The following is a 57,671-nucleotide window of genomic DNA, read 5'->3' as shown; positions in this document are numbered from 1 at the left end:
GCCGCGAATGGGGCGACGCGCTGCCGCGCAAGGTCTGGCAGCTCCAGCAGATCGCCACGGCCACGCTGACGACGCAGATGGCGTTCCAGCTCGACCAGCGCGCCTATGTCGTCGATCCCGGCGGGGCGTACGCCATCCTGCTGTCGCCGCCCGGCTTTCCGGCAGCGCAACAGCCGCAGGCCGGCGAGGTAGCCGCCTTGCGCGACAGCCTGGTGCGGCACGCCGGCCAGTCGGGCAGCGCCGATTCCGGTCCGCGCTGGGTCGGTCCGGTCGACGATCCGACGGTACACGGGCCCGCCGTGATCGCCGTGCTGGGCGCGCGGGCCGGCGCGACCGGTGCGCTGCCGCTGGCCGCCGTCAGCCTGCCCGCTGCGTCGTTCCTGGCGAGCCTGGAACGGCCGGACATGCCTGCCGTCCTGTGGCTGCGGAACCGCGACAACGCCATCATCGACGTCTCGCCGACCGTGAAGCCCGCCGTGGCGGCGCGTGTGCTGCAACATGCGGGCGACTCGACATCGGACGCGCCCGCGCTGACCCGCGACGGCCTGCTGCTCGTGCAGCCGCTCAAGCCGGACTTCGGCTCCCTCGTCTATTTCCTGCCCTATGGCACGCTGTTCGGATCGATTGCCACGGAACTGGCCGTGATCCTCGGCGCGGGGCTGCTGCTGATCGCCGGCATCGTGCTGACGGCGCGCTACTGGGACATCCACCTGCTGCGGCGCAGCCACGCCGAAGCCGCGCGGGCGCTGGAAAGCGAGACGATCAGCCATATCCTGGTCAGTGCCACGCCGGTGGGCCTGTGCATCGTGCGACAGCAGGACGAATCGATCCTGACGTCGAACGCGGTGGCCGACCAGTTGCTGGGCCATGGCCAGGGCGCGCGCATGCCGGCCCACATCATGGATGCGCTGCGGCGCCGCGCGCCGGCGGACAGGCAGCCGGCGGCGTCGATCACGCAGGTGACCGTGCCCGCTGCGTTCGCGCCGGCCGAATCGGCCACCCAGTTCCTGCAGGTGACCTGCGCCCCGGCCACGTACCGGGACGAGGCGGTGCTGTTCTGCGCCGTCCAGGACATCACGGCGCAGCACCAGCTCGAATCGCAGCTACGCACGGCGCGTGAGACGGCCGAGTCGATGATGCGGGCGCGGTCGAACTTCTTTGCGTCGATGAGCCACGAGATCCGCACGCCGCTGAACGCGCTGCTGGGCAATATCGAACTGCTGACGCGCGCCGACGGCCTGGCACCCCATGCGGCGCGGCTGCGGGCGCTGCAGGTGGCGTCAGAAGGGCTGCAGCGCATCGTCAATGACATCCTCGATTTCTCGAAGATCGATGCCGGCGAGATGAAGCTGGTCAACGAGCCGTTCCGGCCCATCGCCGACCTGGAAAGCCTGGCGATGTCGTACGCGCCGATGGTGCAGGACAAGCCGGTGCGCTTCTACGTGCATCTGTCGCCGTCGCTGGACACGATGGTGGTGGGAGACCGCACGCGCATCGCGCAGATCGTCAACAACCTGCTCAGCAACGCGTTCAAGTTCACGTCGTGCGGCAAGATCACGCTGAGCGCGGAGATGACCACGGACACGCAGGAGCGCAGCGTGCTGGTCTGCCGCGTGCGCGACTCCGGCATCGGCATGCCGCCGGCGCTGGTGGCGCGCATCTTCCACCCGTTCGTGCAGGGTGAGGCCAGTACGTCGGCGCGCTATGGCGGCACGGGCCTGGGCCTGTCGATCTGCGCGCGGCTGACGGAACTGATGAACGGGCATATCACCGTGGAGAGCGTGGAAGGCGTGGGTACCGCATTCACGATGGCCGTGCCGCTGGGGGCCGCCGCCGCGGCGCTGCCGGCGCCCGAGCCGGTGGCGCGGGGCACGCGCGCGATGGTGCTGTGCCAGGAAACCGAATCTGGCACCGTGCTGCAGGCGTGGCTGGAGCGCGCGGGCTGGCGGGTCGATACGTTCCACCGGCTCGACGCCGCGCAGGCATGGCTGCGCGCCAACCGGCCCCACATCCTCGTGGTCACGGGCGAGTACGGGCGCGACACGCTCGACACGCTGCGTCGGCAGCATCCGGCCAATGTGGTCTGGGTGACGCGCGACGGCCCGGAACAACCCGCGGCGCGCGGCGACGGCGTCTACGAGGTGTCGACGTTCAGCCATGACGCGATCCTGGCCGGCACCCTCGCGGCGCTGAACGACGAGGCGGCACCGGCGCTGATGGCGGCGGACGCGGCGCCGGTGGCGCCCGCCCGCGATCCCGCCCTGCCCCGCCGCAGCATCCTGGTGGCCGAGGACAACGTGCTGAACCAGATGCTGGTGGCGGAACAGCTCGACACGCTGGGCTGGGACCCGGTGGTCGTCGGCGATGGCCGGCAGGCGCTGTCGACGCTGGAGCACGCCCGGTTCGACGCCGTGCTGACCGACATCCACATGCCGGTGATGGATGGCTATGCGCTGCTGGGCGCGATCCGGGCCGCGCATCCGTCGCTGCCGGTGCTGGCGTTCAGCGCCGTGACAACCAGCGATCAGGCCGAGGACTGGCGCGCTCGCGGGTTCGCCGGGCATGTCGCCAAACCCGCGTCGCTCAAAGCGCTGGAACAGGCGCTGCAGGCCATCCCGGCCCCGGTGGAATCCCTCGACCTTGCCGACTACGCCGACCCCGCCGACGATGACCCGCCGATCCCGCCCGCCGAACTGGCCCGCTACCGGGGCATCCTGCGCCAGCATCTGCTGGCCGACGAGCCGGAGCTGGCCGACATCCTGCTGCGGCACGATCCGATGGCGCTGCAGCATTGGGCGCACCGCTCGGCGGGCGCGTTCCTGATCGTCGCGGAGCACGACACCGTGGCGCTGTGCCGGGCCGTGGAGGCGCTGTGCGAGCAGGAGCAGGGCTGGTCGGAAGCCATCGCGGAGGCCGGCGGCGCGCTGCATGCGGCCGTGCTGGCGTTCCAGCAGGACGGCGCCGGCGATCCGGCCAGTGGCGGGGTGCCGGCGGCCACGGCACCGTAGCGCAGATGCGCCACGCATTTGCACAGGTCGGCGCGCCGGACGATAATGGCGCGTCCGATCCTGACAGAATTGTCATCTTCCGCGGGGTCCGGGCTTTCCAAGAACAGCGCAAGCCGCCCGACCCGCCTCCATGCAGTCCCATCAAGGTCTTCCGCGCCCCCAGCGTACCTGGGCCATCCTGACAGTGTTTTGCGGCCTGATCATGGCCGTGCTGGACGGATCGATCGCCAACATCGCCCTGCCGTCCATCTCCCGGGAACTCCAAAGCGACCCGGCGCGGACGATCTGGGTCGTCAACGCCTATCAACTGACCGTCACGGTCTGCCTGCTGCCGCTGTCCTCGCTTGGCGACATCCTCGGCTACAAGCGCGTGTATCGCGTGGGGCTGGCCACGTTCCTGGTTGGGTCGCTGCTCTGCGCAATCTCGGTCAACCTGCCGATGCTGGTGGCGGCGCGGGTGATCCAGGGCATCGGCGGGGCCGGCATCATGAGCGTCAACACCGCGCTGGTACGGGTCATCTACCCGCCAACGCGCCTGGGGCGGGGCATCGGCCTGAACGCACTGGTGGTGGGGGTGACGATTGCCGTGGGGCCGTCGCTGGGCGCGCTGATCCTGGGCATTGCCAGCTGGCCGTGGCTGTTTGCGGTGAACGTGCCCGTGGCGCTGTTCGCGCTGACGCTGGCGCGCCGGGCGCTGCCCGAGACGCCGCCGCAGCCGCGCGCATTCGACTATCCGAGCGCGGTGCTGTCCGCAGTGGTCATCGGCATGTTCATCCTGGGCGTCGACGCGCTGGGCCACACGCCGCTGCGCATTGCCGGCGGCTGCGGACTGGTGCTGGCCCTGGCGCTGGGCTGGGTCCTGGTGCGCCGCCAGCAGGGCCAGGCCGCCCCGCTGGTGCCGGTGGACCTGTTCGCCAGCCGCGCATTCACGCTGGCCGTTGCCACGTCGTTCTGCTCGTTCATGACCCAGATGCTGGCGTTCGTGGCGTTGCCGTTCTATCTCGAATACCAGCTGGGGCGCAGCCTGCAGGAGACCGGCCTGCTGATCACGCCGTGGCCGCTGATGGTGGCGGTGATGGCCGCGCTGTCGGGCCGGCTTTCCGACCGCTATCCGGCCAGTGTGCTGGCCGGCGGCGGGCTGCTGATGCTGGGCACCGGACTCGTGAGCCTGGCGATGCTCGGGCCGGACGCGTCGAGCCTGGACATTGCCTGGCGCACCGCGCTGTGCGGCACCGGCTTCGGGTTCTTCCAGTCGCCCAACAACCGGGCGATGATCAGCGCCACGCCCCACGAGCGCAGCGGCGGCGCCAGCGGCGCGCAGGCCACGACCCGGCTGCTGGGGCAGACCACGGGTACGGCCGTGGTGGCGCTGCTGTTCAGCCTGGACCGCGCCGGCGCGGCCCGCACGGCGCTGTACGTAGCGGCTGCCGTGGCGTCGGTCGGCGCGCTGGTCAGCCTGAGCCGGCTGCGCCAGCGGTAAGTCGGCCGCGCGTCAGCGCTGGCCGTCACGGTGGGCGATGCCCATCGCCTTCTCGATCCGTTCCAGGCGTTCCAGCCACGTCGCCGCGCCGTCGTCCCGCTCCGGCAGCGCCACGCCGCCGTGCCCGCCGGCATCGCGTATCCGGTTGTGGTCGCCTTCGACCGAAATCACCGTGCAGCCCGTCAGCATCAAGGCCAGCGCGGCCAGCCCGCGCACCGTTCGCTTCAGCATGATTCGCGCCTCTCCGGGCACCCGGCCCAATGAAAAAGACCGGGCAACACGCCGTCCTGCCTGACGGCGCATTGCCCGGAACCGCTACCGGCTTACCCGCCGGCTGGGGACCTCCCGGTCAACTCAGGCCGGACCCAGGTCGAGCCACACGCGGTTGTCGCCATCGGCCAGCGTGGTCGTGTAGAGCGGGTTGCCCGGCTCCTCCGAGGCTTCTGCCCACCACTTGGCGCGATACTTGCGCAGGCCCTGGCCCAGGTAGCTGTTGGTCACCTCGGAGCCTTCGCCATAACCCTGCGGACGCCACGTGCCTTCCGTCTCCGCGCTGCCACCGGCCAGGATGCGCAGTTCCACCGTGGCGGTATCCTCGTCGCCGGTGCCTGCGAGGCCCGTGGCGGTGAGGGTCACCTCGATGATCGTGTCGCGATCGACCAGCGGTGCATTGGCGCTGACCGAGACCGAATCGGCACCGTCGAACGACAGGCCCGGCGCCGACCACGAGAACAGCAGCGGGGGCGGGCCGCTCGACTCGGTGGCGGAGAGCTGGATCGGCGCGCCGCTTTCGATCTGCGTACGGCCGGTGATGACGGCCTTCACGTCGCCTTCTTCCACTTCAGCGGGCACCACGGTCAGGAAGATCGCGCTCTGGTCGGTTTCCGTACCGTCGTTCACGGTCAGCTTGACCCAGAAGTCGGTGGGCTCGGTCACCGCCGGTGCGGTGCCTTCCACCAGTTCGGCCGTGCTGCCGTCGAACGACAGGTCCGGGGCGTCCCAGCTGTAGGTCAGCGCGTTGTCGTCCGGGTCGAACGACGCTTCCGCGGACAGCGCGTACGGCGTGCCCGATTCCAGCATTACCGTGATCCGCGACGTGGGCGGTTCCTGCGTCTTCTTCTTGACCACCAGCGACTGGGTGGCCGTGGCCGTGTCGCCGTCGGCGTCGGTCACGGTCAGCGTCACCGTGTAGGTGCGCGTGGTCAGCGGCAGCGTGCCTTCCACCACCGCCGTGGTCTTGCCGTCCAGGAACGTCAGGCCCGGCGCGCTCCACTTGTAGGTGAGCGGCTCGGCGCCCCACGACCGCAGGCCGGAGAACGACACCGTGGCGCCTTCGAACGCTTCGGTCGGGCCCTCGATCACGGCCACCGTGGTGTCCATGTTCTCGGTGTTGATGCCCTCGAAGTACAGCGGGTCCATGTCGATCACTTCGTTCTGGATCGGGGCGCCCAGCCCTTCGCGCGCGGCGTTCAGCAGCACGCCGTTGTCCATGTCGATGGTCCACGTGAACAGGCCGCCGAGGTTGTTCTCCAGCACGTACCGGCCTTTTTCCAGCACCGAGCGCGGCGTGTCGATCGACAGGAACAGCCCGGACTCGGGGTTGTACAGGTAGTCGGCGTCAGCCTCCTTGTCCGTGTACAGGTTGAAGCCGTTGATGCCGGTGTGGTTCTCCAGGTCCAGGTAGTTGTACAGGATGTCGTAGAACTCGCTCGCGCCCGATTCGTACGAGCCGGTGGTGGTGCCGGTGCCCGGGCTGTACGTGCCGACCAGCGGCGACCAGCTTTCGATCACGGCATTGCGCGCGCTGCGGCTGTACGCGGCGTAGCCCACGAAGATGTTCTTCGACGGCACGCCCACGCTCAGCAGGTACTTCACCGAGCGGTCGATGCTGAAGGCGCTGTCGGCGTAGTCGTACAGGTTGGTGTGGTGCGCCAGCGCGGGCGCCCACGGCGTGCCGAAGAAGTCGTAGGTCATCAGGTTGATGCCCTCGACGCCGGCTTCGAGCATGCCGGGGATGTCGGCGGCGATCATGGTGTCCATCGACGCGCCCGCGGCAATGCTGACGCGCACTTTCGGCAGCCGCTGCTTGATGCCGCGCACCAGCGCCTGAAAGTTCGCGGCGTCCTCGGGGCCGTGCGGGTTGCCGGCGCCCGGCATGCCCGGGTATTCCCAGTCAACGTCCACCTCGGTGAACATCGGGAAGCGATCGAAGATGTAGGCGATGCTTTCGATCAGCGTCTGGCGCCGGGTGGGGTCGGCCGCCACGGCGTGGAACCCGCCGCTCATGGTCCAGCCGCCCAGGCTGAACGACAGCTTCAGGTTCGGGTTCTTCTGCTTGAGCTTGGCCAGCCCGCCCAGGATGCCCTGCGCCCGGCTCTGGTCGAACAGCCACTTGTAGTCGTCGCTGACCCAGCCGGAGAAGCCGACGTTGCGGTACGACGCCACGTCGCCCCACGGGTCGGTGAAGGTGGCCTCGTTCAGCTTGCGGCCGAACTGGCGCGCAGCCTCGTCGATCGCGTACTGCTTCTCGCCGGGATCGCCGACGATGCCGGCAAAGCCGATGATCAGGCGGTCGTAGGCGGCGGCGTCCAGCAGCATCAGGTCCGTGCCACGGCCGGCGGCGCTGTTGGTGTAATTGCCATCCAGGCGGCCGTCGTACTGCGACCAGTCCGTGTAGTAGCCGAACACTTCCGTGCCCTGCTGCGGGGCGCCGTACTTGTTGTACACGCGCTTGGCCACGCGCGTCGACGTGTACGAGTAGTTCTGCACCTCGGTCGACGGGTCGAAGTTGTTCTGACGATAGGTGCGTTCCGTGGCGCCCGCCGTGCCGGAGATGGCGGGATCGCCCGGATCCTCCGCGTAGACGAGCTTGCTGTTCGTACGTCCGGCGCCCAGGTTGGCGCGCACGTTGCTGAAGCGGCGGCGCGGTGTGCGCGGCGGTTCCGGATCCGACGGATCGCCGCTGCGGTACGTCCGGCCAAGCAGCCCGGCGCGTCCCTGCGTCGCCTGGCCTGCGGGTTGGTCCTTGCTGTCACACGTTTTCTTTGTCATGACATCTGTCCTTGCAGAATGGTTTGAATGCCGCCGGCGCCCTGGGAGCCCCTCTCATCCGGACTGCGGCACCGGCGGCCAGACGCATCTTTCTCCCGTGCCGCCTGCAATGACATGGATTCAACGTGGAATATCGGCGGTCATAACCATTCCATCCGAATAGCGGGCCGCATTTGGCGCGGCATTTGGCATTTCACCCCGCCGCCAATGCCCGGCGATTAATCGATATGGATCGGCACTGATCCACCACGCCAAATGGATGACGTGGATTCCGGGAAATCCATCGGATTGAACAGTCTCGTCGATATCCGAAACGCATACCCGTATGGGTTATGATGCAGGCGGAATGCCGCGCCAGCCGTCTTTAATCCTGTCACGTCCTGATGTAGTGACAACCGGTCAGCGTTGACAGCCATTCCTTATTCGCGCGAAGAAGACGGGCATTCGATGCTCGCCATTGTTTCCATATTTGGCGATATACGGCATAGAGCGGCGTTGAGCTGTCACCCGTGCGGGTCAGATACCGAGAGAAATATCTTCCATGGGAGCTATTTCTGCGGGTCGATACGCTTGTCGTCCATCGCAGACGACAGGGGTAATCCAAATGATCCGGAATGGCGATTCTGTATTTTTCGATTGGGACACCGACCGAGTTTTGCGCGGCGGCGTGGTGGCGAAAATAACCGGCCAGCAAAAGAAACTGCTGCGCCTGCTGGTGGAAGGAAAAGCACCGGTCAAATCCCGCGATTCCCTGCTCAAGGGCGTTTGGGGAAAACGCGCGGCGCTGGTCGACGAGCTATACCTGGTGCAATTGGTCTACCGTCTGCGCAAGGCCCTGAGCCCGGTCAGCCTGGACGCTCACATCGTCACCGTGCCGCGCCAGGGGTACCGGTTCATCCCCGTGCCCTACACCACCACCGTGCCGCCCGCCGAGGCGGCCCAGCCCGTCCAGCCGGCCCAGCCGATGGAATCGGGCATCGAGCAGGCGCGCGGGCTGGCCCATGTGCTGGCACGGCTGGGGGTGCCGATCTCCACGTCGTCGGCGCCCGTGTCGTTCGCCGATATCGACGACGCGCTGCACATCGACGAGTCGCAGGGCATCGTGTCGTGCAACGGGGTCATCGCCAAGCTCACGCGCTTCGAGTTACGGCTGCTGATCGTGCTGAAGGACCATGGCGAGACCGTGATGTCGCGCCAGCAGATCATCGCGGCGGTCTGGGGCCCGCAGGCCATGGTCGACGAGAACTGCCTGACGCAGCTGGTATCGCGGCTGCGGCGCGCGCTGCATCCGCTGGGCCTGGACAGCTGCGTCTCGGCGGTGCCCAAGGTGGGCTACCGCTTTCGTTCCCAGACTGGCGCGGCGGCGCGCGCCTTCTGAACGCTAGCCGCCCGGCCGGCTATTCCGCCTTGGCGCCCGAGTCCTTGACCACCTTGGCCCACTTGGCGATCTCGCTGCGCTGGTACTCGGCCAGCTTCTCGGGCGGGCCGAGCACCGGGTCCAGTCCCAGCGTCTTGAGCTTGGCCTGCACGTCCGGCAACGTGAAGATCCGGTTCAGCTCGGCGTTGAGCCGTGTCACCACGTCCTTGGGCGTGTGGGCCGGCGCGAAGACCGCGAACCACGACGTGGCGTCGTAGCCCGGCAAGCCCTGTTCGGCGATGGTGGGGATGTCGGGCGCCGATGCCGACCGCTGGGCGCTGGTCACGCCCAGCGCGCGCAGCTTGCCCTCCTTCACCACGGGCAGCGCCGAGGGCAGGTTGTCGAACATCATCGTGATATGGCCGCCGAGCAGGTCCGGAATGGCCATCGCCCGGCCCTTGTACGGCACGTGCACGATCTTCGTGCCGGCCATCGTGTTGAACAGCTCGCCCGCCACGTGCAGCGACGTGCCGACGCCCGGCGTGCCGAACGTCAACTGCCCCGGCTTGGACTTGGCCAGCGCGATCAGCTCCTGCACGTTCCTGGCCTGCACCGACGGATGCACGACCAGCACGTTGGGCGTGGACGCCAGCAGGATCACGGGCACGAAGTCCTTGACCATGTCGTAGGGCATCTTGCTGTAGAGCGCCCCGTTGATCGAGTGCGTGCCAACCGTGCCCAGCGCCAGCGTGTAGCCGTCGGGCGGGGCCTTGGCGACGATCTCGCCGCCGATGTTGCCTCCCGCGCCGGGCTTGTTGTCCACCACCACGGGCTGGCCCAGGGACACCTTCTCGGAGAAGATGCGCGACAGGATGTCCGGCGCGCCCCCGCTGGGAAAGCCCACCACGATCCGGATCGGCTTGGACGGGTAGGCATCGGCGGCCTGCACCACGGGCGCCGTCATCACTGCGGCCGTGGCGGCCAGTATCGCCAGCACCTGCCGGCGCCGGAACAGTCGAGCACGCATGTCTGTCTCCTGAATCGTTCTTGTCGGATTTGCTGCTACACGGCGATATTGCCGAATTCCTGGGTGACCTGCTCGTGCAGCCGGCGCATGCCGCGCAGCCAGCGGTCGTAGTCCTGGCCCTTGCGGCGATAGTATTCCAGCACCTCGGGGTGCGGCAGGATCAGGAAACTTTCGTTGACCACGCCTTCAAGCGTCTTCTCGGCCACGTGCTCCGGCGTGACCGAACCCGCCTGCAGGAAGCCCTTGCGCTCGCCATCGTCGCCGAACAGCATCTTCGTCTGCACGCCCTGCGGGCAGATGCAGCTCACCTTGATGCCACGCTCGCCGTAGGTGATCGACAGCCACTCGGCAAAGCCGATCGCGGCGTGCTTGGTCACCGCGTACGGCGCCGAGCCGATCTGCGACAGCAGGCCCGCCGCCGACACCGTGTTGACGAAGTACCCCTCGCCGCGCGCCAGCATCTGCGGCAGCACGGCCCGCGCCGCGTGGATGTGGGCCATGACGTTGATTTCCCAGATGCGCTGCCAGTCGTCGGCGGAGGCTTCCAGCCCCTTGCGCAGGATGATGCCGGCGTTCGAGCAGAACACGTCCACCTGGCCAAAGCGCTGCGTGGCCACGTCGACCAGCCCCTGCACGCCGGCCGCATCGGCCACATCCACGCGCTGCGAGAAGACCTGGCAGTCCGGCGCGGCTGCGGCGGCCTCGGCAGCCACCTGTGCAGCGCCCGCCGCGTCGATGTCGGCCACCGCCACGCCACGGGCGCCGGCCTGCGCAAACGCCAGCACCAGCGCGCGGCCGATGCCGGTGCCACCGCCGGTGACGATCACGGTCTTGTTGCGAATTTCCATCTCTCTCTCCTTGCAGGTTTTCGGAATCGGTCAGGCGGGCTGCCAGAGCCGCGCGGCCAGCGTATCGGCCAGCTCGCGGATGCGCGGGCCCAGGTTGCCTTCGAGCACTTCGGGCGACAGGCGCGTGGATGCGCCGCCAATGTTGAGCGCCAGCACCTCGGAGCCATCGGCCAGCCGCACGGGCGCGGCGGCGCCGCTGACCGAGCGGTCCCATTCGGCATGGGCCACGCAGAAGCCGCGCCGCGCGTGTTCGCGCATCGCCCGTTCCAGCTTGGTGCGCACGGCCGACCAGCGCGCGCCGTGGTGGCGCTCCAGCTCGGCCATGACCGCCACGCGGCGCGGCGCCGGCAGCCCGGCCAGCCACGCACGGCCCATCGCCGAGGTCGCCATCGGCAGCCGCGACCCCGGCGTCAGCCGCATCACCAGCGCGCCACGCGGCTGGCAGACTTCCAGGTAAAGCATGTCGTGCCGGTCCGGCGCCGCCAGCGCCACGGTGCAACCGGTGGCGAACGCCAGCGACTGCATCAGCGGCTGCGCGATATGGCGGATGCCGGCACCCGACAGATACCGCTGGCCCGGCAGCATCGCGCCCTGGCCGATGCGGTACTTCTCCTGCGCCGGCACGTAGACCAGATAGCCCAGGCTGGCCAGCGTGTAGGTCAGCCGCGACACGGTCGGTCGGGGAATACCCGTACGACGCGACAACTCGGCGTTGCCCAGAAAGTCGTCATCGGGCCCGAACGCACGCAGCAGTTCCACCCCCCGCGCCAGCGCCGTCACGAAATTGCGGTCCTCGGCATCGTTCGGACACGCGACATCCGCCGACACCAGTGCGGCATCGAGCGGCTGCGGAATCGAGGTGGTGCGTTTCATGAGCGATTGATATCAGTTTCCATGCCCGGCGAGCGCCGGTATGTAGGGAAAACATAGGGGCCATAGGCCCCGTAAATATGCGCCTGCTGGCCCGCCCCGCAGCAGCTTGCACGCTGAAATCAGGGAATACACGGACGGTTTTCGGCCCGTTGCGGGCGTGCTATTTCGCGTATCGGAATACTACGTCTGATCGCTTGACGCTCGCTGAAACGCTATGCAAAGTCGCCGAAAAAGAACGACCGTGCGAGAACGCGACACGGCGTCGGACACAGCGCGGGTGCCCCGGTGGCACACCATCGCAAGGAGACAAACGCATGGCACTGTTTTTCCAGCAGTTCCTCAATGGCTTGACACTGGGCGGCGTCTACAGCCTGGTGGCCTTGGGGTTGACCCTTGTCTACGGCATCCTGCACGTGCCCAACTTCGCGCACGGCGCGTTGTACATGGCCGGCGCCTACGTGTCGTACTACGCCATGACCACGCTGGGCCTGAACTACTGGCTGGCGATGCTGGCCGCGGCCGCCGTGGTGGCCGTGCTGTCGATGCTGGCCGACCGGCTGGTGTTCCATCCGCTGCGCAACGCGCCCGAGATCCACGACATGATCGCGGCCATCGGCATCCTGCTGTTCCTGGAAGCCGGCGCGCAGGCGCTGTGGGGCGCCGACTTCCACCGCATGCCCACGCCGTACGGCCAGATGGTGGACATCTTCGGGCTCACCGCGCCGCTGCAGCGCGTGCTGATCATCGTGGCAGCGTTTGGCCTGATGGTGCTGCTGCACCTGTTCCTCACGCGCACGGTCACCGGCTCCACGATCATGGCGATGGCCCAGAACCGCGAGGGCGCGGCGCTGGTGGGCATCGACGCCACGCGCGTCACGCTGCTGGTGTTCGCCATCTCCGGCGCGCTGGCCGCCATTGCCGCCACGCTCTACGCGCCGATCAACCTCGTGTACCCGAGCATGGGCAACCTGGTGATCACCAAGGCGTTCGTCATCATCATCCTGGGCGGCATGGGCAGCATTCCCGGCGCCATCGTCGGCGGGCTGATCATCGGCATGGCCGAAAGCTTCGGCGGGTTCTACATCTCCACCGACTACAAGGACATCATCGCCTTCCTGCTGCTCGTGATCATCCTGTCGGTGCGTCCGCAGGGCCTGTTCGCCGGCAAGGCCGCCTGAGGAGACACCGACATGAAAGCACTGCAAGGCAAGACAGGCTGGGCGCTGCTGCTGGCCGCCGCCATCGCGTTTCCGCTGGCCGTTCCCAACAGCTACTTCCTGACCGTGATGACGCTCGCGTTCATCACTGCCATCGCCACCCTGGGCCTGAACCTGCTGACCGGGTACACGGGTCAGCTGAACCTGGCGCACGGCGGCTTCATGGCCATCGGCGCCTACACGCTCGGCATCCTGACCGTCGACCACCAGGTGCCGTTCTGGCTGGCGTTCGCGCTGTCCGGCGTGGTCTGCATGGTGCTGGGCTACGGCGTGGGCGTGGTGTCGCTGCGCCTGAAGGGCCACTATTTCTCGATCTTCACGCTCTGCGTGGGCTACATCATCTACCTGGTGATCGAGAAGTGGGAGGGGCTCACGCACGGCGCCGTCGGCCTGATCGGCATCCCGGTGCCGGCGGCCATCGGCCCGCTCGCCTTCGACAGCGTGCAGGCCCAGTACTACCTGGTGCTGGCGTTCCTGACGATCGGCACGTTCGTGATGCACCGCATCGTCGGCTCGCTGCTGGGGCGCGGCTTCATGGCCGTGCGCAACAGCGACGCGCTGGCCGAGGCGCTGGGCATCAACCTGATGCGCACCAAGGTGCTGTCGTTCGTGCTGTCGGTGGCCTACGCTGGCTTTGCCGGGGCACTCTACGCGGGGCAGGTGCGGTTCCTGGGCCCGGACATCGCGCGCACCGACATCACGTTCGACATGGTCATGTCGATGCTGGTGGGCGGCACGGGCACGCTGCTGGGGCCGCTGCTGGGCGCCGTGCTGGTGCCGTGGGTCACCCAGACGCTGCAGTTCCTGCAGGACTACCGGATGCTGGTGTTCGGCCCGGTGCTGATCCTGCTGATCATCTTCGTGCCCGACGGGATCGTGGGGTCCTACCTGAAGCGCCATGCGCGCCGCGCCGCCGCGCAACGCCGGGGCGAACTGGCCGCCGCGCGCAACGCCCAGCCCATCGCCACGCGCCGCCCGGGAGCCGAGAATGCTTGAGATCCGCAACCTGACCAAGAAGTTTGGCGGCCTGACGGCCGTGCACGACGTGTCCGTGACGTTCGAGGCCGGCCACATCAATGCGATCATCGGTCCCAACGGCGCCGGCAAGACCACGTTCTTCAACCTGATCGCCGGCACGCACGCGCCCTCGTCCGGGCAGGTGCTGTTCAAGGGCCAGGACGTGGCGGGCCTGCGCGCCGACCAGATCGCGCGGCTGGGCGTGGCGCGCACGTTCCAGGCCACCGCGCTGTTCGACCGCGCCACGGTGCTGGACAACCTGATCGTCGGCCACCGCCTGCGCACGAAGTCCGGCCTGGCCGACGTGCTGCTGAACACGCGCCGCCTGCGCGAGGAAGAACGCCTGTGCCGCGACAAGGCCGAAGCCGCGCTGGATTTCGTCGGCCTGACCCATCTGGCGCACGAGGTGGCCGCCGATATCACGCAGGAAGCACGCAAGCGCGTGGCCTTTGCGCTGGCGCTGGCCACCGACCCCGACCTGCTGCTGCTCGACGAGCCGGCCGGCGGCGTGAACCCGGAGGAAACCGTGGGCCTGGCCGAGCTGATCCGCAAGATGGTGCGGCACGGCAAGACGGTCTGCCTGATCGAACACAAGATGGACATGATCATGCGGCTGGCCGACAAGATCATGGTGCTCAACTACGGCGAGAAGATCGCCGAGGGCACGCCCGCGCAGATCCAGCAGGACCCGCGCGTCATCGAAGCCTACCTGGGAGCCGACCATGTTGCAGCTTGAACGCGTCTCGCTGTCGTACGGCAGCTTCCGCGCCCTGGACAACATCACGCTCCACGCCGGCGCCGGCGAACTGGTGGTGCTGCTGGGCGCCAACGGGGCCGGCAAGAGCTCGATCTTCCTGGCGATGAGCGGCATCCATCGCACCAGCGGCGGTAGCATGCGCTTTGATGGCCGCGAGCTGGGCGGCATGAAGCCGTCGCAGATCGTGCAGGCCGGCCTCGTGCACTGCCCCGAAGGCCGCAAGCTGTTTCCGGCCATGAGCGTCGAGAAGAACCTGACGCTCGGCGCCTACGTGCACCGCCGCGACCGCGCCGGCATCCGCGCCACGCTGGAAGAGGTCTACGAGATGTTCCCGATCCTGCGCCAGAAGAAGGACGACCCGGCCGGGTCGCTGTCGGGCGGCCAGCAGCAGATGGTGGCGCTGGGCCGCGCGCTGATGGGCCGCCCGCGCGCGCTGCTGCTCGACGAGCCGTCGCTGGGCCTGGCGCCGCTGGTGGTCAAGCAGATGTTCGAGGTGATCCAGCGCATCAACCGCGCCGGCACCACGGTGCTGCTGGCCGAGCAGAACGCCTACGCGGCGCTGGGCATCGCCCACCGCGCCTACGTGATCGAAAGCGGCCGCATCGTCATGGAAGGCGACCGCGACGCGCTGCTGAAGGACGAGGGAATCCGGAAGGCTTATATCGGGGGGTAGTGGAAAGGTTTGCTCCCCTCTCCCGCTCGCGGGAGAGGGGTTGGGGGAGAGGGCGTTGCGGTCCAAATCGCGACCGTCGCATCTGGAACGTCCTGCCCTCTCCCCCGCCCCTCTCCCGCAGGCGGGAGAGGGGAGAAAACAATTGGCTATCGAAGCCAGAACAGACTAGGAGACAGCACATGCACCACCAAACACTGGGTCGTTTCTTCGCGCTTGCCGCGTGCGCCGCGGCGGCAGTCCTGGCTTCCTCGCCCGCGCTGGCGCAGGAAGTGGTCAAGATCGGCTATACCGGCCCGCTGTCGGGCGGTGCCGCGCTCTATGGCAAGAACGTGCTGTCGGGCATCCAGATGGCCGTCGACGAGATCAACGCGGGCGGCCTGCAGGTGGGCGGCAAGAAGGTGAAGCTCGAAGTCGTGGCGCTGGACGACAAGTACGCGCCGGCCGAGGCCGCGATCAATGCGCGCCGGCTGGTGCAGCAGCACAAGACGCCGGCCGTGTTCGTGCCGCACTCGGGTGGCATCTTCGCGCTGCAGGCGTTCAACGAGCAGGAGAAGTTCCTGGTCATGGCCTATTCCAGCGTGCCGCGCATTACCGACGCCGGCAACAAGCTGACGATCCGCATCCCGCCGGCCTACACCGGCTACATCGAGCCGTTCGTCAAGGCGCAGATGAAGCGCTACGGCAAGAACGTGGCGCTGGTGCCGGCCGACCACGACTACGCCAAGGCGTGGGTGCAGGCGTTCGTGCCGGCCTGGGAAGGCGCGGGCGGCAAGGTCGTCGGCAACAATCCGATGTCGTACACCAAGGCCACCGACTTCTACACCGGCGTGTCGCGCGCCATCGCCGACAAGCCCGACGTGATGTTCGTGGGCGGCCCGTCGGAGCCGACGGCGCTGGTGGTCAAGCAGGCCCGCGAGCTGGGCTTCAAGGGCGGCTTCATCATCATGGACCAGGCCAAGATGGACGAGATGGCCAAGGTCACCAACGGGCTGGGCATGCTGGAAGGCTCCATCGGCGTGATGCCGCTGGTCAACGACGCCCGCCCGGCCGCGCAGGCGTACAACGCCCGCTACAAGAAGCTGCATGACGGCCGCGACGCCACCACGGAGATGTCGCTGAACTACACGATGACGTGGGCCCTGGCCAACGCGATGAAGCTTGCCGGCACCACCACCGACGCGGCGGCCATCCGGGCAAAGATGCCCGATGCGGTCAAGGCGCTACCGAAGGAGGTGAATCCGAACGAGGTGGACGGCATCGACGCCAAGGGCGGCTCCGAGGCCGACACCGTGGTCGGCTGGGTGCAGAAGGGCAAGATCGAACCGGTGCGCCTGTCGGAACTGGCGAAGTAAGGCGCCGCAAAAGAGAGAGAGAGAGAGAGAGGCGGAGGGGGCAGTACCCGGCTGGCGGGCAGCATCGACAAGGCAGTCAAAACAGTCGACGTGGAGAGAAGCGAAGGGCGTCCGGCACCACCGGACGCCCTTTGTCTTTGCCGCCGCCGGTCAGGCCCGGCGCTAGCGCCGGTCGTCGTTGCGCGCCTGCTGGCCGCGCTGCTGCTGTTGCTGCTGGAACTGGCGCTGGCGGTCCTGCTGCTGGCGCTGCTGCTCCTGGAACTGGCGCTGCTGTTCCTGCGCCTGCCGCTGCATGTGCTGCTGTTGCTGCTGCGCCTGCTGTTGCTGCTGCTCGTGCACGCGCCGCTGCTGCTCCTGCGCCTGGCGCTGTTGCTCCATTATCTGCTGGCGCTGCATGGCCTGCTGGCGCTGCTGCTCAAACTGCTGGCGCTGCTGTTCCTGGAACTGGCGGGCCTGCTCCAGTTGCTGGCGCTGCGCCGCCTGCTGCCGCTGCTGGTCGATCTGCTGCCGCTGCTGCTCCTGGAACTGCCGCTGCTGGTCGCGCATCTGCGCCTGCCGCTGCATGTCAGCCTGCCGCTCCTGCGCCTGCCGCTGCTGGTCGGCGAACTGCCGCTGGCGCTCCTGCGCCTGACGCTGGACGTCCTGCTGCTGCCGATCCTGCTGCTGGCGTTGCTGGTCGAACTGCCGCTGGCGCTCCTGCGCCTGCCGCTGGACATCCTGCTGCTGCCGATCCTGCTGCTGGCGCTGCTGGTCGAACTGCCGCTGGCGCTCCTGTGCCTGACGCTGGATATCCTGCTGCTGACGCTCCTGCTGCTGGCGTTGCTGGTCGAACTGCTGCCGGTTCATCGCCTCGCGCCGCTGGTCGTCCAGTTGCCGTTGCTGGTCCTGCATCATCCGCTGCTGCTCGAACTGCTGGCGCCGCTGCTGGTCTTCGCCCTGCCACCGCTGGCCCTGCATCTGCCGCTGCTGGCTGTCGAGCTGGCGCTGCAACGCCTGTTGCTGCTGACGCTGGTTGTCGGCGCTCTGCCGCTGCTGGTCGTCGAGCTGCCGCTGCTGCACGAACTGCTGGCGCTGCGCGTCCGGCATGCCCGCGCGCGGCGGGCCGCCCGACCAGCCGCCCGGTCCGCGCCCGGCCTGCGCCGCCTGGCTCATGCGGACGTCGGGCTGCCATGGCAGCGCCTGCGCCGGCTGCGGGCCGCGTCGGCGGTCGTCGCGGCCGGCCTGCTGGCCGCGGCCTTCCTGGCCCGGCTGCGGCCCCCGCCACGCCGGACCGGCCCCGGCGGTGCCGCCCTCGCGCGCAAAGCGGCGCGCCAGGTCGTCGCTGCCCAGCCGCCCCGGCTGCCGTGCCGCAATGGCCTGCCGTTCAAAGCCCTGGCGCGCCATCGGCGGCAAGCCCTGCGGCCGCGCGCCGCCGCCCCAGAGGCTGGCCTTGACCGGCGCGATGATCGGCCCGCCACGCCCCTCGCCCACGGGCAGCGTGCGCCATTCGTCGCGATGGCTGCCGCGTGGCACGGGCCGGCCTTCCACGAAGTTGCGCGACGGCATGCCAGTGATGGCGCCGGGCACGTTGCGGTTGACCCAGCGGTCACGGTCGCCGCCGCGCATCCATGTGTTGTTGACGGTGATGTTGTTGATGCGCGTGATGTAGCGCGGGCTGGCCCGGTACACGGGCCGGTAGACGTCGCGCGGCCCCAGCGGGTACCACGCCACGCCCGGCCCGCCGCCAATGCGGATGCTGGTGCCACCGATGAAGCCGACCACGGCCGGCGCGTAGCATGGCCGCACCGCCACCGGCCCCGGCACCCAGCCCCAGCGGTTGCCGAAGTACGCCCAGCGCCCGTAGTGCGATGGCGCAAACCCCCACGGCGCGTCGTCGATCCACGTCCAGCCCCACGGCGCCACCCAGGCCCAGTGGCCCGCGCTGTACGGCGCCCAGCCGGCCGCCACCGTGCGCGGGAACCACACCGCGCCATAGCCGGGGTCCTGCTGCCAGTCGCCGTAGTCGTCCAGCGCGGTGTAGCCGGTCATGTCGGCCGGCACGTAGCGGGCGGACGGCGACGCGTCCTCGCGCGCGTCGCGGGCGGCGGTCCACTGGTCAAAGCTGTCGGGGCCCGGATAGTTGCCCGGCCCGGCGTCGGCCAGGTCGGTGCCGGCAAAGCGCATGCGCTGGCCGCGCGTCAGCTCGATGGCGCGGGTGTCGCCATACAGCACGGCGCTGCCATGGCGCATCGTCACGAGCGTGGTGGTGCCATCGGGCGAGACGTCGATCCGGTAGTCGCCGGGCTCGCGCGGCACGAACGCCAGGTTGGGCGTGTCGACCTCCACCTGCTGGTCGGGCGGCAGCGCGCGCACGCGGAGCTGCAGCGTGCCCTGCGTCAGCTTGACCTGCGTGGCGCGTTCGTCCAGGTTCAGGATCGTGGCGGCCGTGCCGCCGCCCAGGCGCACCGCCGTGGTGCCGGCGTGCAGTTCGGCGCGGCCGCCGGGGTCCACCCAGAGCCGGTCGCCGGTGGTCATCGGCCGGTTCAGCCCCACCGGCGCCCATTCGTCAGAGCCGGCCGGTGCAAAGCTGAGCCCGCCAGCCATGTCGGTCACGGTGGCGATGCGCGACGGCGGGTCGGCGGCCAGCGCGGACGGATCGCCCAGCACATTGGCGTCGTCGGGCGCCCGTTCGACATAGCCGGGCGGCACGGCGGCGTTGTAGTCCTGTGCGCCAGCCTGCCCTTGGGCAAGCAGCGCGGCCAGCCCGACGGCGGGCACGATGACGAGGCGATAACGGGGTTGCATGATCCAGTACCTGAGTCCGGCGGGTGTGCCGGCGAGCATGGCGGCACGCACCCGCTGCCACCGTATCCCGGATAACGGCAGGCGGACCGGTCTGTGCACCGGTCTTTGTAAGGACTTATTTCCCGGCATGCCCGGCGGGGCTTGCGGGACAAAGCCGGATACAAGTCTTGCAGTTGGGGGGCCGCCCCGCCGCCGGGCGGGACGATGCTGCGGTGCGGCAGGCGCCGCCGCTCAGCGCGGCTGGTTGCGCAGGAAGTCGGTCAGCCGGTCGGCCGGCATCGGGCGGCCGTAGAGGTAGCCCTGCGCCTCCACACAGCCGTGGGCCAGCAGGAAATCGCGCTGCTCGGGCGTTTCCACGCCCTCGGCCACCACGCCGATCTGCAGGCTCTGGCCGACGTTGATGACCGAGCGGACGATGGCGGCGTCCACATTGTCCTGCGTGACGTTGCGGATGAAAGACTGGTCGATCTTGAGCCGGTCCACCGGAAACGTCTTCAGGAAGCTCAGCGACGCGTAGCCGGTGCCAAAGTCGTCGCAGGTCAGCGTCACGCCGTCGCGGCGCAGCGCCTGAAGCTGGTCGGACACCTCGTCGCCCTGCTGCAGGGCGATGGTCTCGGTAATCTCGATTTCCAGCCGGTCGGGCGGCAGCTCCAGCGCGCGCAGCACGTGGCGCACCTCGGTCAGCAGCCGGCTTTCGGCCAACTGGGCGGCAAACAGGTTGATGGCCACGCGCGGCGCGTCCTCGAACGTCAGCGACCATGCCCGCGCCTGGGCGCAGGCCGTGTGCAGCAGCCACATGCCCACGTCGGCGGCCACGCTGCTGGCGGCCAGCGCGTCGATGAACGCGGCCGGCGTGAGCAGGCCCAGCGTGGGATGGCGCCAGCGCATCAGCGCCTCGGCGCCCTTGACGCGGCCGTCCCGCAGGTCCACCTGCGGCTGGTACAGCAGTTCGAACTGGCGTTGGGCGTAGGCTTCGCGCAGGGCCTGCACCAAAGACAGGCGCGTGGTCACGTCGGCCCGCATCTGCGGCTTGAAGAAGCGGATGGTGCGGCCGCCGTCGTGCTTGGCCCGGGCCAGCGCCAGGCTGGCGGCGGCCAGCACGTCGGCCGTGCTGTCGCCGCCGGCGGGCATCACGCACGCGCCCAGGCTGGCCAGCACGTGGTGGCGGTTGCCGTTGAGTTCGAAGGGGGCGGACAGCATCGACAGGATGGCCGCACTGACATGGCGCACGAGCGTGGGGTCCGAGATCGACGTCAGCAGCACGCCGAATTCGTCGCCGCCCACGCGGCCCACCACGGCGTCGCGCGGCGACGCATCGCGCAGGCGGCGGGCCACCTGCTGCAGCACGGCGTCGCCTTCGGCATGGCCGTGCATGTCGTTAAAAGCGCGGAAATCGTCGATACCCACCAGCAACAGGGCGAAACGGGGCGTCGTCTCGCTTTGCAGACGCGCTTCCACCCGCTTCAAGAACGCCTGGCGGACGACCACGCCGGTCAGCGGATCCAGGTCCGCCGGCGGCAAGGCGCCAGTCGCCTGCGCCTCCGACTTGGCCACCATCCCTGCCCTATCAGTTGTGATGAACATGTTTCCCGCTCAAGCTATTTGGCAAGTGTGACGAAAACCTTGAAAAAAGCAAGCGCTTCAAATTCCCGCCGCTCCCGCGCAACGGCGCGGCCTGGCGGGTAGCGGGCCGCCGTTGAAATGGCCCGGGCGTTACAGTACCCTACGCCGCAAACGCCTACCACCCGTTCGTGGGATTCCCCAGGGTCCGGTGGGCGTGCCCCGGCCGGCGGCCCGGGCCGGCCCCGCCGCCCCCGTCCCGGCCCAACCAGACTCCATCGACCGTGAACCACTGGACCATCCGCACGCGCATCCTGGCAAGCTTCACCTTCATCCTGCTGGTCATGACGATGATGAGCCTGGCGGCCTATAACCGGCTGACGGCCATCGAGCGCGAAACCACGATCATGCGCACCGACGCGCTGCCCGGCCTGAACTACAGCGCCGGCATGCGCGGCGTCTGGGGCGAGCTCTACGTGCTGGCCTGGCAGACGGTGACCGCGGCCGACCCGGCGCAGCGCGCCCGGCTGCACGCCCAGACCGAGGACGCCACGCGCCGGCTGGACCGGCTGCAGAAGCTGTACGCGGATTCGATCCAGCGTGACGTCGATCGCACCCGGTTCCAGGCGTTCCTGGAACTGCGCAGCCGATACGAGCAGGCCGCCCAGCCCTACCTCGACCCCGTTCGCGGCAAGGACACCGTCGCCGCCGAGGCCGCCCTGCGCGGCGGCGCGCACGAGATCTGGATAGAAGGCCGCAAGGCGCTGCAGGGTCTGGTGGACGACAACGGCAAGGTCAATGACAGCGCCGCCGCCGGCATCGTCGATGCCGTGGACACGGCCAAGGTCAGCATCGAGGTAGCGCTGGCCATCGCCGTGCTGGCCGCGCTGGTCTGCGGCTTCCTGCTGCTGCGCGCCATCAACAGCCCCATGCGTTCGATCGTGGCGCTGCTGGACACCATGCGCGGCGGCGACCTGCGCGAGCGCATGACGCTGAACCGGCGCGACGAATTCCGGGCCGTCGAGGAAGGCTTCAACCAGCTGGCCGGCGAACTGACGTCGCTGGTCGGCCAGGCGCAGCGGTCGGCCATCCAGGTCACGACGTCGGTCAACGAGATTGCCGCCACGGCCCGCCAGCAGCAGGCCACCGCCACCGAGACGGCCGCCACGACCACGCAGATCGGCGCCACGTCGCGCGAGATCTCGGCCACGGCGCGCGACCTCGTCCGCACCATGAACGAGGTATCGCACGCGGCCGAGCAGACCGCCGGGCTGGCCGGCACGGGCCAAGTGGGCCTGTCGCGCATGGAAGGCACGATGCACCATGTGATGGAGGCCGCCGGGTCCGTCAACGCGCGGCTGGCCACGTTGAACGAGAAGGCCGGCAACATCAACCAGGTGGTCACGACCATCGCCCGCGTGGCGGACCAGACCAACCTGCTGTCGCTGAACGCCGCGATCGAGGCCGAGAAGGCTGGCGAGTACGGCCGGGGGTTCTCCGTGGTGGCCACCGAGATCCGCCGGCTGGCGGACCAGACCGCCGTGGCCACCTACGACATCGAGCAGATCGTGCGCGAGATCCAGTCGGCGGTGTCCGCCGGCGTGATGGGCATGGACAAGTTCTCGGAGGAAGTGCGGCGCGGGATGTCGGAGGTGACCCAGGTGGGCGACCAGCTTTCGCAGATCATCGGCCAGGTGCAGTCGCTGGCGCCGCGCGTGCAGATGGTCAACGAGGGCATGCAGGCCCAGGCCGGCGGCGCCGAGCAGATCAACCAGGCGCTGATGCAGCTCTCCGAGGCCGCGCAGCAGACCGTGGAATCGCTGCGCCAGTCTAGCCAGGCCATCGACGAGCTGACGCTGGTCTCCAACGAACTGCGCAGCGGCGTCTCGCGCTTCAAGGTCTGAGCGGGCCGGCCGCCCTTCGCCATGGCGCTCTTCCTGCTGTTCCGCATCGGGCCCGACTACTACGCGATCGATAGCGGCGAGGTGGCCGAGGTGCTGCCGCTGACCGCCACCAAGCAGATTCCCGGCGCCCCGGCCTGGGTCTGCGGCCTGATGGTGCGCGCCGGGCAGCCGGTGCCCGTGATCGACGTGACCGCGCTGGCCACGGGCACTCCGGCCGGTGCGCGCACCAGTACCCGGACCGTGCTGGTTAACTACCGTCGACCCGCGCCGATGTCTAGAACCGCCGAAACTGCCAATTTCATCGATCAAGCCGATCCCGCCGCCGCTGCCGAAACCGCGCCGGCCGCGCGGCTGCTGGGGCTGCGGCTCGAATATGCGACCGACACGCTGCGGTGCGACCCGGCATCGTTCGTCGACAGCGGCATCGACCCCGGCCAGGCGCGCTACCTGGGCCCGGTGCGCCACGACGCGCGCGGGCTGGTGCAGTGGGTCCGGGTGGCCGACCTGCTGCCCGAAGCCGTGCATACGATGCTGTTCCCCGACGCCCTGCCCGCATGACGGACCTGCCCCATCCCCCCACGCAGATCGAAACGCTGCTCAAGGAGCGGATCGGCCTGGACGCGACCGCCATCGGCCCAGCCGTCATTGCCCGCGCCGTGGAAACGCGCCGGCTGGCCGTGGGTGCCGCCGATCCGGCCGACTACTGGAACGTGCTGCACGCCACGCCCGACGAGCTCCAGGCGCTGATCGAGGCCGTGGTGGTGCCCGAGACGTGGTTCTTCCGCCACCGTGAAGCGCTGCTGGCGCTGGGCACGTTCGCGGCGCAGCGCGTGTTCGGCGACGGCGAGCGCCTGCTGCGCGTGCTGAGCCTGCCGTGCTCCACCGGCGAGGAACCGTATTCCATCGCGATGGCGCTGTTCGACGCCGGGCTGCCGGCCGACCGTTTCCGCGTGGATGCCGTGGACGTCAGCGCCCGCGCGCTGGCACGCGCCCGCGCCGGCCTGTATGGCAGCAACGCATTCCGCGGCGTGCCGCTCGATTTCCGCGACCGCTATTTCGCGCCGGCCCCGGGCGGCTACCAGCTCTCCGAAAAGGTGCGCGGCCAGGTGCGGCTGTTGCACGGCAATCTTGTCGCGCCGGGCCTGCTGGCCAGCGAACCGCCCTACCACTTCGTGTTCTGCCGCAACCTGCTGATCTATTTCGATGTCGCCACGCAGCAGCGGACCGTGCAGACGCTGCGCCGGCTGGCACAGCCGGGCGGGCTGATCTTCGTCGGCCCGGCCGAGGCCAGCCTGCTGACCCGCGAGGGGCTGGCCAGCGCCGGCGTGCCGCTGGCCTTCGCGTTCTATCCCGAGCCGGTCGCCAGGCCAGTCGTGCCGGTCGTGCAATCCGTCCGGCCGCCCGTCGCGCCGCCGGTATTGCAGAGCATGGCACGCGCCACGCCGCCCGCCGTGCGTCCCGTGCGGATGCCGCCGCCTCCCGCCGTGGCGACTGCCAAGCCGGACGACCCGCTGGCATCGATCTCGGCGCTGGCCGACCGGGGCGAGCTGCAGGCCGCCACCGACGCCTGCGGCGCGTTCCTGGCGACCCATGCGTCGTCGGCCGACGGCTGGTGCCTGCTGGGCGTGCTGAACGATGCGGCCGGCCATATCGCCGATGCGCACGCCGCCTATCGCAAGGCCGTCTACCTGGACCCCGGCCATGAAGAGGCCCTTTACCACCTGGCTGCCTTGCTCGACAGCGAGGGCGATGCCACCGGCGCCCATCGCCTGCGCGAGCGCGCGCAGCGTCATGCCCGACTGAGCCATGGCTGATTCCATCGTCCACGCCGCGCCCGCCACCCTGCCCGGCCTGGCCGCTGGCACCGTGTACGACTGCTGGCGCCGCATCGGCACCGGCGGCGACCGGTCCTGCCCGGAACTCGTCACGTACCTGCGCTGCCGCAATTGCCCGGTCTACGCGCAGGCGGCCGTGACCGTGCTCGACGCACTGGCCGCTGGCAGCCTCGGCGGGGCCATGACGGACACGCTGCCCGCCGAGCACGCGGAGAGCCGCGAAGCCGGCCAGTCGGTGCTGGTCTTCCGCGTGGGAGAGGAATGGCTGGCACTGCCGACCATCGCGCTCGGCGAGATCACCGCGCCCGCGCCCGTGCACACGCTGCCGCACCGCCGCCACGCGGCGCTGCTGGGCGTGGCCGCCGTGCGCGGCACCCTGCTGACCTGCGTCTCGCTGGCGCAGTTGTTCGGCGATGCCCCCGAGGGCGATGACGCCCGCCCGGCGCGCTTCCTGATCCTCGGCCAGGGGCGCAGCGCCATCGCGCTGCCCGTGGCGGAGGTAGCCGGCGTCGAGCACGTGCCCCGCCGCGCGCTGCTGCCGTTGCCGGCCACGCTGACGCGGGCGTCGGCGCGCTACACGCAGGCGCTGTTCGAACATGCGGGTCACAGCGTGGGCCTGCTCGATGCGGACCTGCTGCGCCAGGCCCTGTCGCGGAGCCTGGCATGAACCCCGAACAGTTGCGCGATGCCTCGATGCTGGACCTGTTCGCGCTCGAAGCCGATGCGCAGGCCGAGGTGCTGCACGCCGGGCTGCTGGCGCTGGAACGCGACCCCACGGCCGCCACGCACCTCGAAGCCTGCATGCGCGCCGCGCATTCGCTCAAGGGCGCGGCGCGCATCGTCGGGCTCGATGGCGGCGTGCGCGTGGCCCATGTGATGGAAGACTGCCTGGTTGCCGCGCAGCGTGGCGGCATCGTGCTGACGCCAGCCCATATCGACGCGCTGCTGCAGGGCACCGACCTGCTCCAGCGCATCGGCCATCCGCCGGACGGCAACCTGCACTGGCCCGAGCTGGACGGCCGCGCCGAGATCGATGCGTGGATCGTGCAGATGAACCGGCTGCTCGATGGCGAGGACGTGGCACCGCCGGCGCCCCCGGCCGCGCCCGCCGTACCGTCGGAGCCGGCCGCGCCGGCGCCACAGCCCGTTGCCTCGGGCGAGCTGCCGGCGGCTGCCGAATCGCACGAGCGCATGCTGCGCGTGAACGCCGACCGGCTGGACCGCCTGCTGGCGATGGCCGGCGAGGCGATGGTCGAATCGCACTGGCTGCGCCCGTTCGGCAGCGCCATGCAGCAGGCGCGGCGCCAGCAGATGCGCGCGCTGCAGGCGCTGGACGGCGTGCAGGCCCTGCTCGACACGCCCGACGTGGCCGTGCCGCGCCTGCGCGCCGCGCTGGCCGAACTGCGGCAACTGATGGAGGACGGCCAGGGCCAGCTATCCCAGCGCGTGGAGGAGTTCGACCAGTACGACCATCGTGCCACGCGGCTGTCGCGGCGGCTCTACGACACGGCGCTGTCGTGCCGCATGCGCCCGCTGTCAGACGGCATGACCGGTTTCTCGCGCATGGTGCGCGACCTGGGCCGCTCCCTGGGCAAGCAGGTGCAGCTGGTGCTGTCCGGCGAGCAGACGCAGGTGGACCGCGACATCCTCGAACAGCTCGACGCCCCGCTGGCCCACCTGCTGCGCAACGCGGTGGACCACGGCATCGAGGCCCCCGACGTGCGCCGCGCGGCCGGCAAGCCCGAGACCGGGCGCATCACGCTGGCCGCGCGCCACAACGCGGGCCGGCTCGTGATCGAGATTGCCGACGATGGCGCGGGCGTGGACCTCGACGCGCTGCGCGCGGCCATCGTGCGGCGCGGCCTGTCGCAGCCGGACACGGCCGCGCGGCTGTCGCAGGCCGAACTGCTGGAATTCCTGCTGCTGCCGGGCTTCAGCCTGCGCGAGACGGTGTCCGAGGTCTCGGGCCGTGGCGTGGGGCTCGATGCGGTGCAGGACATGGTGCGCGCCGTGCGTGGCAGCCTGAAGCTGTCGCAGCAGCCCGGCAGCGGCCTGCACTTTCATCTGGAACTGCCGCTGACGCTGTCGGTGGTGCGCGCGCTGCTGGTGGAGGTATCTGGCGAGGCGTATGCGTTTCCGCTGGGGCTGGTGCAGCGTGCCGTGCAGGTGCGGCGCGACGAGATCGAGCAGACCGAGCGGCACCAGCACTTCCGCCACGAAGGCCGCCCGGTGGGGCTGGTCAGCGCGGCGCAGATCCTGCAGCGTCCGGAGCCGCCGATCGAGGGCGATAGCGTGCCCGTGGTGGTGGTTGGCGAGCAGGACCGCGTCTACGGCATCGCCGTGGACCGGCTCGTGGGCGAGCGCATGCTGGTGGTGCAGCCGCTGGCGCAGGCGCTGGGCAAGATCAAGGACATCGCGGCGGGCAGCCTGACCGACGACGGCACGCCCGTGCTGATCTTCGACGTCGAGGACATGCAGCGGTCCGTGGAAAAGCTGGTCTCCGAGGGCCGGATCGAGCGCGTGCGGCAGGCCGGCACCGACGCCACGGCCGCGCGCCGCCGCCGCGTGCTGGTGGTGGATGATTCCTTGACCGTGCGCGAGCTGGAGCGCAAGCTGCTGGCCGGGCGCGGCTACGACGTCAGCGTGGCCGTGGACGGCATGGACGGCTGGAACGTGCTGCGCGCCGAACCGTTCGACCTCGTCATCACCGACGTCGACATGCCGCGCCTGGACGGCATCGAGCTGGTCACGCGCATCCGCGGCGACGCGCGGCTGGCGCAGCTTCCGGTGATGATCGTGTCGTACAAGGACCGCGAGCAGGACCGCGAACGCGGCATGCAGGCCGGCGCGGACTACTACCTGGCCAAGGGCAGTTTCCACGATACCGCACTGCTGGACGCCGTGCGGGACCTGATCGGCGAGGCACGCACATGAAGATCGGCATCGTCAACGACTCCCCGCTGGCCGTAGCGGCGCTACGGCGCGCGCTGGCGCTGGACAGCACGCTGGAAATCGTCTGGGTGGCCGGCGACGGCGAACGCGGCGTGCAGATGGCCGCCGCGCAGACGCCGGACCTGATCCTGATGGACCTGCTGATGCCGGTGGTGGACGGCGTGGAAGCCACGCGCCGCATCATGGCGGCCACGCCGTGCGCCATCGTGGTGGTGACGATGGACCTGGGCCGCAACGCGAACAAGGTGTTCGACGCGATGGGCCACGGTGCCATCGACGCGGTGGACACGCCCACGCTGACGCAGTCCGACGCGACGCTCGCAGCCGGCCCGCTGCTGCGCAAGATCCGCAATATCGGCCGGCTGCTGGCGGGCCGCACGCAGGCACCGCCCGCGCTGGCGGCCGCGTCGTGCGCGCCGGCCGCACCGCGGCTGGTGGCCATCGGCGCGTCGGCGGGCGGGCCGGCCGCGCTGGCGACGCTGCTGGGCGCGCTGCCCGGCACGTTCGGCGCCGCCATCGTCGCCGTGCAGCACGTGGACGAGGCGTTTGCGCAGGGCATGGCCGAATGGCTCGACGCGCAATGCGCGCTGCCGGTACGCATCGCGCGCGCCGGCGAGCCGCCGCAGGCCGGCACCGTGCTGCTCGCCGGCACCAACGATCATCTGCGGCTGGTGGCCGGCGGCCGCATGGCCTACACGCCCGAGCCGGGCGACTACCTGTACCGGCCGTCCATCGACGTGTTCTTCGAAAGCGTGGTGGAACACTGGCGCGGCGACGCGGTGGGCGTGCTGCTGACCGGCATGGGCCGCGACGGCGCGCAGGGGCTGAAGGCGATGCGCGACCGCGGTTTCCTGACCATCGCGCAGGACCAGGCCACCAGCGCCGTCTACGGCATGCCCAAGGCGGCCGCCACGCTGGGCGCGGCCCAGGAAATCCTGCCGCTGCCGCGGATCGCCCCCCGTCTGGTGCGGGCCTGCGGCGGCGAGACAACAAGACAAAAGGGGTAAGCAACATGGCAAGACAGGGGAATCCGGCCGATCCGTCGGCCGCCGCGAACGAATACCTGGCGATGGTGCTGCTGGTGGACGACCAGGCCATCATCGGCGAAGCCATCCGCCGCGCGCTGGCCGGCGAGACCGACATCGACTTCCACTACTGCGCCGATCCGGAGCAGGCGGTGGCCGTGGCCGAACGCACGCAGCCGACCGTGATCCTGCAGGACCTGGTGATGCCCGGCACGGACGGGCTGACGCTGGTGCGCCGCTACCGCGAGAACCCCGGCACGCGCGACATCCCGATCATCGTGCTGTCCACCAAGGAAGAGCCGACGATGAAGAGCGCGGCCTTTGCCGCCGGCGCCAACGACTACCTGGTCAAGCTGCCGGACACGATCGAGCTGGTGGCCCGCATCCGCTACCACTCGCGCTCGTACCTGAACCTGTTGCAGCGCGACGAGGCGTACCGCGCGCTGCGGCAGAGCCAGCAGCAACTGCTGGAGACCAACCTGGAGCTTCAGCGGCTGACCAACTCCGACGGGCTGACCGGGCTGTCGAACCGGCGCTACTTCGACGAGTACCTGGGCGCCGAGTGGAAGCGCGCGCAGCGCGAGCAGACCCAGCTTGCGCTGCTGATGATGGACGTGGATGCGTTCAAGGCCTACAACGACACCTACGGCCACGTGGCCGGCGACGAGGTGCTGCGCCGCGTGGCCAGCGTGATCCGCGACAACTGCGCGCGGCCGGCCGACCTGCCCGCGCGCTTTGGCGGCGAGGAGTTCTCGATGATCCTGCCCGCCACGTCGCCGGGCGGCGCACGGCTGCTGGCCGAGAAGGTGCGGCGCGCCATTGAGACGCTGCGCATTGCGCACAGCGGGTCGCCCACCAGCGGCTTTGTCACGGTCAGCGTGGGCGGGGCCGTGATGGTGCCCGACGGCAAGGGGCCGTTCAGCCAGCTCGTGGAAGCGGCGGATGCGGGGCTCTATCAGGCCAAGCGCAACGGCCGCAACCAGGTGGTGATGGTGTAGTTTCTGCACGGATGCGCGCGCAGCGGTGCGCGCATCCTGCTTCGCGCCCAGCGTGGGCGCGGTTTTCCGGCTTGGCACACAACCTGCAGAACGGACGATTCCACATCGTCATCGTTCGAGAGAGGAAATCAGCCATGCCGAAGCAAACCCCGCCAAAGCTGTCATCGTCTTCCGCCACGCCACAGGGCGGCCAGTCCACGCCGCAGCACTCGGGCGACAACCCGAGCCAGGACCGCGCATCGGGCAGCAACAACGACGGCACCTACGAGAAGGCGGTAGCGGACCGGCTGTCGCCCCGCCCCGGCACGCTCGGCTCGCCGAGCGTCGGCAACCTCGTCTCCAACGCGGGCAAGACGCTGACCACCAATTCGGGCCTGCAGATTCCGGAGGACGACGACTCGCTGAAGCTGGGCCTGCGCGGCCCCACGCTGCTGGAAGATTTCCACCTGCGTGAAAAGATTACGCACTTCGATCACGAGCGCATTCCCGAGCGCGTGGTCCATGCGCGCGGCGCGGCCGCACACGGCTACTTCGAGCTGACCGAGTCGCTGGAGGACTACACGACCGCCGAGCTGTTCACCCGCGTGGGCGAGAAAACGCCGGTCTTCGTGCGCTTTTCGACGGTGGCCGGGTCGCGCGGATCGGCCGACCTGGCGCGCGACGTGCGCGGCTTTGCCACCAAGTTCTATACGCGCCAGGGCAACTTCGACCTGGTCGGCAACAACATGCCGGTCTTCTTCATCCAGGACGGCATCAAGTTTCCGGACTTCGTCCACTCGGTGAAGCCGGAGCCGCACAACGAGATTCCGCAGGCCGCCTCTGCCCACGACACGTTCTGGGACTTCGTCTCGCTGCAGCCCGAATCGATGCACATGGTGCTCTGGACGATGTCCGGCCGCGCCATCCCGCGCAGCTTCCGCACCATGGAGGGCTTTGGCGTCCACACGTTCCGGCTGATCAACGCGCGCGGCGAACCGACGCTGGTCAAGTACCACTGGAAGCCGGTGGGCGGCGCGCATTCGCTGATCTGGGACGAGGCGCTCAAGATCAACGGCAAGGACCCCGACTTCCACCGCCGCGACCTGTGGGACTCGATCGAGGCGGGCCAGTATCCCGAGTACGAGTTCGGCGTGCAGCTCGTGCCCGAGGCCGACATGCTCAAGCTCGGCTTCGACCTGCAGGACCCCACCAAGATCATCCCCGAGGAACTGGTGCCCGTGAAGCGCATCGGCCGGATGGTGCTGAACCGCAATCCGGACAACTTCTTCGCCGAGACCGAACAGGTGGCATTCCACCCGGGCCACATCCTGCCCGGCATGGACTTCACGAACGATCCGCTGCTGCACGCACGGCTGTTCTCGTACATCGACACGCAGATCACGCGGCTGGGCGGCCCCAACTTCCATGAGCTGCCGATCAACCGTCCGCTCTGCCCGGTGCACAACAACCAGCGCGACGGCTTCATGCGCCAGACCATCGTGCAGGGCAAGGAAAGCTACCAGCCGAATTCGGTGAGCGGCGGCTGCCCGTTCCTGGCCGGCGACAAGGACGCCTACCGCCACTTCCCGGCGCCGGCCGAGGACGGCGCGGTCAAGGTGCGCATCCGCAGCCAGACGTTTGCCGATCACTTCTCGCAGGCCAACCTGTTCTGGCGCAGCCAGTCGGACGTGGAGAAGAAGCAGATCATCGATGCCTACAGCTTCGAGCTGGCCAAGGTGTCGGACCCGGCCATCCGCGCGCGCGTGGTGGGCCAGATCGTCCACATCGCGCAGGAACTGGCCGATGGCGTGGCCGCGCAGCTTGGCATTCCGGTGGAGCCCGTGGGCCCGGCCGTGCAGATCAACGACTACGGCGTGCAGACGTCGCCGGCGCTGAGCCTGGACGCGCAGCCCAAGGGCGATATCACCGGGCGCAAGATCGCGGTGCTGGTCAATGACGGTGTAGACGACGCCGCGATCCAGTCGCTGCAAGCGCTGGCCGAGGGTATGCGGGCCAGCGCCAAGATCGTCGGCCCGCGCGCAAGCAGCGTGACCACGGCCGGCGGCGCCGCGCTGCCGGTGGACTTTGCGCTGTCGTCGGTCGGCTCGGTGCTGTTCGATGCCGTGTACGTGCCGGACGGCAAGAACCCGCCCGCCGATCCTGACCCGAACGCGCTGCTGTTCATCGCCGAATCCTACAAGCACTACAAGGCCGTGGGCGCCGGTGGCAGCGGTGCGCTGCTGGTAGCCGAGGCCGCGCGGCGCGTGGGCATCCAGGGCGGCTTTGCCGGCCCGGGCGTGGTGATCGGCAAGGCCGAGGACGCCAAGACGCACCAGGCGTTCCTCGACGCCGTGGGCGAGCATCGCTGGTGGCAGCGCCCCGACGCGCTGAAGATCCCGGTCTGATGGGCCGGTACGCTGTCGATGCTGCAACCCCTTCCCGCACCGGGAAGGGGTTTCGCTCGGCAGCGATTGCGCGTCAGCTCAGGTTGAGCGTTCGTTCCGACGGGTCCAGCGCATCGCCACGTTGCACGCGGATGTGGTTCTCCACGTCCTGCACGCCGAACACCGCTTCGGCGATGTCCTCGATGGCGCGGCGCGCGTAGCGGTCCGCGACTGTGCCGGACAGCTTGACCACGCCGCCTTCCACGTCGACCGATACCTCGGAGACGTCGATCGCGTCGTGCATGGCCAGGCGCTCGCAGACGTCGTCACGGATGCGCGCATCGGCGCGCTGGTAGTTGCGCGGGCCGTGCGGCCGGATGGCGCCGGCGCGGGCGGGCATGTCGGGACGGGTCGGATGGGCGCGGTAGCCCGGGTCGCCCGGATACAGCCGCTGGGCCCCATTGAAGGATTGGCCGCCGCTGTCGCTGCTGCCGAAATAGCCGGCGCCGCCGTAGCCGGGCTCATCGCGCCGCTGCGCCTGGTCGCGCCGCGACAGCGCGCGCCAGCTCTCGGCGCCTGACGGTTGCTGCCGCCGCCGCATGTCATCGTCGGCCGCATCGCGCTCACGCTCACCGCGTGCGTCGTCTTGCCGGTGCCGGCGGAAAAAATCGAACATGATGCACTCCTCAAGGCTGCGGGAATAGCCTTGAAGGGGCAAAAACCGTGCCGATCACTTGGGACGGGGCAGCGCCAGATCTTCGCCGACGGCTGGCAGTTCGCCGCGCCGGCGCAGGTGTACCGCCTGCGCCACTGCCGCGCCGGCGTTTTCCACTTCCTTCTGCACGGCCGTGTCGGCGTCCAGCGCGCGGTGCGAGGTCGCATACGGCGCGTAGTAGCCGATGAACCGGTCGAGCCGCGCCGGATGGCCGGCCTCGATCAGGCCCATCCAGCCGAGCCAGTCACTGAGCGAGCGCCGCACGCCTTCGATGCCGGCCACGTCGCCATGCACGACCACGCCGAACACACGGCCCGCAAGGTGCTTGGGGTAGTGCCAGCCGCGCAGTTCCAGCGCCTTGGCTTCAGGCACCTTCTTGCCGTGGGTACTGCTCGGGTCGGGATTACCGCCGTCGGCGCAGACCAGCCGGTCCATCATCAGCTTGAGCGGGCTGGTGGCCTGGTACCAATAGACCGGCGTGATGATCAGCACGCCATGCGCGCGCACCCAGCGCGGATAGAGCGCGTTCATCCAGTCATTGACCTGGCCCAGCGAGTGGTTCGGATAGCAACTGCACGGCCAGTGGCACAGCGGCATGGCCGTCGACACGCAGCCCTTGCAGGGATGGATGTGCTTGTCGGGGTCTGACGTCAGCACGCTGAGATCGAGCGTGTCGACCTCCATGCCCAGCGCCTCCATCCGCGCGCGGGCAATGCCGGCCATGCGCCACGACTTCGACATCTCGCCGGGGCACGTGTAGTCGTTGCGCGCGGCACCGACCACCAGCAGCACCCGCGACGCGGCGTTGGCGTCGTCGTGCGCGCGCTGGGCTGCCGCGATGGCGTCGCGCGCCTGCTTCCATTCGACGGACACGTCATAGTCGGGGTCGGCGGCACCCGGCCCGGCTTTTTCGGTCAGCGGCGCCTTGCGGCCCTCGCTGTAGGCGTCCCAGGCGATGGCTTCGAGCCGGTCGATGGCGGCGTCCTCGACACGAAAGGCGGGATCGTAGAACCGCGCGCGAAAGCGCTCGCGGAACGCTTCGCGCGACAGTTTCTGTGTCACCTGCCCCGTTCGGACGTCGTGGGCGGCGTCGGCGTTGCCGGCATCGGTGGGGGTGGGCTTGCTGCTTGCCATGCGCGCGGTCCTGACCGTGCCTTACTGCGGCGGCTGCCCGTTCGACGCGGTAAGCCCGCCGTCGACAGGCAGGTTCACGCCGGTGATATAGCGCGCATCGTCGCTGGCCAGGAACACGATGGCCCCGGCGATATCCTCGGGCTCCGCCGTGCGGCCCAGCGCGATGCGCTCCCGAAACCTGGCCAGCAGCGCCTCGTCCTGGAACATGTCCTCGGTCAGGTCCGTGCGGGTCAGCGTCGGGCAGACGGCGTTGATGCGCACGCCGTCGCGCCCATAATCGAGCGCGAGCGCGCGCGTCAGGTTGACCACGCCGCCCTTTGCCGCGTTGTAGAAGCCGAGCTTCCAGTCCGCGCCCAGCCCCGACACCGACGCGGTATTGACGATGCAGCCCTTGGAGCGCATCAGGTGAGGCAGCGCGGCGCGCGCGCCGAAAAACACGCCGTCGAGGTCGATCGACATCACTTCGCGCCAGTCCTCCACCGAAGCTTCGGTCGCGCGGCCGTCCGGCGCCACGCCGGCGTTGTTGACCATCACGTCGAGCTTGCCGAAGCGGTCCACGGCCGCGCGCACCAGCGCCTCTACCTGGTCGAGCTGGCTGACATCGGTGACCTGCACCAGGCAGCGGTCGTCGGGCAGGTCACGCGCCACGGTTTCCAGCTTCTCGCGGGTGCGGCCGGCCAGCACCACGGCCGCACCTTCCTGCGCAAAGCGGCGCGCCGCCGCTGCGCCAATGCCGGAGCCTGCACCGGTGACGATGACGACCTTGTCCTCGAATCGCTTCATGGCGGGTACTCCTGTCGAAAGCTATGGATGACGACAAGACGCTTGCAACCCGCGTGCCGGATCGGGCGACCGCGCCGGACGGGCGACGCGTGCGAGCGCCATGTACACGATGCAGCGCCAAGTCAGTAAAAAGCGCATGCGGAGCGCCGAATGTACTCGCCAGCCGTACAGGCCGCGGACGTGCTGCGGCGCACGACGGCGCCCTGAAAGCTGGCATGGCCGATGCATCGCTTCCATTCCTGAAGCGTCTTGTCGCGCTTGTCGCCATCGATTTCCTGGAGACCGCCATGTCCGAACCCAGCAAGCCATCGCTTTCGAACCACCGCTACGGCGGCCACAGCGCCGTCAGCGACGACCACAGCAAGGTCGAGTACGAACAGGCCATGCCGGCCCACCTCGACAACTCGCCCACTCCGCCTTACGACGCGCGCGGCGGCAACGAACCGGCTGGCGTGGAACGCCACGGCATGTACGGCACCGCGCCCGCCGGGGGGCCGTCCGCTCCGCCTGCCGACCGCACGCGTCCGCTGCCGGGCCCGGCGTCGCTGGGCCAGTACGACAACGACGACATGCGCCCCGTGGCGCCGCTGGGCGACGCCCAGCAGCGCGAAGTGCTGGACGAACGGCTGGCGGCATACGTCGATCCGGGCACGGTGAAGGTGGAACTCGACGATCACGTCTGCGTGCTGCGCGGCCGCGTGCGCGACGCCGAAACCAAAGCACGCATTGGCCACATCGCCGAATCGACCCTGCCCGGCCGCGAGATCCGCAATGCGCTGGAAATCGGCGGCCCGGCCTGACACCGGCACGGGCACGCTTGTTGCGCCGCTGAGGGTTCCGATTGCACACACAGGAGACAGGCAATGGAACCCAATCTTCAATCCGGCCAGGGCGCGGGCATCGTGGGCTCCGGCGTCGGCGACGGCCCGGGCCCGGAAGTGATGGCCGCATCGAGCCTCGACGACACGAAGGTCTACGCGTCAGATGGCGAGCACGTCGGCGAGATCAAGGAGATCATGATCGACGTGCAGAGCGGCCGCGTGGCCTATGCGGTGCTGACCACCGGCGGCTTCCTCGGCATCGGCGACACGCTGCACGCAATTCCGTGGAGCGCGCTGGTCATGGACACCGACGCCAAGTGTTTCCGGCTGGGCCTGACCGCGGACCGCATCAAGGACGCCCCGGGCTTCAACAAGGATAGCTGGCCGCGCATGGCCGACCCGCAGTGGGGCACCACGGTCCACGAGTACTACGGCCGCGAGCCGTACTGGACCAACGTAGGCGGCACCATCTGAACGGCAGCGCCTGACAAGACCGCACTGCAAAGCGCCCGGGCATGACCCGGGCGTTCTTGTCTGGCGCAAGGGGCGGGTGGCAGTAGAGGACTGACTCTAGGACTGCCTGCCCGGTCAGATGCGCACGGAGATACTCCTGCGCCGCTGCAGGGCCCATCGTCGTTTTTACAAACCATGCCAGGCGATGCAAACAGGCGGCGCATGCGGCGCCGGAATGGCGGCCGAGCCCTTGTCAGGACTCGGCGGACTGCACGGTGCGATGCAGCGCCGCACAACGCGGCCATGCAAACCGCACATGTCCGCCGGGTACACCCGTGTGTCAGCCTTGCAACCGAATTGTGGGATTTCTCCGACAGTCATTTCGGCGCGGCGCGGCTGCCTTGGCCTGCCCACGATGCCTATCGTTCCATCACGGCACGCACAAACAGCGGCCTGCCAGCAGTTCAGCATGCACGAATGCCGCGCGCGGTCTCCCTTGCACTCCACGAAGCAAGAAGAACGTGCATGCCGCGCGCGTTCCTGATCCAACGGTAAAGGTGAAAACATGACGCAATTCAAACGCAAGATCATTCTGGGCATGGCGCTGGCCACGACGGCCGTGCTGGCAGCCTGCGGCGGCGGCGACGACGGCATCGACGACCGTATCGGCCTGAGCAAGCCGGCCGTGCGCGTGATCCACGCCGTGACGGCAGGCCCGAACGTCGACGTGCTGCAGAATGGCGCGCTGACGTCGCTGCAGAACGTGCCGTACAAGACCGTGTCGGGCTATTTCGACGTATCGACCGGCAACAACCTGTTCGCGTTCAACCTGACCGGTACGTCGACCCAGATCGGCTCGACCACCGTTGACGCCCGCACGGGCCACAAGTACACGGTCATCGCGCTGCCGGGCACCACGTCGGCCGACGTCGCTCAGATCGACGACCCGTACGGCAAGGGCCTGGTCGACACGCAGGCACGCGTGCGGACCTTCAACGCCTCGATCAACGCCCAGAACGTGGACGTGTACCTGACCACGCCGGCCGCCGACCTGAACTCGGTGTCGCCGAACATGGCCTCGGTGCAGTACAAGAACGCCGTGCCGGCGTCGGGCGCGGACTCGCAGTACCTGGATAGCGGCACGTACCGCCTGCGCATCACCACGGCCGGCACGAAGACCGTGATCTTCGATTCGGGCTCGCTGACGCTGAACCGGAACGCCGACTGGCTGATCACGACGATCCCGGCCGACGGCATCGGCGCCGTGGTGCCGAACCGCATCAAGGTGCTGGTGGCCCAGAGCAACACCAGCAACGCGACGGCCCAGGAACTGGTGTCGCAGACGGCCGCCCAGTAAGCGCGCCGCCCGCCTGACCAGGCAACGCCCCGGTACCGCAAGGTGCCGGGGCGTTTCTCATCGTTGCGGCGATTCGACGTCGCGCTGCAGCACGTCGAGGTGCGACAGGTAGGCGTCCAGCTCTGCGCGCCCCTCGTCGGTGATCGTGTACACGCGGCCGTTGCCTTCCACCAGTTCGGCGGTGATGGCGCGCGCCATCATCAGGCTGCGCAGCACGGGCCGCAGCGCACGGATGTTCTTGTCGATGCCGCGTTCGCGCAGGCGCTCCACGAGGTTGAACACCGTGGACGGGCTCGCCTGGACGAGCTTGAGGATATAGAGCCGGGAGACGATCCGGTCGAGCGAGGGAGTCTTCATGGGCGCAGGAGACGCAGCCAGAGGTGCGGGAATTCTGATCATCGTGCGCAGCCCTGGGCCATTGCGGCAGCCGGGCCTCTCTTCATGCTGGATTACCAAAAAAACGGGGTGCACGCAGGGCACCCCGAAAGCTTGCTAGTGACGCGCCGCCGGGGCGGCGCGGTGGTTCAGGAACGCCACGGAGCGTTATTCTTCCTGGAACGCTTCTTCGCGCTTCGCCTTGATAGACGGCAGCGCCACCACGGCCACCAGTGCCGCGGCCGCGATCAGCAGCCCCAGCGACAGCGGACGGGTGAAGAACACGGTGAACTCGCCACGCGACAGCAGCAGCGTGCGGCGGAAGTTCTCCTCCATCATCGGTCCCAGCACAAAGCCCAGCAGCAGCGGCGCCGGCTCGCACTTGAGCTTCAGGAACAGGTAGCCGATCACGCCGAAGCCCGCCGCCATGAAGACATCGAAGGTCTGGTTGTTGACCGAGTACACGCCGATGCAGCAGAACGTCAGGATGGCCGGGTACAGGAAGCGATACGGCACGGTCAGCAGCTTCACCCAGATGCCGATCATCGGCAGGTTCAGGATGATCAGCATCAGGTTGCCAATCCACATCGAGGCGATCAGGCCCCAGAACAGCGACGGGTTGCTGGTCATCACCTGCGGGCCCGGCTGGATGTTGTGGATCGTCATCGCGCCCACCATCAGCGCCATCACGGCGTTGGGCGGAATGCCCAGCGTCAGCAGCGGGATGAACGACGTCTGCGCCGCGGCGTTGTTGGCCGATTCCGGACCCGCCACGCCTTCGATGGCGCCCTTGCCAAACTCATGCGCGAACTTCGAGGTCTTCTTTTCCAGCGAGTACGCCGCGAAGGAGGCCAGTGCCGCACCGCCGCCCGGCAGGATGCCCAGCGCCGAACCCAGCGCCGTGCCACGCAGCACGGCGGGAATCATCCGCTTGAAATCCTCCTTGGTCGGGAACAGGTTGGTCACCTTGTTCGTGAACGTCTCGCGCGCTTCCTTCTGTTCCAGGTTGGCGATGATCTCCGCGAAGCCGAACATACCCATGGCCAGCGCGACGAAGTCGATGCCGTCGGTCAGCTCGGGCACGTCGAACGAGAACCGTGCGGCACCGGAGTTCACGTCGGTACCGATCAGGCCCATCAGCAGGCCCAGCACGATCATTGCCACGGCCTTCGGCAGCGAGCCCGACGCCAGCACCACGGCGCCGATCAGGCCCAGCACCATCAGCGAGAAGTATTCGGCGGGGCCGAACTTGAACGCCAGTTCCGACAACGGCGTGGCAAACGCGGCCAGGATCAGCGTGGCCACGCAGCCGGCGAAGAACGAGCCCAGCCCCGCCGTGGCCAGTGCCACCCCCGCCCGGCCGCGCCGCGCCATCTGGTAGCCGTCGATCGTGGTCACCACCGACGACGATTCGCCCGGCAGGTTCACCAGGATGGCCGTGGTGGAGCCGCCGTACTGCGCGCCGTAGTAGATACCGGCCAGCATGATCAGCGCCGCCACCGGGGGCAGCGAGTACGTGACCGGCAGCAGCATGGCGATGGTGGCGAGCGGGCCCAGGCCCGGCAGCACGCCGATCAGCGTGCCGAGCACGCAGCCCAGGAACGCATACGCCAGGTTCTGCAGGTTCAATGCCGTGGAGAAGCCCAGGGCAAGGTGATCGAACAATTCCATTGAAGGCGGCTCCTTAACCGGTGATGAACGCAGGCCACACCGGCATCTGCAGGTTGATGCCGTACACGAACGCGCCCATGCTGATCAGCACCAGCACCACGCTGTTCAGCAGCGCACCCTTCCAGCTGAATTCGTGGCTGGCCATCGAGGAGACGATCACCAGCACGAACACGGACAGCACCATGCCCAGCGGCTTGAGCAGCAGGCCGAACAGCACCACCGAACCCAGGATCCACAGCAGGATCTTCAGGTCCCAGCGGGCAAGCTGGTCTGCCTCGCCCTTGGACGACAGGGCACCGATCGTGACGACCGCGCCCAGCAGCGCCAGCACGAGCCCGAGCAGGAACGGGAAGTATCCGGGACCCATCTTGGCGGCTGTCCCCATGGAATAGCCGCGCGCGACGAAGGAAAAGCCCAGGCCGACCAGGATGAACATCAGGCCGGAGGCAAAGTCCTTTTGGCTGCGTATGCGCAAAACGATTCTCCTCAAAGTAGTGAAAGCGGTATCGCGCGGCTCGCCGGCTCTGACGCACCACGCTGCGAACGCGCGAATGCAGACACGTTCGACGCGATGGGGCGAACGATAAGAACGCGATCTTTCAGGCGCCTTTCATTTGTCTGGGTTCAGGGTATTTCCCGATTCCCCATACGTATGCGGGTCGACGTCGTTACATCACGACGTGATGTAAATGCTGGCGCATTGAAAGTGAGTTGAAAGATGAGGCCGAAAGGAACGTGAAAGGCAGCGGCCCGGCGCCGCGCGGGCGCGCGGCGAATGGGGCGGGCGGAGCTTTCTGAAGGCTTACGGGCGGGGGACGTTGGAACGCGTAGAGGTCGTATGTCCGGTCATACGAAATGCCGTTGAATGTGTGCAGCATGCAGGCGACGCCGGGCTGCTTGCGCCGGCGTGCCTCCAGAGCGCTATCGCACCGGCTCCGCGTCCTCGCACGGGGTGCCCATGCTGGTGTCCGGCGCCTGGCCGACCGCAGCGGGATGCGGTGCCGCCGGCAGGATATGGCTGTGCTTCCAGTTGCCGTACCGGTAGTACAAAAAGGCCATCACCACCGAGACGACCGAGCCCAGCGGAAAGCTCCACCAGATCGATTCCGCGCCGATGCGGGGCCCGAGGATCCACGCGAATGGCAGCCGGATCACCCACATCGAGACGAACAGGATCACCAGCGGGGCCATGACGGCGCCCGTGGCTCGCACCGTGCCGAACACGACGATCGTGAAGCCGAACAGGATGAACGACCACAGCACCACGCGGTTGATGTGCTGGGCGATCTCGATGGCCACGCCGTCGTCGCCCAGGAAGAGCCCCAGCGAATGCCGGTTGAACAGGTAGATCAGCGCCACCAGCGCGCCGGTCATCAGCACGTTGAACAGCAGCCCCACCTGCGTGATGCGCGACACGCGCGCCCACAGCCCGGCGCCCACGTTCTGCGCCACCATCGACGACACGCTCGCGCCCACGGCCAGCGCCGGCATCTGCACGTAGGTCCAGAGCTGCGACGCCACGCCGTAGGCGGCGGTGGTCTGCGAGCCGTAGGTGTTGACCAGCGACATCATGACGATGGCCGACGACGAGATCACCACCATCTGCAGCCCCATCGGCAGCCCCTTGGCCACCAGCGCGCGCAGGATGGCCGTGTCCGGCCTGAGCAGCGCGAGCTGCGAGCGATGCAGCAGCAGGAAGTGCTTGCGCCGGTAGAGCAGCGCGATCATCGCCGCCAGGCTCGTGAGCTGCGCGATCAGCGTGGCCAGCGCCGAGCCGGCGATACCCAGCGCCGGAATCGGCCCGATGCCGAAGATCAGCACCGGGTTGAGCACGACGTCGAGCACGGCCGACAACAGCATGAAGTAGAACGGCGTGCGCGAATCCCCCGCGCCGCGCAGCGTCATCATCACGAAGTTGTAGAAGTACATGAACGGCAGCGCCACGAAGATGATGCGCAGGTAGATCACGGCCAGCGGCGCGGCGTCGGCCGGCGTGTGCATGGCCGCCAGGATCTGCGGCGTGAACGCGAACCCCAGCGCCGACGCCAGCACCGACAGCGCGACAAAGAACGTGGTACTCGTGCCCACCACGCGGCGGGCCTCGTCGACGTCGCGCGCGCCAATTGCCTGGCCGATCATGATCGTGTTGGCCATGCTGATGCCGAACACCACCCCCAGCAGGAAGAACAGGATGATGTTGGCGTTGGACGTGGCCGTCAGCGCCGCCTCGCCCAGGAAGCGGCCAACCCAGATCGAATTGATCGAGGCATTGAGTGACTGGAGGATGTTGCTGCCCAGCACGGGCAGCGAGAACAACAGCAGCGTCCGGCCAATCGGGCCGGTGGTGAGTCTGGCGTCTGGCTTCATCGGGTGGAATTCTTCCGCACTGCAGCAACGGCGTGGGTTTCGGACGTGTCAGTCTAGTCTCCGCCCGCGACGGCGGCCAGCGGCGTTGCGCCGACAGCGGCGGCCGATAATCGGCCGACATGATCTCTGTGCGCGTTCCGGGCCGACGCGTTAAGCTTGCGTTTTTTCGACCGATCGTTCGCGGCCGCCGCCCCCGGCGCGCCGTCCCACCCCCGCACAGGAGACAGGCATGGTGTATCAGGATCTCGCCCTCTACATCGATGGAGAATTCGTCAAGGGAGGCGACCGGCGCGAGCAGGACGTCATCAATCCGGCCACGCAGGAACTGCTGGGCAAGCTGCCCCACGCCACCACGGCAGACCTGGACCGCGCGCTGGCGGCCGCGCAGCGCGCGTTCGAGAGCTGGAAGAAGACGTCGCCGATGGAGCGCTCCGCCATCCTGCGCCGCGTGGCGGAACTGACCCGCACGCGCGCCCGGGAAATGGGCCGCGACATCACGCTGGACCAGGGCAAGCCGCTGGCCGAGGCCGTGGCCGAGGTCACGATCTGCGCCGAGCACGCCGAATGGCATGCCGAGGAATGCCGCCGCATCTACGGCCGCGTGATTCCGCCGCGCAACCCGGCCGTGCGCCAGATCGTGGTGCGCGAGCCGATTGGCGTCTGCGCCGCGTTCACGCCGTGGAATTTCCCGTTCAACCAGGCCATCCGCAAGATCGTGGCCGCCATCGGCGCCGGTTGCACGCTAATCCTGAAGGGCCCCGAGGATTCGCCCAGCGCCGTGGTGGCGCTGGCGCGTCTGTTCCACGATGCCGGCCTGCCCCCGGGCGTGCTGAACATCGTCTGGGGCGTGCCGGGCGACATCTCGACCTACCTGATCGAGTCGCCGATCGTGCGCAAGATCTCGTTCACGGGATCGGTGCCGGTGGGCAAGCAGCTCGCCGCCCTGGCCGGCGCCCACATGAAGCGCGTGACGATGGAGCTGGGCGGCCATTCGCCGGTGCTGGTGTTCGACGATGCCGACATCGAGCCGGCAGCCGAGATGCTCGCGCGCTTCAAGCTGCGCAACGCCGGCCAGGTGTGCGTGTCGCCGACCCGCTTCTACGTGCAGGAAAAGGCGTACGACCGCTTTCTGGCGCGCTTTACCGAGGTGATCGGCTCGATCAAGGTGGGCAACGGCCTGGACGATGGCACGCAGATGGGCCCGCTGGCGCATGAGCGCCGCATTGCGTCGATGGAGCAGTTCCTTGACGACGCCAGCCACCGTGGCGGCAAGATCGTGGCCGGCGGCGCGCGCATTGGCGACAAGGGCTTCTTCTTTGCCCCGACCGTCGTCACCGACCTGCCCGACGACGCCAAGCTGATGGTCGACGAGCCGTTCGGCCCGGTGGCGCCCGTGACGCGCTTCAAGGACGCCGATGAGGTGCTGCGCCGCGCCAACAGCCTGCCGTACGGCCTGGCGTCGTACGTGTTCACGAATTCGCTGAAGACGGCGCACCAGGTGTCGAGCGGGCTTGAGGCCGGCATGGTCAACATCAACCACTTCGGCATGGCGCTGTCCGAGACGCCGTTTGGCGGCATCAAGGACTCCGGCATCGGCAGCGAAGGCGGCCAGGAGACCTTCGATGGCTACCTGGTGACCAAGTTCATCACGCAGATCTGATCGAACAGGCCCTCTCCCGCCGCGCGGGAGAGGGCCACCGTCAAGCCTTCAGCCCCCTCGCTTTCCTGTAGTCCTCCGCAAACGCCTTCCACTGCGCCAGCGATACGTCGCGGCCGTGCCGCGCCAGGCGCAGCGCCATCGACTGCCAGCGCCCGCCGGCGGCAAAATCCTGCAGTTTCTCGATCCGGTCGGCCGCCTGATGGCCGCAGCCGCGCAGGTGCGCCCATGCGGCGGCGCGCGCCATGGTGGTGAGCACGTCGATCAGCGCGGCCTTGTCGCGGCAATGCGCCAGGTCCACGCGATCGGTGCTCGGCTGCAGGCTCTTGACCAGGAACGACTCGCGCCGGTCGAGCGCCACGTACGACAGCAGCGCCGGCGACGCCGCCTGCATGACCTGCTGCACCGTCGCCACCCGCTGCCCGTCGCTGCCCCAGTGCGGCTGCTGGTGCCGCAGGTTTTCCCAGGCGCTCGGCATCGCGCGCTTCACGTCGAGCAGCCGGCGCGACGTCGGCAGATGCATCTCGTGGGCCAGCACCACGTAGCGCTCCAGCCCCAGGCTGCCCACGCCTGCCACGCGGGAAGCCACATCCTCCGCGACGAAGCGGTGGCCGTGATGCGTCTGGCGCGAGTAGACCGCGACGATATGCGCGGCCCGCTCGCGTTGCGCACGGCTGGCGCGCTGCGCGTGCTTGTCCAGGTCCAGCCGCAGCCGGCCATTGCGCGTTTCGGTATGCGATGCCAGCAGCGTGCCGCGCTTGCGGCGTTTCACCTGGCGCAGCATCGTGGCCACCAGCCCGGTCGCGGTCGACCGCTCGATCCAGCGCGGCTTGCCGGCCCGCAGCGTCCGCGTGTACTCGGACAGCATGTTGGCGCAGGCCACGCGGGCATCCGCCTCCGACAGCCGGTACTGCTGCCCGGCCACGAGCACGCTGGACAGCATGCGCACCACGTCGACGGTAACGGGCGCCACCAGCGCGTCGTCGAAATCGTTCAGGTCAAAGTACACCAGCCCGTTGTCGCCCTTGAACGAGCCGAAGTTCTCCACGTGCAGATCGCCGCAGACATAGCTCAGCGGCGCGTCGAGCCCGATCTCGCCGCGCAGGGCCGCGGCGTAGAGATGGTTGGTGCCGCGGAAGAACGCGAACGGCTCGGCCGCCAGCGCGGCCAGCTTCATCGTGAGCCGGTCCGGGTCACGGCCGTGGTTGTATATCAGGATGCTTTCGGTGGCAGCGTGCATGGGCGAGGTCCAGGATGGCACGTCGCGGCGCACGCCGCCCACATGGCGACGTCAGCGGAAGAAAGCGCCGCGCGTGAGGAAAGTGTAATCCGCTTCCGCCGCCATCAGCCACACCAGCACCAGCAGGCATAGCGGCGGCAGCAGGATCGCACAGATCAGTGCCATGCGCTCCCAGGCCATGTGCATGAACACGGCGATGATCAGCCCGGCCTTGAGCGCCATGAACAGCAGGATCAGCGACCAGCGCAGGTAGCCGGTCAGGTGGTAGTAGTCCACCATGTACGACAGCGTGGACAGCACGAACAGCAGCAGCCAGACCTTCAGGTAGACCCCGATCGGGTGGGCCTGTCCGCCATGCTCGGCGGCCGGTTCGGCATGCGGGGATGCCTGGGTGGGAGTCGACGCCATGTTTCGCCTCACCAGAGATAGAACAGCGCGAAGATGAAGACCCAGACCAGGTCCACGAAGTGCCAGTACAGGCCGGCAATCTCCACGGGCTGGTAGTTGCCGCTCAGGTCGTAGTGGCCGCGCAGCACCTTGCTGGCGATGAACAGCAGGTAGATCACGCCGCACGTGACGTGAAAGCCGTGGAAGCCCGTGATCATGAAGAACGTGGAGCCGAACTGCGCCGCGCCCAGCGGATTGCCCCATGGCCGGATACCTTCGACGACGATCAGCTTGGTCCACTCGTACGCCTGCATGCAGACAAAGACCTCGCCCAGCCACGCGGTCACGAACATCAGCTTGGCGCAGGCCAGGCGGTCGCGCCGGTAGGCACAGTTGACCGCCATGGCCATCGTGCCGCTGCTGGTGATCAGCGTGAACGTCATGATGGCGATCAGCAGCATCGGCACCGGATGCCCGCCCACGTCGATGGCAAATACCTCGCTCAGGTTCGGCCATGGCACGGTGGTGGACATCCGCACCGTCATGTAGCCCACCAGGAAGCAGCTGAAGACGAAGGTGTCGGACAGCAGGAAGATCCACATCATCGCCTTGCCCCACGACACGTGGAAGGCACGCTCGTCCGAGGCCCAGTCCGCGACGAGGCCGCGCAGCCCCCCGGGCGGATGGCCGTGGGCCGGTTCGACAGCGACTTGCGAACTCATGGCGCCCCTCCCTATCGTCTGCCGCAGAGATAGTCGACGACCTCGGGCGTCAGCCACCCCAGCACGCCCAGCAGCACCACCCACACCGCGAGCAGGAAGTGCCAGTACCGCGCGCACAGGCCGATACGCATCAGCGTGCGGCTGCCGCTGCCGCGATCCAGCGCGACGAACGCAAAGCCGATCAGTCCGCCGATCATGTGCAGGCCGTGCATCGCCGTCAGCATGTAGAAGAAGCTGCCGGCGGGATTGTTGGCCGGCACCACGTGCGCCGCGTACAGCGCCTGCCAGGCCCAGAGCTGGGAGGCGACGAAGGCCACGGCACCTAGGCCGCCCAGCCGCAGCGCCGTGCGGGCACGCGGCATCCGTCCCCGCCGCGCCGCGCGCGCCGCCATGGCCATCGCCACGCTGGCGGCGGCCAGCAACGCGGTGGAGAGCCAAACCTGCCACGGCAACGCGATCCGCTGCCAGTCCGGGCTGTCCATGCGCATCACGTAGGCGGTCAGGAACAGCGCGAACAGCGACGTGACCACGCCCATGAACACCCAGAGGCCCGTGCTGCCCGGCGCGCGCTGGCCGTGGCCGTGCGCGGCATCGCCGCCGGGTCCGCTGCCCGATGACTCCGGCGATGCGCGGAAGACGGCGGCGCCCGTCTGTGCGAGGGTTTCGGCTGTCATGCGATCGCTCCCCGGCTCGAATACGGTTCAGGCTCGGCGCCGCCGGCATCGGGCGGTGCGTTCTGGGCGATGAAGTCTTCCTGGGCGCCCGGCACGCTGTACGCGTAGGCCCAGCGGTAGACCACCGGCAGTTGCGGGCCCCAGTTGCCATGCACGGGCGGCGTCTGCGGCGTCTGCCATTCCAGCGACGCCGCGCGCCACGGATTGGGCCCCGCCACTGCCCCGCGCCGCAGGCTCCAGAACAGGTTGAAGACGAACAGCAGTTGCGCCGTGGCCACCACGAACGCGGCAATCGAGATGTACATGTTCATCGCGTGCGCCGATTCGGGGATGAAGCTGTAGTTGTCCCAGGCGTAGTAGCGGCGCGGCATGCCGAGGATGCCCAGGTAGTGCATCGGGAAGAAGATGGCGTAGGTGCCGACGAAGGTGACCCAGAAGTGGATGCGGCCCATCGTGTCGTCGAGCATGCGGCCGGTGACCTTGGGATACCAGTGGTAGAGGCCGCCGAATACCACCAGGATCGGCGACACGCCCATCACCATGTGGAAGTGGGCCACCACGAAGTACGTGTTCGACAGCGGAATGTCGACGCTGACATTGCCCAGGAACAGCCCGGTCAGGCCGCCGATCACGAAGGTGCTGATGAACGCGATGGCGAACAGCATCGGCACCGAGAAGTGGATGTCGCCGCGCCACAGCGTGATGACCCAGTTGTAGACCTTGATCGCCGTGGGCACCGCGATGATCAGCGTGGTGGTGGCGAAGAAGAAGCCGAAGTACGGGTTCATGCCGCTCACGAACATGTGGTGCGCCCACACCACCACCGACAGCAGCCCGATTGCCAGGATGGCCCAGACCATCGTGCGGTAGCCGAAGATGCTCTTGCGCGAATGCACGCTGACCAGATCCGACACGATGCCGAACGCGGGCAGCGCCACGATGTACACCTCGGGGTGGCCAAAGAACCAGAACAGGTGCTGGAACAGCAGCGGGCTGCCGCCCTTGTAATTGAGCTGCTGGCCCATGGAGACCATCGCCGGCATGAAGAAGCTGGTGCCCAGCGTCTTGTCCAGCAGCATCATCAGGCCGGACACGAACAGCGCCGGAAAGGCCAGCAGCGCCAGGATCGTCGCCATGAAGATGCCCCAGACGGCCAGCGGCATGCGCAGCAGCGTCATGCCCTGCGTGCGCGCCTGCAGCACCGTGGTCACGTAGTTCAGGCCGCCCATGGTGGCCGCGACGATGAAGATCAGCAGCGACACGAGCATCAGGATGATGCCCCAGTCGTGGCCCGGCGTGCCCGGCAGGATGGCCTGCGGCGGATAGAGCGTCCAGCCCGCGCCGGTGGGCCCGCCCGGCACGAAGAAGCTGGCCAGCAGCACGATCACGGACAGGAAGTAGACCCAAAAGCTGAGCATGTTCAGGAACGGGAACACCATGTCGCGCGCGCCCACCATCAGCGGGATCAGGTAGTTGCCGAAGCCGCCCAGGAACAGCGCCGTCAGCAGGTAGATCACCATGATCATCCCGTGCATCGTGACGAACTGGTAGTAGCGGTTGGGGTCGATGAAATCGAACTTGCCCGGAAAGCCCAGCTGCATGCGCATGAGGTTCGACAGCGCCACGCCCACCAGCCCCACGAAGATGGCCACCAGCGTGTACTGCACGGCAATCACCTTGTGGTCCTGGCTCCAGACGTAGCGGGTCCAGAAGCTTTGCGGGCCGTGGTGCGCGGCGTCGTCGGCGTAGGCCATCGTATCCTCCTCGGGCTCCTATTTGCCGGCCTGCGGCTTGGCCGTGGCACCCGTGCCCAGCGACCGGATGTAGGCGGACAGCGCCGCCACCTCGGCATCGGTCACCGGCGTCTTCGGCATGAGCGGGCCGAACCCCTTGATCAGGCGCGCGTGCGGGTCCTCGATTTCCTTCTTCAGGAAGGCGTCGTCGACGGTAGCGTTGCTGCCGTCGACAAACTGCTGCGTGGTGCCGTACAGGCCCTTCCAGGTGGGGCCGACGCTGGCGCCGCCGTCCACGCTGTGGCAGGCCACGCAGCCCTTGCCCTGCGCCAGCGCCCGGCCCTGCTCGGCCAGGTCGCCGCCGCCCGTGGGGCCGGTGCCGGTGCCCGTGCCCGGCGCGGCGGCCGGCTGTGCCGCGCGTGCCTGGGTCATCGCGAAGGTCTGCTGTTTCGCCAGCCAGGCGTCGAATGCGGCCCCGTCTTCCACCACCACGTGGCCGCGCATGTTGTAGTGGCCCACGCCGCATAGCTGCGCGCAGAGGATGTCGAACCGGCCCGCCTGCGTGGGCGTGAACCAGAACGATGTCACCATGCCGGGCACCATGTTCATGCGCGCGCGGAACGGCGGGACGTAGAAGTCGTGCAGCACGTCTTTGGACCGCAGCAGCACCTTGACCGGCCGGTTTAGCGGCAGGTGCACCTCGGGGCCGGCGATCACGATGTCGTCCTGGCTGTTCGGGTCCTCGGGATTGAGCCCCAGCGGATTGCTGGCGCTGACGAAGCGCGCGTCGGTGGTGCCCAGTTCGCCGCTCCTGCCGGGGAAGCGGAACCCCCACTGCCACTGCTGGCCCACCACTTCCAGCACCATCGCCTCGCGCGGCGGGCGCACGTAGTCGGCATAGACGATCAGGCCCGGCGCCAGCAGCGCCATGATGCCCACGGCGCTCAGGCCGATCAGCCAGCGCTCCAGCCGGTGGTTCTCGGGCTGGTAGGCGGCGCGGTGGCCGTCACGATGCCGGAAGCGCCAGACGATGTAGCCCAGCAGCAGGTTGATGACGACGAAGAACAGGCCGGTGATGACGAGGGTAATGATCAGCGTGTCGTCCATCTGCTTCCAGTTGGACGCCAGCGGTGTCAGCCACCAGGGGCTCAGGAAATGAAAGAGCACCGAAGCGGCAACCATGATGACGAGCACGATTGCGATCGCCATGTCCCCTCCCTCGCGTACGCAAGGAAACGGGCCGGCAAGTGCGCCCGTTCACGCACGTGGAATAAGCCTAGTGCATCGACTCAGGTCACTGCAAGGCGACATGGTCGCCCGTGGGTACGCGCGGGCGCACGCGCCTAGTGCACGACATCGCGCGATTCAAGCTTCCAGTAGCACAGCGCGATGCACATGCCGAACAGCAGGTGCCCCACCAGCGTGTGCCAGCCGCGCGCCTGCACGAACCACGGAAAGGCCGCCGTCATCACGTAGAAGTTGAACAGGTAGACCACCAGCCCGAACACCGCACCCACCAGCATCGACATGCCGATGCTGGAGTCGAGCTGGAACGGCGCGATGATGGCGCACAGCACGCAGCCGAGTATCGCGCCGATCACGAAGTGGATGACCAGCGCCACGGCGACGGTGCTGACGCTGAACATCGAGGTCTGCAGCACCTCGCGCCCCATCACGATGGCCGCGATCATGCGCGTGGTGCCCCAGGGATGCACGCCGGCCACCATCGACGACCAGAACAGCTCGACGACAAGCAGCAGCGCCCCGGCGGCCAGCCCCGACACCGCCGCGGCGGACCAGTCCGGCAGACGACGCACGTAGTGGTGCGAATGCATGTGCAGTTCCATAGCTTCCTCCTGGAGGCCGGTGGCGCATGATGGCCATCATGCGTCCAGCATAGGACACCTGCCGCCAGAAGCGAGGGACGCCCGGCGCCACACCAGAAGCCTGCCGAAGCCCATGTCTCCGATGCGATACCTGGCCGCCGGCTGCGCACGTGACGCGTTTCAAACACCGCGGGACAACCCTGAGCGCCCCGGCCTTGTATTCGCCACACACGGCCTATACTGGATGCACAAGGAAGCAAGACAGGAGACCGCCATGATCCACGTCCAGGCGCATGATCTTGTGTTTTTGATCCCCATGGCACTCGTTGGCCTGCTGGCGATGGGTGCGATTCCGGTGGCCGCCAAGGCGCTGCGCATCAGCTGCCGTTGCGCGGGCGCGATCATCGGTGTACTGCTCGGGGTGCTGGTGCTGGAGGCGCTGCCGCTGCTGATCTAGCGGCCGCTGTTTCGAGAAAGAGAGAGAGAGAGGCACCTTCGGGAGAAGGCGGCGCGTATGTCGCTGACGCTGTTGGCCGCCGCCATGGCGGCACTGCTCGTGCTGACGATCGGCGCGGCGCTGTGGCGCTGCGGCCATCCGCATCGCATGCGGTACCGGCGCTGTGCCCGCCGCCGGGCCGGGCTTGGCAGGGCGCGCAGGCACGCCCCATCACACTGAAAGCCTGCTTCAGATCTCGATCATCGAGAAATCGGCCTTGTAGACGTCGCACTCGGGGCAACGCCAGTCGTCCGGGATGTCTTCCCAGCGCGTGCCCGGGGCGATGCCGTCGTCGGGCCAGCCCTGTTCCTCGTCGTACACCCAGCCGCAAATCAGGCAAACCCACGTCTTGTAGGCGATCGCTTCCTGCTCCAACACTTGCTCCTGTGAAATCCATTTGGTCGTCCGGGCCGAATGATACGTGGTTTCGCCCGGACGCCAGGGGACCGTCCGGCTACTGCCGGATCGAGAAATCGACGCGGTTCGGCGCGCCCTTGTCCTTGATGCCCTCGGGCGTCAGCTTGGGCGCGGTCAGGAACAGCTTGGCGTCGGGTATCTTGCCGTCGCGTTCCAGCGACTGCTTGACCGCCAGCGCGCGCTGGTCCGCCAGCGCCCGCAGTTCGGTATCGGTGACCGGGGCGTTCTGCAGCAGCAGCCTTTCCATCTCGGCCGGCGGCAGCGACTTGTTCAGGCCGATGAAGTTGGTCGGCTTCTTGAACGATTCGCGCTTGTACACGGCTTCCAGGTACTTCGGATACTCCTGCTTCGACACCGTCACGCGTGCGCCCTGGTCGCCGCCTTCGCCTTCCCCGGCCTGCTCGCCCGCCTGCGCGGACCGGCGCAGCTCGCGCTGCTTGGCGTTCGCCACGCGCTGGTCCAGCCATACGCGGCGCGCGCCGTCGGCGTCGGTGGCCGGGTCGATGCGGCCGCTGATCTCCAGCCGCAGCGACGGCCGGTCGTTCAGCGCCTTGCCCACGGTCTCGATCTTCTTGCGCGCCTCGTCGGACAGTGTGGACGACCCCGGCGCGAACTCGATGTAGCCCAGTTCCTCGCCCCCGCCGCCAAACGCCGACGCGATCAGCGAGAACGGCGACGTGATGGCCTTGGTCAGCAGGTTCACGATCACGCGCAGGATCACGCCGCCGATGCTGAACTCGGGGTCCGACAGCGATCCCGACACCGGCAGGTTGATGTCGATGACCCCGTTGCGGTCCTTGAGCAGCGACACGGCCAGCAGCACCGGCAGCTTGACCGCGTCGGGGCTGTCCACGCGCTCGCCGAAGGTGAGCTGGTCCAGGTACAGGTGGTTGCGGGCATCGAGCTTGCCGTTCTCGATCTTGTATGCCACGTCCACCGTCAGCTTGCCCTTGGTGATCGGATACCCCGCGTACTTGGCCGCGTATGGCGTCAGCCGCGTCAGTTCCACGCCGGCCGCCTTGGCCGCGATGTCCAGGTAGAGCTGCTCGCCCAGCGGATTGAGCTTGCCGCTGATGCTGACCGGCGCGTCGTCGTCGAGCCGGCCGTTGAGCACCAGGTCTGCCGGCGTCGGGTCCGCCGACGACACCTTGGACACCGACCCCTTCATGTCGGTGAGATTGGCGGAATAGTTGGGCTTGACGAAAAAGTCGGAAAAATTGATGTTGCCCTTGTTGATGGTGACGCCGCCCAGGCGGATCTGCGGCTTGGGGCCGGCCGGCTCGGCGGCCTTGGCCTGCGCAGGCGGCGCAGCGGGCCTGGCCTCGGGCGCTGACGCCGGGCTGGCCTGCGTCAGGCTGGTAGACGGCGCGGCCTCGCCCTTCTCGGCGCCGCCGGCCATCACGTCCTGCAGGTTCAGCCGGCCGTTGGCATTGAGAATCACGCGCGCATAGAAATCGTTCAGCGCCACGTTCTGGATTCCCACCTGCATCGGGCCGCGCGCCTCGTTCATGTTGAAGTCGATGCCGTTGACCGACAGCGCGCGCCAGCGCAGGAAGTCGTCGCCGGAGATGCGGTCGACGGTGCGCACATTGCCGGCCAGCGCGTTGCCGGTGAAACGCACGGCGATCGGCTTTCCGGGCGGCGCATCGTAGGCCAGCTTGCCCTTGAGCGTCATCGTGCCGCTGCGCAGCGCCGCGTTGAGGCGGTCCGCCAGGTACGGCTGCAGCGGCGCCATGTCCAGCTCGCGCAGATCGAGCTGCAACTGCGCGGCAGGCCCCGTCGGCGTCACCTGCCCGTCGATGTTCATCACGCCCTTGCGGCCGCTTTCTGCGTGGAACTTCATCGGCAGCGCGCCTTGCGACAGCGGCCACGTCACAGTGCCCGTGGTCAGGCCGATATTGCGGAACTGGTGGATGACCGGACGGCCACGGTTGGCCGCGGCCGGCGCATAGTCGGCCAGCCGGGCCTCGCCGCCATCGACGGCGACCTTGCCGACGCGCACTTTCCAGCCCGGCGCCGCAGCGCCATTGGCCGGCGCGGCGCCGGGGCGGGCCGCCGCCTTCTGATCGGCGGCCTTCTGCTGCGCGGACTGCGTGGCCCAGATCTGCGCCGATTCCAGCAACTGGCCGCGATGGTCGCGCGTGGCCGAGATGGCCGGCTTGACCAGCGCCACCTGTCCGGCCTCGAAAGTCTGCCTGGCCAGGTCGAGCTGGATGTCGTCGAGTACCAGCTTGTCGGCCTTGAGCAGCGGCAGGCTGGCGCCTTCGGTGTCCGGCGCGCGCGCCACCCGTACCGCGCGGCCGCCCCGTGCGCCCGGGCGCGGCGCCGCGACGGTCAGCCCCGCGCGGTCGTCGCGCTCGTTCGCGGCGGCGGCCGGCGTGGCAGGCATCTTCACCGGCTCGCGCGTCGACACGTACACCGGCGACAGCTCCACGCGCGACTTCTGCAGCGTGAACTGGAAGACCGGCTGGGACCACGCCATCGCATAGTGCAGCTCGGCGTTGACCGCCGTCTTGCCGAACTGGCTCTGCAGTTCGCGCGGCCACCAGGCCGAGAAGCCCTGCGGCTGCAGGCCGGCCGTCTCCAGCGTGCCAGACAGCGTGCCCTTGTTCAGCGCCAGTTCGCCGCTGTGGCGGATCGTCTGCCCATTGGCGATTGTGATATTCGCGTCAAGCCTGGCAGGTTTGTCGCCGCTGCTGGCCAGCCCGGCCACTTCGACATTGACCGGGCCGATATCGAGCTTGCCGGGGCCGGAAGGCGCCAGTTCGTCGACGAATCCCAGCTTGGCGTCCTTCAGGACCACGCGCTCCACCGCATACGACCACGGCACCTCGCCGGCCTTGGGCGGTGCCTGCACGCCAGACGCCGCCGGCGCCGATGCCGCTGCCACGGGCGCGGAAGCCGGCGCAGCAGCAGCCGGCGCAGCAGCAGCCGGCGCAGCCTTTGGCACCGGCGCGGCCTCGGGCAGGAAAGCCGTGGCCAGGTTCAGCGATCCGTCCGCGCGGCGCAGCGCCTGCAGATCGAACCCTTCCAGGTCGATGCGCCTGACCTGCGCCTTGTGGGCCAGCGGCTCCACGCGCGCCAGGTCCACGGCCAGCCGGCCCGCGCGGATCAGCGGCGCACCGGCGCGGGTGACCACATCGGCCTCGCGCAGCGTCAGCGTGCCGGACACATAGAGGTCCTGGCGATCCTTGTCCTGCCGGAATCCCACGTTCAGCCGCGTATCGAGCAGCCCGCCCTTGACCTGCGCGTCCTTCAGCCTGGGCGCGAACGCCATGTAGCGGGCCACCTCCAGCCCGTCGAGATTGACGTTCAGGTCGGTCTGGCGCGTATCGGAAAACGGTTGCGACGTGCCGGCCAGCGCCAGCGGCGTGCCGTTGATCTTGGCGAACAGCGTCGGGCGCGTGTTGATCGTCGCGTCGTGCGGCAGGTTCGACAGGAACGGCAGCGTCAGCGTGAAATTTTCCACGCGCTGCAGGGTGTCCAGCGCCTTGTCCTCGTAGACGAAGCTCGCGTTGGTCACGGCGATATTGCTGACCGAGAACCTGGCCGGCTCGCTGTCGGCCGGCTTGGGCGGCTGCGCGGCAAAGCGGTCCTGGATGTCGGCAAAGCTCATCTTGCCCGCCGCATTGCGCACCACGTGCACGCTGAGCCGGTCCACGTGCAGGAAGTCGACCACCGGGGCGAGGCGCCAGATCGACGCGGCCGCCGCATCGGCCTCCACCTGGCCCAGCTTCAGCATCGGGGTCTTGCCGTCGGGCTCGAAGATGGTCAGGTCGTTGAGCGTGGCGCCCAGTTCGAACGGCCGCACGTGCGCGGCGCCCAGCGTGACCTTGCGGCCCAGGGCCTCGGTGGCGTGTTTCTCGACCAGATACCTGATCAGCGGCGGCCCGCCGAAATAGCCGGCCAGGCCAAACAGCGCCACCGCGGCCACCACCCCGCCCGCCACGCGCCACGCCATGCGCCGGCGCGGCGTTGCCATGGCCGCCCCTGTCGCAGCCTGGATCGAATCCTTGAAAGCCATGTCACCTCGGAAAATATGACCCCGCGCCCGTCGCGCTTTGTGCCCCGGATTTCACTTGTCATGCATGATGGAGACGGATTATGGCAGCCCACCGTGCGAATGCGTAATGAATATGATCAGCGTCGGAGTCGCCCAGCGTCGTTCTGGTATCTTTACGCCTTTGCGAAGCGTCCCGTCGTGCCCGCCAGCTTACCCGCCGGCCCGGTTCGCCAAGTTCGTGTCGTCATCCCCACGACCGTCCCCCTCCACGCCATCCGTGTTGCGCGCTTCGCATGTGAATGTATCCATGCGAGTCTTTCCATGTCCACCTCCAGCAGTACTGCCGGGGCAATGGGCGCGCCAGGCGGCCCCGCCGCCCGCCCGCTGACCGGTCAGGACTACAAGACGCTTGCCCTTGCTGCACTGGGCGGCGCGCTTGAGTTCTACGATTTCATTATTTTTGTCTTTTTTGCCAAGGTCATTGGCCAGCTGTTCTTTCCGGCGTCCGTGCCGGACTGGCTGCGCCTGCTGCAGACGTTCGGCATCTTTGCCGCCGGCTACCTGGCGCGCCCGCTGGGCGGCATCATCATGGCGCACTTCGGTGACCTGCTGGGCCGCAAGAAGATGTTCACGCTGTCCATCCTGCTGATGTCCGTGCCGACGCTGCTGATGGGCCTGCTGCCCACCTATGCGTCCATCGGGCTGCTGGCGCCGATGCTGCTGCTGGTGCTGCGCATCCTGCAGGGCGCGGCCGTGGGTGGCGAAGTGCCGGGTGCCTGGGTGTTCGTGTCCGAGCACGTGCCCCGGCGCCATATCGGCTACGCCTGCGGCACGCTGACGGCGGGCCTGACGGCCGGCATCCTGCTGGGCTCGCTGGTGGCCACCGGCATCAACGCGATGTTCGACCCGCAGGCCCTGCTCGACCACGGCTGGCGCCTGCCGTTCGTGCTCGGCGGCGTGTTTGGCGTGGGTTCGATGTATCTGCGGCGCTGGCTGCATGAGACGCCGGTCTTTGCCGAACTGCAGCAGAAGAAGGCGCTGGCCGCCGAAATGCCGCTCAAGGCCGTGGTGCGCGACCATCGCGGCGCCGTGCTGATCTCGGTGCTGCTGACGTGGATGCTGTCCGCCGGCATCGTCGTGGTGATCCTGTTGACGCCCACCTACCTGCAGACGCTGTTCGGCTTCGACGCCCGCACGGCACTGGTGGCCAACAGCGCCGCCACGCTGTGCCTGTCGATCGGCTGCATCGTGGCCGGCGTGCTGGCTGACCGCATCGGCGCCCGGCTGACGCTGTCCATCGGCGGCGCCTTCCTGGCGGGCACGGCCTACCTGCTGTACACCACCATCGGCGCGCGTCCGGACCTGCTGCTGCCGCTGTACGCGCTGGCCGGCTTCTTCGTCGGCACCATCGGCGCCGTGCCGTTCGTGCTGGTGCACGCCTTCCCGGCGCAGGTGCGGTTCTCGGGCCTGTCTTTCTCGTACAACGTCTCGTATGCGATCTTCGGCGGGCTGACGCCGGTCATCGTGTCGCTGATGCTGAAGACGGACAAGCTGGCCCCGGCGCACTACGTCGTGGCCGTCTGCATCATGGGCATGATTACCGCCCTGTTCATCCGCAAGCGCGAAGCCTGACGCCGCGCCGCGCGCAAAAAAAGGGGGAAGGCCACCAGCCTTCCCCCTTTTTCATTGGCCAGTCGCCGCAGGGCGTCAGGCCACCCGGCGATGCTGCCGGAAGAACTGCCACATCAGCCAGCTCGCGTCGGGGCCGATGTCGCTGTGGTACTGCACGCTGGCATCGCCGCCGCTCCAGGCGTGGTCCAGCCCCGCCACTTCCACAAGCCGCACCAGATCGCGATTCCAGCGCCCGAAACGGGCCTCGCGATAGTCGCCGTCGGCCAGCGGGGGCGCGTCATTGGCGCAGTCCATGCGGGTGCCCAGCTTGTCGTAGAGCCCGTTGTAGGCCAGGAACTGGCGCGCCAGCAGGCGGCCATTGACCGGGTTCACGGCGTCGTCGGTCATGCCATGGACGACGATGGCCGGCATCTCCGGCCCGCCCGGCGTCACGCCGGCGGCATCGAGCAGCAGCGCCGGCTCGGACTCTGCGCCATGGCGCATGGCCCGCAGCCCGGCACGCGGATTGTCGGCGGCACCGATCACGACGCCCGAATGCAAACCCACTGCAGCCACTTTCTCTGGATAGCGCAGCGCCACCACGGCCGCCATGGCCGCGCCGGCCGACAGGCCCGCCAGATAGATTTCACCCCGGCGGACGTCTGGCCGGGCAGCCAGTTCGTCGACCAGCATCGCCACGGCCTGCGCCTCGCGTCCGCCCTCGCCAGCGCCCAGGTCGAACCACTGCCAGCAACGGTGCACGGACCGGCGCAGCGGCTGCTGCGGATAGGCGACGATAAAGCCCTCGCGCTCGGCCAGCGCGTTCATGCGCGTGCCGGCGGCCAGGTCTTCGGGCGTCTGCTGGCAGCCATGGAGCATTACCACCACGGGCAACGCCCCCTTGGCGCCGGAAGGCATATAGAGCCGGTACGACAACTGCGGCACCAGTTCGCCCGGCATGGGCGCCAGTGCCAGCTTGTGGGACTGCCAGACGCCCGGCAGTTCGGCCGGGGCCGGGTCCAGTGGCCGGCGTGCAGCCGGCAGCGCCGGATCGAGACGCGCCAGCCAGGATCGGAATTGCTTCCCGGTGCGGTGCTGCGCACGGCCTATTTGCCGCAGTTGCGCATCCCAAACCGGAGACAGGCTTT

Annotated in this window: 47 protein-coding genes (2 of these 47 only partly in view); 23 read left to right on the top strand and 24 right to left on the bottom strand. The window is 68.5% G+C overall.

Annotation, left to right across the window (positions count from 1 at the left end):
* On the top strand, nt 1-3,008 hold the 3' portion of the coding sequence (locus EPAKOI_RS17645) for an ATP-binding protein (protein ID WP_423194136.1). 391 nt of this gene lie to the left of the window's left edge; the window shows 3,008 of its 3,399 coding nt (coding positions 392-3,399); its start codon lies beyond the left edge, outside the window; its stop codon occupies nt 3,006-3,008.
* Nucleotides 3,009-3,138: 130 nt separating this feature from the next.
* A complete protein-coding gene (locus EPAKOI_RS17640; RefSeq protein WP_423194135.1) occupies nt 3,139-4,488 on the top strand; it encodes an MFS transporter in 1,350 nt (449 codons plus the stop codon).
* 12 nt (nt 4,489-4,500) lie between these two features.
* Here the strand turns inward: EPAKOI_RS17640 and EPAKOI_RS17635 are convergent, their stop codons facing one another.
* On the bottom strand, nt 4,501-4,719 hold the full coding sequence (locus EPAKOI_RS17635) for a hypothetical protein (RefSeq protein ID WP_124685459.1): 219 nt from the start codon (nt 4,717-4,719) through the stop codon (nt 4,501-4,503).
* A gap of 123 nt (nt 4,720-4,842) precedes the next feature.
* On the bottom strand, nt 4,843-7,539 hold the full coding sequence (locus EPAKOI_RS17630; protein WP_124685460.1) for a glycoside hydrolase family 18 protein: 2,697 nt from the start codon (nt 7,537-7,539) through the stop codon (nt 4,843-4,845).
* A 670-nt stretch (nt 7,540-8,209) separates the two neighbouring features.
* On the opposite strand from EPAKOI_RS17630, the gene EPAKOI_RS17625 reads away from it, so the two are divergent.
* Nucleotides 8,210-8,917: a winged helix-turn-helix domain-containing protein gene (locus EPAKOI_RS17625; protein WP_172966139.1), complete on the top strand. Its 708-nt coding sequence runs from the start codon at nt 8,210-8,212 to the stop codon at nt 8,915-8,917.
* A 19-nt stretch (nt 8,918-8,936) separates the two neighbouring features.
* Here EPAKOI_RS17625 and EPAKOI_RS17620 read toward each other — a convergent pair whose 3' ends face one another.
* The 3 genes from EPAKOI_RS17620 to EPAKOI_RS17610 are packed head-to-tail and all read right to left on the bottom strand — an operon-like array spanning nt 8,937 to nt 11,644.
* On the bottom strand, nt 8,937-9,923 hold the full coding sequence (locus EPAKOI_RS17620) for a Bug family tripartite tricarboxylate transporter substrate binding protein (protein WP_423194134.1): 987 nt from the start codon (nt 9,921-9,923) through the stop codon (nt 8,937-8,939).
* A 35-nt stretch (nt 9,924-9,958) separates the two neighbouring features.
* Nucleotides 9,959-10,771, bottom strand: a complete 813-nt coding sequence (locus EPAKOI_RS17615) for an SDR family oxidoreductase (protein ID WP_423194133.1) — start codon at nt 10,769-10,771, stop codon at nt 9,959-9,961.
* 30 nt (nt 10,772-10,801) lie between these two features.
* On the bottom strand, nt 10,802-11,644 hold the full coding sequence (locus tag EPAKOI_RS17610; RefSeq protein ID WP_124685464.1) for an IclR family transcriptional regulator: 843 nt from the start codon (nt 11,642-11,644) through the stop codon (nt 10,802-10,804).
* 314 nt (nt 11,645-11,958) lie between these two features.
* On the opposite strand from EPAKOI_RS17610, the gene EPAKOI_RS17605 reads away from it, so the two are divergent.
* The 5 genes from EPAKOI_RS17605 (at nt 11,959) to EPAKOI_RS17585 (ending at nt 16,660) form a co-directional block, all read left to right on the top strand.
* On the top strand, nt 11,959-12,822 hold the full coding sequence (locus EPAKOI_RS17605; RefSeq protein WP_124685465.1) for a branched-chain amino acid ABC transporter permease: 864 nt from the start codon (nt 11,959-11,961) through the stop codon (nt 12,820-12,822).
* 12 nt (nt 12,823-12,834) lie between these two features.
* Nucleotides 12,835-13,857, top strand: coding sequence for a branched-chain amino acid ABC transporter permease (locus tag EPAKOI_RS17600; protein ID WP_423194132.1), 1,023 nt, complete (start codon nt 12,835-12,837; stop codon nt 13,855-13,857).
* The gene (locus EPAKOI_RS17595; protein ID WP_124685467.1) at nt 13,850-14,614 is read left to right on the top strand and encodes an ABC transporter ATP-binding protein; all 765 of its coding nucleotides are present in this window, start codon (nt 13,850-13,852) and stop codon (nt 14,612-14,614) included. Before EPAKOI_RS17600 ends, EPAKOI_RS17595 begins: the two co-directional genes overlap by 8 nt.
* Complete coding sequence (locus tag EPAKOI_RS17590) at nt 14,601-15,308, top strand: ABC transporter ATP-binding protein (RefSeq protein ID WP_313839494.1); 708 nt, start codon at nt 14,601-14,603, stop codon at nt 15,306-15,308. The genes EPAKOI_RS17595 and EPAKOI_RS17590 overlap by 14 nt, the downstream gene beginning before the upstream one ends.
* 179 nt (nt 15,309-15,487) lie before the next feature.
* A complete protein-coding gene (locus tag EPAKOI_RS17585; protein ID WP_124685469.1) occupies nt 15,488-16,660 on the top strand; it encodes an ABC transporter substrate-binding protein in 1,173 nt (390 codons plus the stop codon).
* Between the two features lie 162 nt (nt 16,661-16,822).
* Here EPAKOI_RS17585 and EPAKOI_RS17580 read toward each other — a convergent pair whose 3' ends face one another.
* Both EPAKOI_RS17580 and EPAKOI_RS17575 read right to left on the bottom strand, forming a co-directional pair.
* Nucleotides 16,823-19,444 carry a DUF6600 domain-containing protein gene (locus tag EPAKOI_RS17580; protein WP_423194131.1) on the bottom strand — a complete coding sequence of 874 codons (2,622 nt, stop codon included), beginning with the start codon at nt 19,442-19,444 and terminating at the stop codon, nt 16,823-16,825.
* Nucleotides 19,445-19,675: 231 nt separating this feature from the next.
* Complete coding sequence (locus EPAKOI_RS17575) at nt 19,676-21,001, bottom strand: putative bifunctional diguanylate cyclase/phosphodiesterase (RefSeq protein WP_124686685.1); 1,326 nt, start codon at nt 20,999-21,001, stop codon at nt 19,676-19,678.
* Nucleotides 21,002-21,288: 287 nt separating this feature from the next.
* Here EPAKOI_RS17575 and EPAKOI_RS17570 point away from each other — a divergent pair, with 287 nt between their 5' ends.
* From EPAKOI_RS17570 to EPAKOI_RS17535, 8 genes are all read left to right on the top strand, one after another.
* Nucleotides 21,289-22,908, top strand: a complete 1,620-nt coding sequence (locus EPAKOI_RS17570) for a methyl-accepting chemotaxis protein (RefSeq protein ID WP_313839491.1) — start codon at nt 21,289-21,291, stop codon at nt 22,906-22,908.
* Between the two features lie 21 nt (nt 22,909-22,929).
* A complete protein-coding gene (locus EPAKOI_RS17565) occupies nt 22,930-23,466 on the top strand; it encodes a chemotaxis protein CheW (protein WP_423194130.1) in 537 nt (178 codons plus the stop codon).
* Nucleotides 23,463-24,722, top strand: coding sequence for a CheR family methyltransferase (locus EPAKOI_RS17560; protein WP_423194129.1), 1,260 nt, complete (start codon nt 23,463-23,465; stop codon nt 24,720-24,722). Before EPAKOI_RS17565 ends, EPAKOI_RS17560 begins: the two co-directional genes overlap by 4 nt.
* Complete coding sequence (locus EPAKOI_RS17555; RefSeq protein WP_313839485.1) at nt 24,715-25,410, top strand: chemotaxis protein CheW; 696 nt, start codon at nt 24,715-24,717, stop codon at nt 25,408-25,410. Before EPAKOI_RS17560 ends, EPAKOI_RS17555 begins: the two co-directional genes overlap by 8 nt.
* A complete protein-coding gene (locus EPAKOI_RS17550; protein WP_423194128.1) occupies nt 25,407-27,677 on the top strand; it encodes a hybrid sensor histidine kinase/response regulator in 2,271 nt (756 codons plus the stop codon). Before EPAKOI_RS17555 ends, EPAKOI_RS17550 begins: the two co-directional genes overlap by 4 nt.
* Nucleotides 27,674-28,702, top strand: coding sequence for a chemotaxis response regulator protein-glutamate methylesterase (locus tag EPAKOI_RS17545; protein WP_313839481.1), 1,029 nt, complete (start codon nt 27,674-27,676; stop codon nt 28,700-28,702). Before EPAKOI_RS17550 ends, EPAKOI_RS17545 begins: the two co-directional genes overlap by 4 nt.
* A 5-nt stretch (nt 28,703-28,707) precedes the next feature.
* Nucleotides 28,708-29,718, top strand: a complete 1,011-nt coding sequence (locus EPAKOI_RS17540; protein WP_423194127.1) for a diguanylate cyclase — start codon at nt 28,708-28,710, stop codon at nt 29,716-29,718.
* Between the two features lie 134 nt (nt 29,719-29,852).
* Entirely contained in the window at nt 29,853-32,102 is a 2,250-nt protein-coding gene (locus tag EPAKOI_RS17535) for a catalase (protein WP_423194126.1), read from the top strand.
* A gap of 73 nt (nt 32,103-32,175) precedes the next feature.
* Here the strand turns inward: EPAKOI_RS17535 and EPAKOI_RS17530 are convergent, their stop codons facing one another.
* Genes EPAKOI_RS17530 through EPAKOI_RS17520 form a run of 3 tightly spaced genes read right to left on the bottom strand, consistent with a single transcriptional unit; the run spans nt 32,176 to nt 34,713 of the window.
* Complete coding sequence (locus EPAKOI_RS17530; RefSeq protein WP_423194125.1) at nt 32,176-32,757, bottom strand: BON domain-containing protein; 582 nt, start codon at nt 32,755-32,757, stop codon at nt 32,176-32,178.
* A gap of 54 nt (nt 32,758-32,811) precedes the next feature.
* The gene (locus EPAKOI_RS17525; protein WP_423194124.1) at nt 32,812-33,930 is read right to left on the bottom strand and encodes a flavodoxin family protein; all 1,119 of its coding nucleotides are present in this window, start codon (nt 33,928-33,930) and stop codon (nt 32,812-32,814) included.
* A 21-nt stretch (nt 33,931-33,951) separates the two neighbouring features.
* Nucleotides 33,952-34,713, bottom strand: coding sequence for an SDR family NAD(P)-dependent oxidoreductase (locus EPAKOI_RS17520; protein WP_423194123.1), 762 nt, complete (start codon nt 34,711-34,713; stop codon nt 33,952-33,954).
* Nucleotides 34,714-35,000: 287 nt separating this feature from the next.
* Between EPAKOI_RS17520 and EPAKOI_RS17515 the strand changes: the two genes are divergently transcribed.
* The 3 genes from EPAKOI_RS17515 to EPAKOI_RS17505 all read left to right on the top strand — a co-directional run bounded on the left by EPAKOI_RS17515 (nt 35,001) and on the right by EPAKOI_RS17505 (nt 37,344).
* The gene (locus EPAKOI_RS17515) at nt 35,001-35,513 is read left to right on the top strand and encodes a BON domain-containing protein (RefSeq protein WP_423194122.1); all 513 of its coding nucleotides are present in this window, start codon (nt 35,001-35,003) and stop codon (nt 35,511-35,513) included.
* Between the two features lie 63 nt (nt 35,514-35,576).
* Entirely contained in the window at nt 35,577-36,008 is a 432-nt protein-coding gene (locus tag EPAKOI_RS17510; protein ID WP_313839471.1) for a PRC-barrel domain-containing protein, read from the top strand.
* 544 nt (nt 36,009-36,552) lie between these two features.
* Nucleotides 36,553-37,344, top strand: a complete 792-nt coding sequence (locus EPAKOI_RS17505) for a DUF4397 domain-containing protein (protein ID WP_124685483.1) — start codon at nt 36,553-36,555, stop codon at nt 37,342-37,344.
* A gap of 57 nt (nt 37,345-37,401) precedes the next feature.
* Here the strand turns inward: EPAKOI_RS17505 and EPAKOI_RS17500 are convergent, their stop codons facing one another.
* From EPAKOI_RS17500 to EPAKOI_RS17485, 4 genes are all read right to left on the bottom strand, one after another.
* Nucleotides 37,402-37,701: a transcriptional regulator gene (locus EPAKOI_RS17500; RefSeq protein WP_423194121.1), complete on the bottom strand. Its 300-nt coding sequence runs from the start codon at nt 37,699-37,701 to the stop codon at nt 37,402-37,404.
* Nucleotides 37,702-37,887: 186 nt separating this feature from the next.
* On the bottom strand, nt 37,888-39,390 hold the full coding sequence (locus tag EPAKOI_RS17495) for a tripartite tricarboxylate transporter permease (protein ID WP_124685485.1): 1,503 nt from the start codon (nt 39,388-39,390) through the stop codon (nt 37,888-37,890).
* 13 nt (nt 39,391-39,403) lie between these two features.
* Nucleotides 39,404-39,865, bottom strand: a complete 462-nt coding sequence (locus EPAKOI_RS17490) for a tripartite tricarboxylate transporter TctB family protein (RefSeq protein WP_124685486.1) — start codon at nt 39,863-39,865, stop codon at nt 39,404-39,406.
* Nucleotides 39,866-40,311: 446 nt separating this feature from the next.
* The gene (locus EPAKOI_RS17485; protein ID WP_423194120.1) at nt 40,312-41,757 is read right to left on the bottom strand and encodes an MATE family efflux transporter; all 1,446 of its coding nucleotides are present in this window, start codon (nt 41,755-41,757) and stop codon (nt 40,312-40,314) included.
* A gap of 232 nt (nt 41,758-41,989) precedes the next feature.
* Here EPAKOI_RS17485 and EPAKOI_RS17480 point away from each other — a divergent pair, with 232 nt between their 5' ends.
* Complete coding sequence (locus EPAKOI_RS17480) at nt 41,990-43,417, top strand: NAD-dependent succinate-semialdehyde dehydrogenase (RefSeq protein ID WP_423194533.1); 1,428 nt, start codon at nt 41,990-41,992, stop codon at nt 43,415-43,417.
* 40 nt (nt 43,418-43,457) lie between these two features.
* On the opposite strand, the gene EPAKOI_RS17475 is transcribed toward EPAKOI_RS17480, so the two are convergent.
* The 7 genes from EPAKOI_RS17475 to EPAKOI_RS17445 form a co-directional block, all read right to left on the bottom strand.
* Nucleotides 43,458-44,654 carry a DUF2252 domain-containing protein gene (locus EPAKOI_RS17475; RefSeq protein WP_423194119.1) on the bottom strand — a complete coding sequence of 399 codons (1,197 nt, stop codon included), beginning with the start codon at nt 44,652-44,654 and terminating at the stop codon, nt 43,458-43,460.
* 51 nt (nt 44,655-44,705) lie between these two features.
* Nucleotides 44,706-45,062 carry a cytochrome C oxidase subunit IV family protein gene (locus EPAKOI_RS17470; RefSeq protein ID WP_124685489.1) on the bottom strand — a complete coding sequence of 119 codons (357 nt, stop codon included), beginning with the start codon at nt 45,060-45,062 and terminating at the stop codon, nt 44,706-44,708.
* Between the two features lie 8 nt (nt 45,063-45,070).
* Nucleotides 45,071-45,763, bottom strand: a complete 693-nt coding sequence (locus tag EPAKOI_RS17465) for a heme-copper oxidase subunit III family protein (protein ID WP_124685490.1) — start codon at nt 45,761-45,763, stop codon at nt 45,071-45,073.
* An 11-nt stretch (nt 45,764-45,774) separates the two neighbouring features.
* Nucleotides 45,775-46,437 (bottom strand): cytochrome c oxidase subunit 3, encoded by a 663-nt coding sequence (locus tag EPAKOI_RS17460; protein ID WP_124685491.1) that lies wholly within the window; start codon nt 46,435-46,437, stop codon nt 45,775-45,777.
* Nucleotides 46,434-48,191: a cytochrome c oxidase subunit I gene (ctaD, locus tag EPAKOI_RS17455; protein WP_124685492.1), complete on the bottom strand. Its 1,758-nt coding sequence runs from the start codon at nt 48,189-48,191 to the stop codon at nt 46,434-46,436. The genes EPAKOI_RS17460 and ctaD overlap by 4 nt, the downstream gene beginning before the upstream one ends.
* 18 nt (nt 48,192-48,209) lie before the next feature.
* A complete protein-coding gene (locus tag EPAKOI_RS17450; protein ID WP_423194118.1) occupies nt 48,210-49,379 on the bottom strand; it encodes a cytochrome c oxidase subunit II in 1,170 nt (389 codons plus the stop codon).
* A gap of 134 nt (nt 49,380-49,513) precedes the next feature.
* Nucleotides 49,514-50,017 (bottom strand): hypothetical protein, encoded by a 504-nt coding sequence (locus EPAKOI_RS17445; protein ID WP_124685494.1) that lies wholly within the window; start codon nt 50,015-50,017, stop codon nt 49,514-49,516.
* 253 nt (nt 50,018-50,270) lie between these two features.
* Between EPAKOI_RS17445 and EPAKOI_RS17440 the strand changes: the two genes are divergently transcribed.
* Nucleotides 50,271-50,453, top strand: a complete 183-nt coding sequence (locus EPAKOI_RS17440; RefSeq protein WP_092602616.1) for a hypothetical protein — start codon at nt 50,271-50,273, stop codon at nt 50,451-50,453.
* Nucleotides 50,454-50,510: 57 nt separating this feature from the next.
* The gene (locus EPAKOI_RS17435; protein ID WP_423194117.1) at nt 50,511-50,672 is read left to right on the top strand and encodes a hypothetical protein; all 162 of its coding nucleotides are present in this window, start codon (nt 50,511-50,513) and stop codon (nt 50,670-50,672) included.
* A gap of 9 nt (nt 50,673-50,681) precedes the next feature.
* Here the strand turns inward: EPAKOI_RS17435 and EPAKOI_RS17430 are convergent, their stop codons facing one another.
* Both EPAKOI_RS17430 and EPAKOI_RS17425 read right to left on the bottom strand, forming a co-directional pair.
* Nucleotides 50,682-50,867, bottom strand: coding sequence for a rubredoxin (locus EPAKOI_RS17430; RefSeq protein WP_124685495.1), 186 nt, complete (start codon nt 50,865-50,867; stop codon nt 50,682-50,684).
* Nucleotides 50,868-50,946: 79 nt separating this feature from the next.
* Nucleotides 50,947-54,933: a DUF748 domain-containing protein gene (locus EPAKOI_RS17425; protein ID WP_423194116.1), complete on the bottom strand. Its 3,987-nt coding sequence runs from the start codon at nt 54,931-54,933 to the stop codon at nt 50,947-50,949.
* 300 nt (nt 54,934-55,233) lie between these two features.
* Here EPAKOI_RS17425 and EPAKOI_RS17420 point away from each other — a divergent pair, with 300 nt between their 5' ends.
* Nucleotides 55,234-56,544 (top strand): MFS transporter, encoded by a 1,311-nt coding sequence (locus EPAKOI_RS17420; protein ID WP_124685497.1) that lies wholly within the window; start codon nt 55,234-55,236, stop codon nt 56,542-56,544.
* A gap of 75 nt (nt 56,545-56,619) precedes the next feature.
* Here EPAKOI_RS17420 and EPAKOI_RS17415 read toward each other — a convergent pair whose 3' ends face one another.
* On the bottom strand, nt 56,620-57,671 hold the 3' portion of the coding sequence (locus tag EPAKOI_RS17415; RefSeq protein WP_124685498.1) for an alpha/beta hydrolase family esterase. It continues 7 nt past the right edge of the window; only the last 1,052 of its 1,059 coding nucleotides appear in the window; its start codon lies beyond the right edge, outside the window; the stop codon is at nt 56,620-56,622.

The sequence above is a fragment of the Cupriavidus sp. H18C2 genome (assembly GCF_049393795.1).
GTDB classification, from domain to species: Bacteria; Pseudomonadota; Gammaproteobacteria; order Burkholderiales; family Burkholderiaceae; genus Cupriavidus; species Cupriavidus pauculus_C.
This window is presented reverse-complemented; position numbering and strand designations above follow the sequence as displayed.

Bases quoted from the DNA above. Each gene is read 5' to 3' on its own strand.
- EPAKOI_RS17475 (WP_423194119.1), bottom strand. From the start codon at position 44,654: ATGCACGCTGCCACCGAAAGCATCCTGATATACAACCACGGCCGTGAC.
- EPAKOI_RS17630 (WP_124685460.1), bottom strand. From the start codon at position 7,539: ATGACAAAGAAAACGTGTGACAGCAAGGACCAACCCGCAGGCCAGGCG.
- EPAKOI_RS17580 (WP_423194131.1), bottom strand. From the start codon at position 19,444: ATGCAACCCCGTTATCGCCTCGTCATCGTGCCCGCCGTCGGGCTGGCC.
- EPAKOI_RS17420 (WP_124685497.1), top strand. From the start codon at position 55,234: ATGTCCACCTCCAGCAGTACTGCCGGGGCAATGGGCGCGCCAGGCGGC.
- EPAKOI_RS17540 (WP_423194127.1), top strand. From the start codon at position 28,708: ATGGCAAGACAGGGGAATCCGGCCGATCCGTCGGCCGCCGCGAACGAA.
- EPAKOI_RS17560 (WP_423194129.1), top strand. From the start codon at position 23,463: ATGACGGACCTGCCCCATCCCCCCACGCAGATCGAAACGCTGCTCAAG.
- EPAKOI_RS17440 (WP_092602616.1), top strand. From the start codon at position 50,271: ATGATCCACGTCCAGGCGCATGATCTTGTGTTTTTGATCCCCATGGCA.
- EPAKOI_RS17620 (WP_423194134.1), bottom strand. From the start codon at position 9,923: ATGCGTGCTCGACTGTTCCGGCGCCGGCAGGTGCTGGCGATACTGGCC.
- EPAKOI_RS17445 (WP_124685494.1), bottom strand. From the start codon at position 50,017: ATGGAACTGCACATGCATTCGCACCACTACGTGCGTCGTCTGCCGGAC.
- EPAKOI_RS17470 (WP_124685489.1), bottom strand. From the start codon at position 45,062: ATGGCGTCGACTCCCACCCAGGCATCCCCGCATGCCGAACCGGCCGCC.
- EPAKOI_RS17530 (WP_423194125.1), bottom strand. From the start codon at position 32,757: ATGTTCGATTTTTTCCGCCGGCACCGGCAAGACGACGCACGCGGTGAG.
- EPAKOI_RS17450 (WP_423194118.1), bottom strand. From the start codon at position 49,379: ATGGCGATCGCAATCGTGCTCGTCATCATGGTTGCCGCTTCGGTGCTC.
- ctaD (WP_124685492.1), bottom strand. From the start codon at position 48,191: ATGGCCTACGCCGACGACGCCGCGCACCACGGCCCGCAAAGCTTCTGG.
- EPAKOI_RS17640 (WP_423194135.1), top strand. From the start codon at position 3,139: ATGCAGTCCCATCAAGGTCTTCCGCGCCCCCAGCGTACCTGGGCCATC.
- EPAKOI_RS17565 (WP_423194130.1), top strand. From the start codon at position 22,930: ATGGCGCTCTTCCTGCTGTTCCGCATCGGGCCCGACTACTACGCGATC.
- EPAKOI_RS17460 (WP_124685491.1), bottom strand. From the start codon at position 46,437: ATGACAGCCGAAACCCTCGCACAGACGGGCGCCGCCGTCTTCCGCGCA.
- EPAKOI_RS17510 (WP_313839471.1), top strand. From the start codon at position 35,577: ATGGAACCCAATCTTCAATCCGGCCAGGGCGCGGGCATCGTGGGCTCC.
- EPAKOI_RS17535 (WP_423194126.1), top strand. From the start codon at position 29,853: ATGCCGAAGCAAACCCCGCCAAAGCTGTCATCGTCTTCCGCCACGCCA.
- EPAKOI_RS17485 (WP_423194120.1), bottom strand. From the start codon at position 41,757: ATGAAGCCAGACGCCAGACTCACCACCGGCCCGATTGGCCGGACGCTG.
- EPAKOI_RS17435 (WP_423194117.1), top strand. From the start codon at position 50,511: ATGTCGCTGACGCTGTTGGCCGCCGCCATGGCGGCACTGCTCGTGCTG.
- EPAKOI_RS17585 (WP_124685469.1), top strand. From the start codon at position 15,488: ATGCACCACCAAACACTGGGTCGTTTCTTCGCGCTTGCCGCGTGCGCC.
- EPAKOI_RS17615 (WP_423194133.1), bottom strand. From the start codon at position 10,771: ATGGAAATTCGCAACAAGACCGTGATCGTCACCGGCGGTGGCACCGGC.
- EPAKOI_RS17590 (WP_313839494.1), top strand. From the start codon at position 14,601: ATGTTGCAGCTTGAACGCGTCTCGCTGTCGTACGGCAGCTTCCGCGCC.
- EPAKOI_RS17495 (WP_124685485.1), bottom strand. From the start codon at position 39,390: ATGGAATTGTTCGATCACCTTGCCCTGGGCTTCTCCACGGCATTGAAC.
- EPAKOI_RS17500 (WP_423194121.1), bottom strand. From the start codon at position 37,701: ATGAAGACTCCCTCGCTCGACCGGATCGTCTCCCGGCTCTATATCCTC.
- EPAKOI_RS17635 (WP_124685459.1), bottom strand. From the start codon at position 4,719: ATGCTGAAGCGAACGGTGCGCGGGCTGGCCGCGCTGGCCTTGATGCTG.
- EPAKOI_RS17595 (WP_124685467.1), top strand. From the start codon at position 13,850: ATGCTTGAGATCCGCAACCTGACCAAGAAGTTTGGCGGCCTGACGGCC.
- EPAKOI_RS17575 (WP_124686685.1), bottom strand. From the start codon at position 21,001: ATGGTGGCCAAGTCGGAGGCGCAGGCGACTGGCGCCTTGCCGCCGGCG.
- EPAKOI_RS17505 (WP_124685483.1), top strand. From the start codon at position 36,553: ATGACGCAATTCAAACGCAAGATCATTCTGGGCATGGCGCTGGCCACG.
- EPAKOI_RS17545 (WP_313839481.1), top strand. From the start codon at position 27,674: ATGAAGATCGGCATCGTCAACGACTCCCCGCTGGCCGTAGCGGCGCTA.
- EPAKOI_RS17425 (WP_423194116.1), bottom strand. From the start codon at position 54,933: ATGGCTTTCAAGGATTCGATCCAGGCTGCGACAGGGGCGGCCATGGCA.
- EPAKOI_RS17555 (WP_313839485.1), top strand. From the start codon at position 24,715: ATGGCTGATTCCATCGTCCACGCCGCGCCCGCCACCCTGCCCGGCCTG.
- EPAKOI_RS17610 (WP_124685464.1), bottom strand. From the start codon at position 11,644: ATGAAACGCACCACCTCGATTCCGCAGCCGCTCGATGCCGCACTGGTG.
- EPAKOI_RS17525 (WP_423194124.1), bottom strand. From the start codon at position 33,930: ATGGCAAGCAGCAAGCCCACCCCCACCGATGCCGGCAACGCCGACGCC.
- EPAKOI_RS17605 (WP_124685465.1), top strand. From the start codon at position 11,959: ATGGCACTGTTTTTCCAGCAGTTCCTCAATGGCTTGACACTGGGCGGC.
- EPAKOI_RS17600 (WP_423194132.1), top strand. From the start codon at position 12,835: ATGAAAGCACTGCAAGGCAAGACAGGCTGGGCGCTGCTGCTGGCCGCC.
- EPAKOI_RS17515 (WP_423194122.1), top strand. From the start codon at position 35,001: ATGTCCGAACCCAGCAAGCCATCGCTTTCGAACCACCGCTACGGCGGC.
- EPAKOI_RS17465 (WP_124685490.1), bottom strand. From the start codon at position 45,763: ATGAGTTCGCAAGTCGCTGTCGAACCGGCCCACGGCCATCCGCCCGGG.
- EPAKOI_RS17520 (WP_423194123.1), bottom strand. From the start codon at position 34,713: ATGAAGCGATTCGAGGACAAGGTCGTCATCGTCACCGGTGCAGGCTCC.
- EPAKOI_RS17550 (WP_423194128.1), top strand. From the start codon at position 25,407: ATGAACCCCGAACAGTTGCGCGATGCCTCGATGCTGGACCTGTTCGCG.